This window comes from Caenimonas koreensis DSM 17982, assembly GCF_009646335.1.
GTDB classification, from domain to species: Bacteria; Pseudomonadota; Gammaproteobacteria; order Burkholderiales; family Burkholderiaceae_C; genus Ramlibacter; species Ramlibacter koreensis.
In genome coordinates this window covers 56,711-114,381 of sequence record NZ_WJBU01000013.1, presented here as the reverse complement: position 1 = coordinate 114,381, position 57,671 = coordinate 56,711, and the positions used below count along the sequence as shown (strand labels likewise).

The 57,671-nt window shown below is 65.2% G+C and carries 47 protein-coding genes and 1 tRNA gene (1 of these 48 cut by a window edge); 22 read left to right on the top strand and 26 right to left on the bottom strand.

All coding sequences use genetic code 11. The features are described 5' to 3' along the window. The 7 genes from GHT07_RS14590 to smc form a co-directional block, all read right to left on the bottom strand. Positions 1–1,355 carry the 5' portion of an efflux RND transporter permease subunit gene (locus GHT07_RS14590; protein WP_153585832.1) on the bottom strand. 1,786 nt of this gene lie to the left of the window's left edge, so 1,355 of the gene's 3,141 nt are visible here — the first part of the coding sequence; it begins with the start codon at positions 1,353–1,355; the stop codon falls past the left edge of the window. After that, positions 1,352–2,911, bottom strand: coding sequence for an efflux RND transporter periplasmic adaptor subunit (locus GHT07_RS14585; protein ID WP_153585831.1), 1,560 nt, complete (start codon positions 2,909–2,911; stop codon positions 1,352–1,354). Before GHT07_RS14585 ends, GHT07_RS14590 begins: the two co-directional genes overlap by 4 nt. Before the next feature lies 1 nt (position 2,912). After that, the gene (locus GHT07_RS14580; RefSeq protein WP_153585830.1) at positions 2,913–4,154 is read right to left on the bottom strand and encodes a TolC family protein; all 1,242 of its coding nucleotides are present in this window, start codon (positions 4,152–4,154) and stop codon (positions 2,913–2,915) included. A gap of 77 nt (positions 4,155–4,231) precedes the next feature. After that, complete coding sequence (locus tag GHT07_RS14575) at positions 4,232–4,639, bottom strand: hypothetical protein (RefSeq protein ID WP_153585829.1); 408 nt, start codon at positions 4,637–4,639, stop codon at positions 4,232–4,234. 109 nt (positions 4,640–4,748) lie between these two features. After that, positions 4,749–6,815, bottom strand: a complete 2,067-nt coding sequence (gene ligA / locus GHT07_RS14570; protein WP_153585828.1) for an NAD-dependent DNA ligase LigA — start codon at positions 6,813–6,815, stop codon at positions 4,749–4,751. 7 nt (positions 6,816–6,822) lie between these two features. Beyond that, the gene (locus GHT07_RS14565; protein WP_153585827.1) at positions 6,823–7,851 is read right to left on the bottom strand and encodes a cell division protein ZipA C-terminal FtsZ-binding domain-containing protein; all 1,029 of its coding nucleotides are present in this window, start codon (positions 7,849–7,851) and stop codon (positions 6,823–6,825) included. Positions 7,852–7,866: 15 nt separating this feature from the next. After that, positions 7,867–11,382: a chromosome segregation protein SMC gene (smc, locus tag GHT07_RS14560; RefSeq protein ID WP_323740948.1), complete on the bottom strand. Its 3,516-nt coding sequence runs from the start codon at positions 11,380–11,382 to the stop codon at positions 7,867–7,869. A 113-nt stretch (positions 11,383–11,495) separates the two neighbouring features. Between smc and GHT07_RS14555 the strand changes: the two genes are divergently transcribed. Both GHT07_RS14555 and GHT07_RS14550 read left to right on the top strand, forming a co-directional pair. Beyond that, a complete protein-coding gene (locus GHT07_RS14555; RefSeq protein ID WP_153585826.1) occupies positions 11,496–11,798 on the top strand; it encodes a YciI family protein in 303 nt (100 codons plus the stop codon). Beyond that, a complete protein-coding gene (locus tag GHT07_RS14550) occupies positions 11,795–12,124 on the top strand; it encodes an ArsR/SmtB family transcription factor (protein ID WP_153585825.1) in 330 nt (109 codons plus the stop codon). The genes GHT07_RS14555 and GHT07_RS14550 overlap by 4 nt, the downstream gene beginning before the upstream one ends. Before the next feature lie 25 nt (positions 12,125–12,149). Here GHT07_RS14550 and GHT07_RS14545 read toward each other — a convergent pair whose 3' ends face one another. Continuing rightward, entirely contained in the window at positions 12,150–13,169 is a 1,020-nt protein-coding gene (locus tag GHT07_RS14545) for an alkane 1-monooxygenase (protein WP_153585824.1), read from the bottom strand. Positions 13,170–13,260: 91 nt separating this feature from the next. Here GHT07_RS14545 and dapC point away from each other — a divergent pair, with 91 nt between their 5' ends. From dapC to GHT07_RS14495, 10 genes are all read left to right on the top strand, one after another. Then, the gene (gene dapC, locus GHT07_RS14540) at positions 13,261–14,451 is read left to right on the top strand and encodes a succinyldiaminopimelate transaminase (RefSeq protein WP_153585823.1); all 1,191 of its coding nucleotides are present in this window, start codon (positions 13,261–13,263) and stop codon (positions 14,449–14,451) included. Positions 14,452–14,467: 16 nt separating this feature from the next. Beyond that, entirely contained in the window at positions 14,468–15,292 is an 825-nt protein-coding gene (dapD, locus tag GHT07_RS14535) for a 2,3,4,5-tetrahydropyridine-2,6-dicarboxylate N-succinyltransferase (protein WP_153585822.1), read from the top strand. A gap of 29 nt (positions 15,293–15,321) precedes the next feature. Continuing rightward, the gene (locus tag GHT07_RS14530) at positions 15,322–16,479 is read left to right on the top strand and encodes a PilT/PilU family type 4a pilus ATPase (protein WP_153585821.1); all 1,158 of its coding nucleotides are present in this window, start codon (positions 15,322–15,324) and stop codon (positions 16,477–16,479) included. A gap of 33 nt (positions 16,480–16,512) precedes the next feature. Then, on the top strand, positions 16,513–17,661 hold the full coding sequence (gene dapE, locus GHT07_RS14525) for a succinyl-diaminopimelate desuccinylase (protein ID WP_153585820.1): 1,149 nt from the start codon (positions 16,513–16,515) through the stop codon (positions 17,659–17,661). 7 nt (positions 17,662–17,668) lie between these two features. Then, complete coding sequence (gene prmB, locus GHT07_RS14520) at positions 17,669–18,535, top strand: 50S ribosomal protein L3 N(5)-glutamine methyltransferase (protein WP_153585819.1); 867 nt, start codon at positions 17,669–17,671, stop codon at positions 18,533–18,535. A 69-nt stretch (positions 18,536–18,604) separates the two neighbouring features. Beyond that, complete coding sequence (locus GHT07_RS14515; protein ID WP_153585818.1) at positions 18,605–19,858, top strand: cystathionine gamma-synthase family protein; 1,254 nt, start codon at positions 18,605–18,607, stop codon at positions 19,856–19,858. Further along, the gene (locus tag GHT07_RS14510) at positions 19,855–21,879 is read left to right on the top strand and encodes an ATP-binding cassette domain-containing protein (RefSeq protein WP_153585817.1); all 2,025 of its coding nucleotides are present in this window, start codon (positions 19,855–19,857) and stop codon (positions 21,877–21,879) included. The genes GHT07_RS14515 and GHT07_RS14510 overlap by 4 nt, the downstream gene beginning before the upstream one ends. A gap of 58 nt (positions 21,880–21,937) precedes the next feature. Beyond that, complete coding sequence (locus GHT07_RS14505; protein WP_153585816.1) at positions 21,938–22,432, top strand: hypothetical protein; 495 nt, start codon at positions 21,938–21,940, stop codon at positions 22,430–22,432. Positions 22,433–22,466: 34 nt separating this feature from the next. After that, entirely contained in the window at positions 22,467–23,906 is a 1,440-nt protein-coding gene (locus GHT07_RS14500; RefSeq protein WP_153585815.1) for a class I adenylate-forming enzyme family protein, read from the top strand. Between the two features lie 14 nt (positions 23,907–23,920). Continuing rightward, positions 23,921–25,363 (top strand): class I adenylate-forming enzyme family protein, encoded by a 1,443-nt coding sequence (locus GHT07_RS14495; protein ID WP_153585814.1) that lies wholly within the window; start codon positions 23,921–23,923, stop codon positions 25,361–25,363. A 60-nt stretch (positions 25,364–25,423) separates the two neighbouring features. Here the strand turns inward: GHT07_RS14495 and GHT07_RS14490 are convergent, their stop codons facing one another. Continuing rightward, the gene (locus GHT07_RS14490) at positions 25,424–25,684 is read right to left on the bottom strand and encodes a hypothetical protein (protein ID WP_153585813.1); all 261 of its coding nucleotides are present in this window, start codon (positions 25,682–25,684) and stop codon (positions 25,424–25,426) included. 152 nt (positions 25,685–25,836) lie between these two features. Here GHT07_RS14490 and GHT07_RS14485 point away from each other — a divergent pair, with 152 nt between their 5' ends. Genes GHT07_RS14485 through GHT07_RS14475 form a run of 3 tightly spaced genes read left to right on the top strand, consistent with a single transcriptional unit; the run spans position 25,837 to position 32,310 of the window. Further along, on the top strand, positions 25,837–27,645 hold the full coding sequence (locus GHT07_RS14485; protein ID WP_153585812.1) for an autotransporter assembly complex protein TamA: 1,809 nt from the start codon (positions 25,837–25,839) through the stop codon (positions 27,643–27,645). Then, a complete protein-coding gene (locus tag GHT07_RS14480) occupies positions 27,642–31,469 on the top strand; it encodes a translocation/assembly module TamB domain-containing protein (protein ID WP_153585811.1) in 3,828 nt (1,275 codons plus the stop codon). Before GHT07_RS14485 ends, GHT07_RS14480 begins: the two co-directional genes overlap by 4 nt. Positions 31,470–31,491: 22 nt before the next feature. After that, entirely contained in the window at positions 31,492–32,310 is an 819-nt protein-coding gene (locus GHT07_RS14475) for a fused MFS/spermidine synthase (protein ID WP_153585810.1), read from the top strand. Positions 32,311–32,350: 40 nt separating this feature from the next. Here GHT07_RS14475 and GHT07_RS14470 read toward each other — a convergent pair. The 7 genes from GHT07_RS14470 to GHT07_RS14440 form a co-directional block, all read right to left on the bottom strand. Continuing rightward, positions 32,351–32,426: transfer RNA gene (locus tag GHT07_RS14470), tRNA-Lys, on the bottom strand. Between the two features lie 27 nt (positions 32,427–32,453). After that, on the bottom strand, positions 32,454–33,263 hold the full coding sequence (locus GHT07_RS14465) for a tRNA threonylcarbamoyladenosine dehydratase (protein WP_194792948.1): 810 nt from the start codon (positions 33,261–33,263) through the stop codon (positions 32,454–32,456). Continuing rightward, positions 33,260–34,075 (bottom strand): tol-pal system protein YbgF, encoded by an 816-nt coding sequence (gene ybgF / locus GHT07_RS14460; RefSeq protein WP_153585808.1) that lies wholly within the window; start codon positions 34,073–34,075, stop codon positions 33,260–33,262. Before ybgF ends, GHT07_RS14465 begins: the two co-directional genes overlap by 4 nt. Then, positions 34,075–34,602 (bottom strand): peptidoglycan-associated lipoprotein Pal, encoded by a 528-nt coding sequence (gene pal / locus GHT07_RS14455; RefSeq protein WP_153585873.1) that lies wholly within the window; start codon positions 34,600–34,602, stop codon positions 34,075–34,077. The genes ybgF and pal overlap by 1 nt, the downstream gene beginning before the upstream one ends. Before the next feature lie 23 nt (positions 34,603–34,625). Beyond that, the gene (gene tolB / locus GHT07_RS14450) at positions 34,626–35,915 is read right to left on the bottom strand and encodes a Tol-Pal system beta propeller repeat protein TolB (protein ID WP_228488355.1); all 1,290 of its coding nucleotides are present in this window, start codon (positions 35,913–35,915) and stop codon (positions 34,626–34,628) included. Between the two features lie 35 nt (positions 35,916–35,950). Then, a complete protein-coding gene (locus GHT07_RS14445) occupies positions 35,951–36,793 on the bottom strand; it encodes a glycosyltransferase (RefSeq protein WP_153585806.1) in 843 nt (280 codons plus the stop codon). Beyond that, positions 36,790–37,569: a glycosyltransferase family 2 protein gene (locus GHT07_RS14440; RefSeq protein WP_323740947.1), complete on the bottom strand. Its 780-nt coding sequence runs from the start codon at positions 37,567–37,569 to the stop codon at positions 36,790–36,792. Before GHT07_RS14440 ends, GHT07_RS14445 begins: the two co-directional genes overlap by 4 nt. Positions 37,570–37,632: 63 nt before the next feature. On the opposite strand from GHT07_RS14440, the gene msbA reads away from it, so the two are divergent. Beyond that, positions 37,633–39,360 (top strand): lipid A export permease/ATP-binding protein MsbA, encoded by a 1,728-nt coding sequence (gene msbA, locus GHT07_RS14435; protein WP_153585805.1) that lies wholly within the window; start codon positions 37,633–37,635, stop codon positions 39,358–39,360. Further along, positions 39,357–41,636: a glycosyltransferase family 9 protein gene (locus tag GHT07_RS14430; RefSeq protein ID WP_153585804.1), complete on the top strand. Its 2,280-nt coding sequence runs from the start codon at positions 39,357–39,359 to the stop codon at positions 41,634–41,636. The genes msbA and GHT07_RS14430 overlap by 4 nt, the downstream gene beginning before the upstream one ends. 84 nt (positions 41,637–41,720) lie before the next feature. Here the strand turns inward: GHT07_RS14430 and rng are convergent, their stop codons facing one another. The 9 genes from rng to GHT07_RS14385 form a co-directional block, all read right to left on the bottom strand. Then, complete coding sequence (gene rng / locus GHT07_RS14425; RefSeq protein ID WP_153585803.1) at positions 41,721–43,196, bottom strand: ribonuclease G; 1,476 nt, start codon at positions 43,194–43,196, stop codon at positions 41,721–41,723. Positions 43,197–43,228: 32 nt separating this feature from the next. Further along, complete coding sequence (locus GHT07_RS14420) at positions 43,229–45,604, bottom strand: hypothetical protein (RefSeq protein ID WP_153585802.1); 2,376 nt, start codon at positions 45,602–45,604, stop codon at positions 43,229–43,231. Positions 45,605–45,669: 65 nt separating this feature from the next. Beyond that, entirely contained in the window at positions 45,670–46,275 is a 606-nt protein-coding gene (locus tag GHT07_RS14415; protein WP_323740946.1) for a Maf family protein, read from the bottom strand. Further along, positions 46,268–46,735, bottom strand: coding sequence for a 23S rRNA (pseudouridine(1915)-N(3))-methyltransferase RlmH (rlmH, locus tag GHT07_RS14410; RefSeq protein ID WP_153585800.1), 468 nt, complete (start codon positions 46,733–46,735; stop codon positions 46,268–46,270). Before rlmH ends, GHT07_RS14415 begins: the two co-directional genes overlap by 8 nt. Next, on the bottom strand, positions 46,732–47,559 hold the full coding sequence (gene rsfS, locus GHT07_RS14405) for a ribosome silencing factor (protein WP_153585799.1): 828 nt from the start codon (positions 47,557–47,559) through the stop codon (positions 46,732–46,734). The genes rlmH and rsfS overlap by 4 nt, the downstream gene beginning before the upstream one ends. Continuing rightward, on the bottom strand, positions 47,559–48,164 hold the full coding sequence (gene nadD, locus GHT07_RS14400; RefSeq protein WP_323740945.1) for a nicotinate-nucleotide adenylyltransferase: 606 nt from the start codon (positions 48,162–48,164) through the stop codon (positions 47,559–47,561). The genes rsfS and nadD overlap by 1 nt, the downstream gene beginning before the upstream one ends. Further along, a complete protein-coding gene (gene hemF / locus GHT07_RS14395; protein WP_153585797.1) occupies positions 48,161–49,072 on the bottom strand; it encodes an oxygen-dependent coproporphyrinogen oxidase in 912 nt (303 codons plus the stop codon). The genes nadD and hemF overlap by 4 nt, the downstream gene beginning before the upstream one ends. Before the next feature lie 13 nt (positions 49,073–49,085). Beyond that, positions 49,086–50,387, bottom strand: a complete 1,302-nt coding sequence (gene purD, locus GHT07_RS14390; protein ID WP_153585796.1) for a phosphoribosylamine--glycine ligase — start codon at positions 50,385–50,387, stop codon at positions 49,086–49,088. A 79-nt stretch (positions 50,388–50,466) separates the two neighbouring features. Then, positions 50,467–51,192: a YebC/PmpR family DNA-binding transcriptional regulator gene (locus GHT07_RS14385; RefSeq protein ID WP_323740944.1), complete on the bottom strand. Its 726-nt coding sequence runs from the start codon at positions 51,190–51,192 to the stop codon at positions 50,467–50,469. A 69-nt stretch (positions 51,193–51,261) separates the two neighbouring features. Between GHT07_RS14385 and GHT07_RS14380 the strand changes: the two genes are divergently transcribed. Then, the gene (locus GHT07_RS14380; RefSeq protein ID WP_153585795.1) at positions 51,262–52,800 is read left to right on the top strand and encodes a helicase HerA-like domain-containing protein; all 1,539 of its coding nucleotides are present in this window, start codon (positions 51,262–51,264) and stop codon (positions 52,798–52,800) included. A gap of 78 nt (positions 52,801–52,878) precedes the next feature. Here GHT07_RS14380 and GHT07_RS14375 read toward each other — a convergent pair whose 3' ends face one another. Next, entirely contained in the window at positions 52,879–53,538 is a 660-nt protein-coding gene (locus GHT07_RS14375) for a hypothetical protein (RefSeq protein WP_153585794.1), read from the bottom strand. A gap of 144 nt (positions 53,539–53,682) precedes the next feature. Between GHT07_RS14375 and upp the strand changes: the two genes are divergently transcribed. From upp to mtnN, 4 genes are read left to right on the top strand one after another with little or no spacing between them, the layout of a single operon-like run. Then, positions 53,683–54,312, top strand: coding sequence for a uracil phosphoribosyltransferase (upp, locus tag GHT07_RS14370; protein WP_153585793.1), 630 nt, complete (start codon positions 53,683–53,685; stop codon positions 54,310–54,312). 57 nt (positions 54,313–54,369) lie between these two features. Beyond that, positions 54,370–55,557 (top strand): tetratricopeptide repeat protein, encoded by a 1,188-nt coding sequence (locus tag GHT07_RS14365; RefSeq protein ID WP_228488354.1) that lies wholly within the window; start codon positions 54,370–54,372, stop codon positions 55,555–55,557. Further along, positions 55,554–56,702, top strand: coding sequence for a HupE/UreJ family protein (locus tag GHT07_RS14360; protein ID WP_153585792.1), 1,149 nt, complete (start codon positions 55,554–55,556; stop codon positions 56,700–56,702). The genes GHT07_RS14365 and GHT07_RS14360 overlap by 4 nt, the downstream gene beginning before the upstream one ends. 34 nt (positions 56,703–56,736) lie before the next feature. Next, positions 56,737–57,648: a 5'-methylthioadenosine/S-adenosylhomocysteine nucleosidase gene (mtnN, locus tag GHT07_RS14355; RefSeq protein WP_153585791.1), complete on the top strand. Its 912-nt coding sequence runs from the start codon at positions 56,737–56,739 to the stop codon at positions 57,646–57,648. Positions 57,649–57,671: the final 23 nt, after the last annotated feature.

Genomic DNA, 57,671 nt, shown 5'->3' with positions numbered 1-57,671 from the left:
GAGAAAAACAGCGCCGGGCCGACCTCCTCGGCCGCTTCGGTCATCACGCGCCAGCGCTCATCGCCCTGCAGCACGCCGTCAGGGTGGGCGTGCTGCCACGCCTCGATGCGCTTGTGCGCGTTCTCGATCATCACCACCGCCGCATCGACCATCGCACCAATCGCAATCGCGATACCGCCGAGCGACATGATGTTGGCGTTGATGCCCTGGTAGCGCATGACCAGGAAGGCCGTCAGCACGCCGAGCGGCAGCGCGATGATCGCCACCAGCGCCGAACGAAGGTGCCAGAGGAAGACGGCGCACACGATGGCGACGACGATGAACTCCTCGATCAGCTTGTGGGTCAGGTTGGTAATGGCGCGCTCGATGAGGGCGCTGCGGTCATAGGTGGTGACGACTTCCACGCCGGCTGGCAGGCTCTTTTGCAAGTCGGCCAGCCTGGCCTTCACCGCTGCAATCGTTGCCTGCGCGTTCTTGCCCGAGCGCAGGATCACCACCCCGCCCGCGACTTCGCCTTCACCATCAAGCTCCGCGATGCCGCGTCGCATTTCCGGGCCGACCTGCACGATTGCCACGTCGCCCAAGGTCACTGGCACACCGCCGCGCGCAGCCAGTGGAATGGCACGGAAGTCGTCCAGCGAACGAAGGTAGCCGCTGGCACGCACCATGTACTCGACCTCGGCCAGCTCCAGCACCGACCCACCGGTTTCCTGGTTGCCCGCCAGCAGTGCTTCGCGCACCTGGTTGTAGGTGATGCCGTAGGCGACGAGCTTGGCCGGATCGACCACCACCTGGTACTGCCGCACCATGCCGCCGACGCTGGCAACTTCTGCCACGTCGGGCAGGCTCTTCAACTCGTACTTGAGAAACCAGTCCTGCAGCGTGCGCAGCTGCGACAAGTCATTGCGGCCGCTGCGGTCCACCAGCGCGTATTCGAAGATCCAGCCGACGCCAGTCGCGTCCGGGCCGAGCGATGTTTTCGCGCTTGCGGGCAGGCGCGCCTGCACCTGGTTCAAATATTCGAGCACGCGTGAGCGCGCCCAATACAAGTCCGTGCCATCGTCGAACAGCACATAAACAAAGCTGTCGCCAAAGAACGAAAAGCCGCGCACGGCCTTGGCGCCGGGCACCGACAACATGGTGGTTGCGAGTGGATAGGTGACCTGGTTCTCGACGATCTGCGGCGCCTGGCCAGGGTAGCTCGTGCGGATGATGACCTGCACGTCTGACAGGTCCGGCAGCGCATCAATGGGTGTGCTTCGCAGGCTGTAAACACCCCACGCGCCCAGCGCCAGCGTCGCCAGCAGCACCAGGAACCGGTTGGCGACTGACCAGCGGATCAGCCGCGCGATCATCGCTGCGCTCCCTTTGCGTGCGTCGGCGCAGCGGGCGCCAGACGAGTGATCACGTAGTCATCACCGCGCTTGACGAAGCTGAAGTCAACGGCCTGCGACTTCTTCACACCAGCCCCCAGCTTCTTGTCAGCCAGCTTGAAGGGCATGGTCATGGGCGGCCACTTCAGCGCTGCCACTGCCTGGTGATCCAGTGTGACGCCATCGGCGTCGATATCGACCACGATGCCGCGGGTCTGGTATTCGGGCTCCGTTGAGGCAGCCGGTGTCGAAGCCACCGGCGCGGCGACCGGCGCGGCTAATGGCGCAGCCGGCGCGGCAGCGCGTGCCATCACTCCCTGCAGGCTGGCCTCGGAGTCGATCAGAAACTGCCCTGACGCGACGACCTTCTGCCCTTCAGACAACCCGCCCGTCACGACCATCTGCTCGCCGACCTGTTCGCGCACCTGCACCTCCACCGGCCGGAACTTGCCCGGCTGCTCAGACAGGTAAACCAGGCTGCGCTTGCCAGTGCGGATCACCGCTTCGGCCGGCACCACGAGGGCCGTTCGCTCGGCACCACGCACGCTGACCTGGGCGAACATGCCCGCCTTCAGCCGCTGGACCGGGTTGGGCAACTCAATTCGCACACGCAGCGTACGGGTCTCGCGATTGGATTCGGGCAACACCGCCGCAATGCGGCCGTTGACGACCAGGCCCGGCAGCGCCACAAAGCGTGCCTGCACGGCCTGTCCCGGCTGCATGGTCGCCGCCTGGGCTTCAGGCAACGCGGCCTCGAGCCAGACACTGTCCAGCCCGTTGATGCGCGCGAGCGTCATACCGGGTGAAATGCTCATGCCCCTGCGGACCATCAACTCGGTAATCACGCCACCCGAGGGAGCAGTGATCGTATGCAGCGCCGTGGGTTGCCCGGTGCGCTCGACTTTCTCGATCGCGGCGGCGGAAATACCCAGCAGCACAAGGCGCTGGCGAGCGGCCTGCGTCAAGGCTGCGTCATTCGTGGCCTTGACCGCCAGGAACTCCTGTTGCGCGCCGAGCCACTCCGGGTTCAGCACATCCACCAGAGGCGCACCCGCTGCGATCACGTCGCCTGGCGCCCTTGCATACACCCGCTCCACAAAGCCGGCGGCTCGCGCCTGCACGATACTCACATCGCGGTCGTTGAGCCCGACGGTGCCCACCACATCGATCGCGGCGTTGATGGATTTGCGCTCCACGCTCGCCAGCCGCAACCCCAGCGCCTGCTGCGCCTGCGCGCTCACCGCGAGTTGCGGGCTGGCCGCAGCGCTGGCCTGCTCCTCGTCGGCGTAGCGCGGCACGAGTTGCATGTCCATGAATGGCGACTTGCCCGGCTTGTCGAACTTTTGCGTGGGCGACATGGGGTCGTACCAGTACAGCACCTTGCGCCCGGCCGCGGCGGGGGCTGCAGACGCTGCCTGTGGCGCCGGATCGACCGCATGCGCGCCAAAGCTGCGCCAATGCGAGATACCGGCACCGATACCGACGCCCACGGCCAGGATCACAACGCCGGGAAGCACTTTGCTGAAGGTGGAATTCATGTCATTGCTCCGCAATCAAGGTTGTCAGGCGCACGCGCAACGAGGCGCGCTGCAAGTCCAGATCAAGCAGCCGCAGCCCGAGGTCAACGGCTTCGCGCCGCGCTGCCAGCACGGCAGGCAAGTCACCGCGGCCGGCCTGGTAGCTGGCCATTGCCAGTGCGACGCGCTCGGCGGCCAGCGGCCTGCCACTGGCCTGCAAGCGCGCTCGCTGGGCGTCCAGCGCCTGCAGCTCGGCGAGCTGGCCCTCCACTTCCTCCTGGTGTTTACGCGCCATGTCCTGCCGCTCGGCGTCGATGCGCTCGACTTCCTTGAGCTTCGCGAGAGCCTGCGGCTGCTGGCGCCGCTCGGTCTGCCACGGCAAATCGAGGCTGACCTGGAAGGACACCATGTCCCCGTACTGCGCGCCGCGGCGGCTGTAGGCCAGCTCCCATGACCAGTCGCCGCGGCTGTCCGCCGTGGCTTCGCTGGCCTCGGCAAGTGCCACCGCGCGCATCGCTTCGTAGGGCGCAAGTTCGGCATGGCTGTGCAGTCCGGCGCGCACCGAGCCGGCTTCCACAGTCACCTGCGGTGGCTCGCCGGCCAGTGGTTCATCAGCGCGGTCTCCCACCCATCGCCGCAGGCTGGCGCGCGCCTTGGCCACGTCGCGATTCGCCTCGTCGCGGCGGTCGGCCAGGGCGAGCTTCTCCTGCTGCGCCATGGCACGGTCTGCGGGCATGGCCTTGCCTGCGGCAATGCGCGGGCCGATGGTGTCGAGCAGCACGCGGTTCTCCGCGTCGAGCGCGTCGAGTTCGGCCAACCGGCGCTGCGCGTAGTACACCGCCAGCCACGCCAGCTTGGCCTCCCTTTGAACGGTCAGGCCAGCAGCCTGCAACAAAGCCTGTTCGCGGTCGATGCGCGCCTGCGCACCGCCGGCCCGCGCGTCGCGCTTGGCGCGGTTAGGCACCTCCTGCATCAGGCCAACGCGCTTCATGGTCATGAAGTCGCGCGTCAGGCTGAAGCGATCGGGGCCGCTGACAGGCAGGTTGTCGACGCCGAGCGTCAAGCGAGGATCAGGCAAGGTAGCAGCCGCCGGCTGGGCGGCCTGCGCGCCGGCGAGCGCATTTCGCTGGGCCAGTAACGAAGGCGCTTGTTCGCGTGCCAGCCGGGCCGCTTCATCGAAACCGAGCGCGGCGTGCGACAACGCCGGCCAGCACACTGCAGCGAACGCCAGCCATGAGCGCGACCGCAAGACGTAGATATCCATGACAAGTCCTTCGAAAGGAAACACACCAAGACGTGACCCACAGCCCGCAAACGTGCGGGCTACAACCAGCGAGCGCGCTAGTTGCGAAGGACGAGAAGCGACAGGTAGATGGGTGGCGCGCCCGGCGGCGGCGCGCCCGTGGCCACAGGTGCTGGCTGGCTGGCGCGCCCCTGCGGCGCGAGGAGGACCTGCGTCCAGTCCAGCGTGGCCAGCAGCAACGGCGGGGCGGGAGGTTGGGTGTCCGTGCCGTGAGTGGCGAGCGCGGCCAGCGAGTCCTGCAGCCAATGCGCCCGGCACAGCTGTGGCTGGTCTGGGTCCATGGTGCCAGCCATGTCACAGTCCGGCATGCTTGCCTGCGCAACAGTGCCGGACAGCGATGCCTCAACGGCCGGGCAAGCGTAGGCGGACATGGCCAGCTGGGTGAACAGCATCACCACCAGCATCCATCCTGCAAGCAAGCGCCGCGAGCGCCGAACCTTGTGCATGCAACCAGTCTACAGGCGCGATGGCGCCGCAACTTGACTTGGGACAAACGCAAGGCAGGCTCATGGCCAGCGCCGGCATCGCGAGTGGTCAATCGGTCGAGACTCGCCCTCAGGCTGTCGTTTGAAGCAGTTGCCTCAGCCCATCCTCATCCAGCACGGTCACGCCCAGCTCGCGCGCCTTCTCCAGCTTGCTGCCCGCCTCGGCACCCGCGACCACGTAATCGGTCTTCTTGCTCACCGAACCTGCCACCTTCGCGCCTGCCGCTTCGAGCAGGTCCTTCGCCTCATCGCGCGACAGCGTGGGCAAGGTGCCCGTGAGCACAATCGTCTTTCCGGCGAGCGGCTTGGGCGCGCGCTCGGCAGGCTCGCCCTCCTCCCACGTCACGCCGCAGGCGCGCAGCTGCTCGACCACTTCGCGGTTGTGCGGCTGGTCGAAGAACGTGCGGATGCTCTCTGCCACCACGGGGCCGACGTCCGGCACTTCCAGCAACTGTTCCACGCTCGCATCCATGATCGCGTCGAGCTTGCCGAAGTGCCGCGCCAGATCTTTGGCCGTTGCCTCACCAGCATGGCGGATGCCCAGGCCGTACAGGAAGCGCGGGAGCGTGGTCTGCTTGGACTTTTCCAGCGCGGCCAGCACGTTCTGCGCTGACTTTTCCGCCATGCGGTCCAGGCTTACGAGCGAGGCCAGGCCCAGCTTGTACAGGTCAGGCAGTGTGTTGATGACGCCTGCGTCCACCATCTGGTCAACGAGCTTGTCGCCAAGGCCTTCGATGTCGAGTGCGCGCCGCTGTGCGAAATGCAGGATCGCCTGTTTGCGCTGCGCGCCGCAAAAAAGCCCGCCCGTGCAGCGATAGTCCGCCTCGCCTTCCTCGCGCGTTGCCGCGGAGCCGCACACGGGGCAGATGCGCGGCATCGTGAAAATCTGTGAATCGTGCTGGCGCTTCTCGGCGACGACGGCGACCACTTCCGGAATCACATCTCCGGCGCGCCGCACGATGACCGTATCGCCCACGCGCACATCCTTGCGCCTGGCTTCGTCTTCGTTATGCAGCGTCGCGTTGGTCACCGTCACACCACCGACAAACACCGGCGCCAGCTTGGCAACAGGCGTGAGCTTGCCCGTGCGGCCGACCTGCACTTCGATCGCTTCCACCGTGGTGATCTGCTCCTGCGCCGGGTACTTGTGTGCCACGGCCCAGCGTGGCTCGCGCGACACGAAGCCCAACTGCTTTTGCAACGCGGTGCTGTTCACCTTGTAAACGACACCGTCGATGTCGAACGGCAACGCATCACGCTCACTGCCAATGGCCTGGTGAAACGCCACGAGTTCCTCAGGGCCTGTGCAGACACGCATGCGGTCCGACACGGGGAATCCCCACGAGCGCATCGCCTGCATCGCTTCGTAGTGCGTCGCAAACACCGGTCCGCCCTGCTCCGGCGGCGTCACCTCGCCCAGCCCATAGGCAAAGAAACTCAAAGGCCGCTGCCGGGCAATCGCCGGGTCAAGCTGCCGCACGGCACCGGCCGCCGCATTGCGCGGATTGACGAACGTCTTCTCGTTCTTCGCACCCTTGGCGATCTTCTCGCGCTGCAGCTCGTTCATCTTCTCGAAGTCGTCGCGGCGCATGTACACCTCGCCGCGCACTTCGACCACAGGCGGCGCATCAGCGGGCAGGCGCAGGGGAATCTGGCCGATGGTGCGGATGTTCTGCGTCACGTCTTCGCCGATCTCGCCATCACCGCGCGTGGCGGCTTGCACCAGCACGCCGCCTTCGTAGCGCATGTTCAGCGCAAGGCCGTCGAACTTCAGCTCGGCGCAGTATTCGACAGCAGGATCAGACTCAGCCAACCCCAGCTCGCGTCGAACCCGTGCGTCGAAATTGCGCGCGCCGCTCGCCTCGATGTCCGTCTCCGTGCGGATCGACAGCATGGGCACTTTGTGGCGCACCTTGGCAAAGCCGTCGAGCGGCTTGCCGCCCACGCGCTGTGTGGGCGAGTCGGGCGTCATCAACTCGGGATGCTGCTCTTCCAGTGCCTGCAGCTCGCGAAACAGCTTGTCGTATTCCGCATCCGGCAATTCCGGATCGTCGAGCACGTAGTAGCGGTGCGCATGGTGATGCAGCAGCGCGCGCAGCGCGTCGATCCGTTCGCGGGTCTTGGTGTCGGCCGTCATCGCGGCCTCAAGAAAACAATCGTCGCGCCTGCGGAGACCCAGCCGACAGGTCACGCGAATCGAGCGTGTCGTACAGCTGCTCGAGGTCCGCGCCGATCACGTCGAGGCCGTCGGGGCGAATCACCGCGCCGTTATCGTCGGTGATCAGGCCGTCCATCGACGCAGCCAGCGCAATGGCTGCGTCACGCATGCGCACAAAGGGCTGCTCGCCACGGTCCACATGCGGCACATCCAGGCTCAGCGTCACGTCACGCAACGCGGATTGCGCCGGGTCGTCTGCCATCGCTGCTTGCGTGTCGAACGACAAGCCCAGCACCGGCGGCGAGCCACTGGTGGTGGCGGGCAACACCATGCGGCCCGGAATGGCACCGGCCACAAACCCGAGGCGCGATGCGTACTGCTGCACGTAGCCAGGGCTCCACGCCGCATTCTTGGCACGCAGCGTGAAGCCGAGTTGCGCGTCGTGTGCGCTGGCGAACTGGTCGAGCTCGCGGCCACGCGCCACTTCATCAATCATGTCCGGAAACTCCGGCTCGCCGTTGATCGCATCTGCGAAGGCCTGCACCTTCACCACAAACTCTGAGAACTCGATTTCATTCAGCGCGCCTGTGCGGTTCGCGAGTTGCACACCAGCCTGGAAGGCGGTGTAGCGCTGGCCGGCCACTGGCATCTCCCACTGGCCCGAGCTCTCGTTTTGGCCCTCAATCGCAAATGGCTTGCTGCCTGCGCGGCGCGTAGGCGGCATTGCGGCGAGCGCCGCATCGCCCGACACCGGCGACTCGACCACGATGGGCGTGATCGCATCGATGAGTGCGTCGAGCGCGGGCTTCTTCTCCATCACAGGCAGTGGAGACACATCAAACACCGGGTCAAGCCGCTCGCCGGCTGCGGTGCCGTCACCCGTGGGCTCGATGGGCATGGGCATTGTCTCGGGCTGGCGCGGCGTGTTCTTGCGCGATGTCCAGGTGTTCCACGCCACCAGGCCGGCAAGCACCAGCCCGCCAAGGATCGCCAGGCCGATCGTGAAGCTAGACATGCGCCTGCGGCCTCGTCATGCAGCCTCGGCCATCGACACGGCAGCTTCCATGTCCACAGCCACGATGCGTGACACGCCCTGCTCCTGCATCGTCACGCCAATGAGTTGCTCGGCCATTTCCATGGCGATCTTGTTGTGGCTGATGAAGAGGAACTGGGTTTCGCGGCTCATGCTCGACACGAGTTTCGCATAGCGCTCGGTATTTGCGTCGTCCAGCGGCGCATCCACTTCGTCCAGCAGGCAGAACGGCGCCGGGTTGAGCTGGAAGATCGCGAACACGAGCGCGATGGCCGTGAGCGCCTTTTCGCCGCCCGAGAGCAGGTGAATCGTCTGGTTCTTCTTGCCGGGCGGCTGCGCCATCACCTGCACGCCCGAATCAAGAATCTCGTCGCCCGTCATCACCAGCTTGGCATTGCCGCCACCGAAGAGCTCGGGGAACATCCTGCCGAAGTGTTCATTCACGATGTTGAAGGTGCCGGCCAGCAGCTCGCGCGTTTCGCCGTCGATCTTGCGAATTGCGTCTTCAAGCGTGGTCATTGCTTCGGTCAAGTCGGCCGACTGCGAATCAAGGAACTGCTTGCGCTCGCGTGCTGTGGTTAACTCATCCAGCGCGGCCAGGTTCACTGCGCCCAGCGCCGCGATCTCGCGGTGCAGGCGGTCGATTTCATTCTGCATGCCCGGCAGCCGCACCTTGCCGTCTTCGATCGACTTGGCAATTGCCTCCAGGTCGGCTTGCGCATCGGCAAGCAACTGTTCGTACTGCTCGAAGCCCAGGCGCGCGGCTTGCTCCTTAAGCTGGAAATCCGTGATGCGCTGGCGCAGCGGGTCGAGCTCGCGCTCGAGTTGCAGGCGGCGCTCATCGCTGGCGCGCAGCTTGGCCGTCAGGTCGTCGTATTCGCTGCGCTTGGCGCCCAGCATCTGCTCGCGCTCCAGCTTGAGCGACAACGCGTTCTGCAAACCGGCTTGCGCAGCAGCGTCCGTCAGGCGGGCCAGTTCGTCACGTGCTCGGCCTTCTTCGTCGGCGAGTGAGCGTGCTTGCTGGTCCGCCGTTTCAATCGCGCGTTGCAGCTCGCCCTTGCGCGCCTCGACGGAGCGCTGCGAGAAGGTCGCTTCCTGCGCCTGCCGCTCCAGGCTGCGAAGCTGCTCGCGTGATTCAGACAGCTTGCGCTGCGCTTCGATCACACGCTCGTCCAGCTGGGCATGCCGCTCCTGGCTGTCGGCCAGCTGCATGTCGAGCTCTTCGAAGCGGCCTTCTGCCGTCACTCGGCGCTCCTGCAGGTCTTCCAGCATGGCATCGACTTCAGACAAGTCGCTCATCAGCTGCTCGCTGCGCGCGCGCGTCTGCTCGGCCAGCTGCGTCAGGCGCAGGTATTCGACTTGCAGCTCATGCGCGCGGCTTTGCGTCTCGCCCGCGTCGCGGCGGGCCGTGACAAGGCGCTGCGATGCATCGGTGTAGGCGGCCTCAGCGCGGACCAGCGCCGACCTGGCCTCTTCAGCAATCAGCGATTGCGCGCGCAACTGCTTTTCAAGGTTCTCGATTTCCTGCTGGCGCGCGAGCAAGCCCGCCTGCGCGGAATCCTGCGCATAGAACGTGACGCTGTGCGGCGTGACGGCGTGACCGCCCTTGACGTAAATCGCCTCGCCGGCAGCGAGCTTGTCGCGTGCGGCCAGCGCATCTTCAAATGAGGCTGCGGTGTAGCAGCCGTGCAGCCAGTCAGTCAGCAGAGCCTTCTGGCCTGCGTCGTTCAGGCGCAGCAGGTCTGCCAGACGCGGCAGCGCGCCAGCGGGTTCAGGCACACCAGCTTGCGGCTGGCTGTAGAACGCGAGCTTGGCGGGCGGCGCGTCGTTGCCGAAGGCGCGCACCATGTCCAGCCGCGAGACTTCCAGCGAGTTCATCCGCTCGCGCAGCGCGGCTTCCAGCGCGTTTTCCCAGCCTTGTTCGATGTGGATGCGGCTCCACAGGCCCTGCAGGCCATCCAGGCCGTGGCGTGCGAGCCAGGGCTTGAGCTTGTCGTCGGTCTTGACCTTTTCCTGCAGCGCCTTCAGCGCTTCCATGCGGGCAGAAAAGTCGCTTTGCTTGTGGCTTTCCGTGTTGACGGCCTGCTGGCGATTGCGGCGCTCATCGTCGAGCTGCGGCACCTGGTCTTGCAGCTCGTGCAGGCGCGCATCGGCCGTCTCGGCGGCTTCCTGTGCTGCGGCGAGCTGCGTGCGCAGGTTTTCAAGCCGGGTTTCATCGGGCGCGGCCAGTGCATTCTTGTCGGCAACGAGCCGCTCGCGCCGCTGGCTGAACTGGCGCGACTGCTCTTCAATATTGCGTTGGTCGGCGGCCAGCACCTGGATTTGCTGCTGCACCTGCGCGACGCTGGTGCGCTGCTCGTTGGCTGCAGCCTGCGCCGTGCGAACGGCCTCTTCCAGATCGGGCATCTGCATGCCCTGCTCTTCAACTTGCGCAGCGAGCAGCGCGGCCTTCTCTTCAGCGTCAACGGCTTGCCCGGCCAGCGTATCAATCTCAGCCAGCGCTTCGTCCTTGCGCGTGCCCCAGTGCGTGGCCTGTTCCTTCAGCTGGATCAGCCGTTGCTCCACACGCTGGCGGCCTTCGACCACGAAGCGGATTTCCGCCTCAAGCCGCCCCACTTCGGCGCTCGCCTCATAGAGCAGGCCTTGCGACTGGTTCACCTGGTCGCCCGCCGCATAGTGCGCCTGGCGAATCGTCTCCAGCTCGCTTTCGATGTGGCGCAGATCAGCGATCTTCGATTCGAGCTCGTTGACGGACTTCTCGGCGTCTGACTTGACCTTCGCCTGGTCCGCCTCGCTCTCGGCGCGCTTGAGGAACCACTGCTGGTGCTGCTTGAGCGTGGCGTCGGCTTGCAGGGCGTTGTAAGTCTGTGCAACCTCAGCTTGCTTTTCGAGCTTGTCGAGGTTGGAGTTGAGCTCGCGCAGGATGTCTTCAACGCGCGTGAGGTTCTCGCGCGTGTCAGACAGGCGGTTTTCCGTCTCGCGTCGGCGCTCTTTGTACTTCGACACGCCCGCAGCTTCTTCGAGGAACAGGCGCAGCTCTTCAGGCTTGGACTCGATGATGCGGCTGATCGTGCCCTGGCCGATGATGGCGTAGGCGCGTGGGCCCAGGCCCGTGCCCAGGAACACGTCCTGCACGTCGCGGCGGCGCACGGGCTGGTTGTTGATGTAGTAGCTGGAAGTGCCGTCGCGCGTCAGCACGCGCTTGACGGCGATCTCGGCAAACTGCGCCCACTGGCCGCCGGCACGGTGATCGGCGTTGTCAAAGATGAGTTCAACAGACGAGCGCGACGAAGGTTTGCGCGTCGTCGTGCCATTGAAGATCACGTCCTGCATGGATTCGCCGCGCAGCTCGCTGGCGCGCGACTCGCCCAGCACCCACCGCACGGCATCCATGATGTTCGACTTGCCGCAGCCGTTGGGCCCCACAACGCCCACCAGCTGGCCTGGGAGCATGAAGTTGGTGGGGTCGGCAAAGGATTTGAAGCCGGATAACTTGATCGAATTGAGACGCACTGGCCCTGCCCGCTGTTCTGACTGAAGGCGATGATAGCGGCAAGGCCGTAACCCTTGCGTTACCGTAACTGTATGGTTACCATGTCGGCAAAATCACAGCAGGAGAAGCCGCCATGCAGGTGCAGTTCGTCGTGTTTCATCGCCCCGGCCCGGCCTGGGTGGCCGGTGTGCCGTTTCGTGAGCAGCCGGGCCTGCAGGCGCATGTCGATCACTACCGCGTGCAGGCGGCAGCGGGCAAGTCATTCGGTGGCGGGCCGTTTCTGGACGAGACGTCCGGCGGGATGATGGTGTTTCGCGTCGGTGTGAGCCGCGAGGATGTGGAAGCGGTCGCGTCGTCTGACCCCACCGTGATGTCCGGCTTGCTGCTATTCGAAGTCCGGCCGTGGTTCAACGCCCATGCGGCTTTCGCGTCATGACGCGTGCCTCTGCCCTGCACGCGGCGCTGGCCGACCCCACGCGCGAGCAGATCGTGCGCCTGCTGATCGAGGGCGAGCGCTCTGTCGGCGAAATTGCGGACAAGCTGCCCGTGAGCCGGCCCGCCGTCTCCAAACATCTGCGGCTGCTTGAATCGGTCGAGCTCGTCAGCGTACGCAGCGAAGGCACGCGCAACGTCTATTCGGTCAAGCCCGAAAGCATCGCCGTGCTGCGCGACGAGCTCGACAAGATGTGGGAACGCGCGCTGGCCCGCTTCGCGCTCGTTGCCAACAACAAATCCAAACCCACCACCAAACGCCAGAAATGAACAACGTTGCTGGTGGAGAAATTTTTTAGCGCGCAGCGTCCAGCCGCGGGTGCATGAGCCGGAACCACAACGGCGGCACCGCAGCCAGCAGCAGGCAGCCCGCGTAGCCCGTGGGCAATTGCGGCCCGGGCAAAGGCTCCAGCTCCGGGAACGGCTTCCACGCGTGGGTGTGGTGGTCGGAATGGCGCTGCAGGTTGGCCAGCAGGCTGTTCGACACGACATGGTCCGCATTCCATGCATGCGGCACGCCGAAGGGGTCGCGCTTGCCGTCGGCATCCACACTGCGCTGCAGGCCGTAGTGCTCGATGTAGTTCACGGTTTCCAGCAGCCAGATGGCGAAGGCTGATTGGCCCAGCCAGAACGCGAGCATCTTCCACTCACCGGCAATCGCGAACACTGCGACGATCAGCACGTTCAGCCCTGACGCCCACGCAAGCGGGCTCGCCATCCACGACTTGCCGAACTGCCGCAGCCGGATCGCTTCGAGCCGCCAGCCGCTCATGAAACTGCCGCCTAACGTGCGCGGCAGAAATCCCCACAGCGTTTCACCTCGCCGGGCCGTGGCCGGGTCGTCGAACGTTGCAGCGCGCGGATGGTGGCCGCGATAGTGCTCGACCATGAAGTGGCTGTAGTTCACGCTGGCCATCAGCAGCCAGCCCAGCGCGCGATCGACCCGGTTGCGGCTGTGGCCCAGCTCATGCGCGAACGTGATGCCTTGCGCGCCGGTCACAAAACCGACGGCAAACGACAAGCCCAGCACGCGCCACCAGTCGCCCTCGCGCACCACGAGCAGCCCTACCACCAGCATCAGGCATTGCAGGGGAACAAACAGGCGCAGCACCCACGACAGCAGCGGGTTCGCAGCGCCCGCCGCTGGCGAACGCTGTGCGCCCGGCCACCACTGGTCGATGGCGGCCACTGCGGCCCACGTGATAAGCGTGCCGATGGCGGCTTGCTCTGGATGCCTCGTGAGATTGAGCAACAGCGAGAACGGCAGCAGCCACGCCAGAAGGAAACGCGCGTCGGAGAGTCGCAGACGGGCCATATCAGCCGCATTGGACAGCGGTTGCGCCGCGGCTGCAAGGCCAGCCTGGATGGCGCGTCGCGAAGATGCGGACTCCGGGATAATCCGCCGGATGAACCCGATGTTGTCCCGCCTGCAGCCCTACCCCTTCGAGCGGCTGCGCCAGTTGTTTGTCGGCATCACGCCCAACGCCGACTACCGCCCCATCAGCCTGGGCATCGGCGAGCCCAAGCACCCCACCCCCGAATTCATCAAGCACGCGCTGACCTCGTCGCTCGATGGCCTGGCGCAATACCCGGGCACTGCGGGCGAGCCCAAGCTGCGCGATGCTTTTCGCAAGTGGCAGATGACGCGCTATGGCCTGGTCGTCGATACCAACACGCAGATGCTGCCGGTGAACGGCTCGCGCGAGGCGCTGTTTGCTTTTGCGCAGACGGTGATCGACCCGTCGCAAAACCCGGTCGTGGTCTGCCCGAATCCGTTCTACCAAATCTATGAGGGCGCGGCGCTGCTGGCCGGCGCCCAGCCCTACTTTGCGCCTGTCGATCCGAAGCGCAACTTCGCTGTCGATTGGGACAGCGTTCCGCTCGATATCTGGGCGCGCACGCAGCTGATCTACGTGTGCTCGCCCGGCAACCCGACGGGCGCGGTGATGCCGCTGGAAGAGTGGAAGAAGCTCTTCGCCCTGTCAGACAGATTCGGCTTCGTGATCGCGTCGGACGAGTGCTACAGCGAGATTTACTTCCGCGACGAGCCGCCGCTGGGCGGCATGCAGGCGGCGAGCAAGCTGGGCCGCTCGGATTTCCGCCGGCTTGTGTCATTCACCTCGCTTTCCAAGCGCAGCAACGTACCGGGCCTGCGCAGCGGCTTTGTCGCTGGCGACTCGGCGTACATCAAGCAGTTCCTGCTGTATCGCACCTATCACGGCAGCGCGATGAGCCCGGTGGTGCAGCGCGCCAGCGCCGCCGCGTGGGAAGACGAGAAGCACGTCGTTGAAAACCGCGACATGTACCGCAAGAAATTCGCCGAAGTCACGCCGCTGCTCGCCTCGGTGCTCGACGTGCAGCTACCCGACGCGGGTTTTTACCTGTGGGCTGGAGTCAAAGGCAGCGATGTGGACTTCGCTCGCGAGCTGTACGCTCAATACAATGTGACGGTGTTGCCCGGCAGCTATCTCGCGCGCGATGGGAGCGCCGGGGCGAATCCTGGCGCGGGTCGCATTCGCATGGCGCTCGTCGCCGAAACCGCTGAATGCCTCGAAGCCGCGCAACGCATCGTGCAATTCGTCAAGAACCGTTCCTGAAAAACCAGTTAACAACATGTCCGACCAGCTCCAGAAAATCATCGACGACGCGTGGGAAAACCGCGCCAACTTCACTGCTGCCACCGCCTCCAAAGAGGTCGTCGATGCTGTCGAACATGTAATCGCCGAACTGAACAACGGCCACTTGCGAATCGCCACGCGGCAGGCCGTTGGCCAATGGACGGTGCACCAATGGCTCAAGAAGGCCGTGCTGCTGTCGTTCCGCCTGAAAGACAACGCCATCATGCGTTCGGGCGACCTGGCCTTCTACGACAAGGTGCCTACCAAGTTCGCGCACCTGTCAGCGCAAGAGATGGCCGCCACGGGCGTTCGCGTGGTGCCGCCCGCTGTGGCACGCCGCGGCAGCTACATCGCCAAGGGCGCGATTCTGATGCCCAGCTTTGTGAACATTGGCGCGTACGTCGATGAAGGCTCAATGGTCGATGCGTGGGCCACTGTGGGCAGCTGCGCGCAGATCGGCAAGAACGTGCACTTGTCTGGCGGCGTCGGCATTGGCGGCGTGCTGGAGCCGATGCAGGCCAACCCCACCATCATTGAAGACAACTGCTTCATCGGGGCGCGCTCCGAAGTGGTGGAAGGCGTGATCGTCGAAGAGAACTCGGTTCTGTCGATGGGCGTGTACATTGGCCAGAGCACCAAGATCTACGACCGGGCCACGGGCACGGTCACCTATGGCCGGGTGCCGGCTGGCTCCGTCGTCGTGTCGGGCAACCTGCCCAGCGCCGATGGCAAGTACAGCCTGTATGCAGCGGTGATCGTCAAGCGCGTGGACGCGCAGACACGAGCCAAGACGAGCCTGAACGATTTGCTGCGCGACTGAACAACAAGCGCTACAACGAGGAGAAGCTGATGGGCACGATGGAGCGAATCCTTCGCCTGATGGGCGAGAAGAAGGCGTCGGACGTTTACCTGTCAGCGCACGCACCCGCGCTGATCAAGATCAACGGCCAGTGCCTGCCCATCAACAACCAGCTGCTGCCGCCCGACGCGCCAAAAACGCTGCTGGCCGAAGTGCTGCCCGCCCACCGCATGGAAGAGCTGGAGCAGACCGGCGAGCTGAACATGGCGAGCGCTGTCGAAGGCGTGGGCAACTTCCGCTTCTCGGCAATGCGCCAGCGCGGCACGTACGCCGCCGTCATCCGCTACATCACGACAGACATTCCGCCCCTGGCCAGCCTGCAGGTGCCAATGATCCTGGGCGACCTGATCATGGAAAAGCGCGGCCTGCTACTTATGGTGGGCGCGACGGGCGCTGGCAAGAGCACGACGCTCGCTTCGATGATGGACTACCGCAATGAGAAGGTGTCGGGCCACATCCTCACCATCGAAGACCCGGTTGAATTTCTGTTCAAGAACAAGAAGTCCATCGTCAACCAGCGCGAAGTCGGCAGCGACACGCTCTCGATGCAAACCGCGCTGAAAAATGCGTTGCGCCAAGCGCCCGACGTGATTCTGGTCGGCGAAATCCGCGACCGTGAAACGATGTCCGCCGCGATTGCTTATGCGCAATCAGGCCACCTGTGCCTGGCCACCATGCACGCCAACAACAGCTACCAGGCGCTCAACCGCGTGCTGTCGTTCTACCCTGTTGAAGTGCGGCCCACGATGCTGGGCGACCTGGCCTCTGCCATGAAGGCCATCGTGTCGCAGCGCCTGCTGCGCACGGTGCACGGCTCGCGCGCGCCGGCGATGGAAATCATGTTGAACACGAAGCTCGTGTCCGAGCTGATCGAAAAAGGCGACTTCTCCGGCGTGAAGGAAGCAATGGAAAAGTCGATGGCCGAAGGCTCGCAGACATTCGAGCAAGACATTGCGCGCCTGATCATCGATGGCATCGTCGACAAGAAAGAAGGCCTTGCCTACGCCGACTCGCCCACCAACTTGCAATGGCGGCTGCAGAACAGCGCCGCTGGTGCCGACATGGTGCAGCCGGAAGACGGCGCGAGCGACGAGGACCTGGCAGACGAGCCGTCATTCACGGAAATCACGCTCGATATCAAGCACTGACAGTCAAGCACTGACCACAACTGAACTGAGCGAATGAACCGTGCGCTGCATCTCACCGAGCAACTGATTTCCCGCCGCTCTGTCACGCCTGAAGACGACGGCTGCCAGCGCATCCTGCGCGAACGGCTGGAGCCGCTGGGCTTTGCCTGCGAGACCATCGAGAGCGGCCCGGCGGATTTCCGCGTGACGAACCTGTGGGCCAAGCGCCAGGGCCAGTCTGCGCAAACGCTGGTGTTTGCCGGGCACACCGATGTGGTACCCACCGGCCCGCTGGAGCAGTGGAGCAGCGACCCCTTTGTGCCCACGCATCGCGACGGCAAGCTGTATGGCCGCGGCGCAGCCGACATGAAGACATCCATCGCAGCGTTCACCGTCGCGGTCGAGGAATTCATCAAGGCGAACCCTGATCCGCAACTGTCGATTGCGCTGTTGATCACAAGCGATGAAGAAGGCCCGAGTGTGGATGGCACCGTGGTCGTTTGCGAGCAGCTGAAGGCACGCGGCGAGCGGCTCGATTACTGCATCGTTGGCGAGCCGACATCCGTGACCAAGCTCGGAGACATGATCAAGAACGGCCGGCGCGGCAGCCTGAGCGGCAAGCTGAACATCAAGGGCATACAGGGCCACATTGCGTATCCGCAGCTGGCGAAGAACCCGATCCACATGGCGATGCCGGCGCTGGCTGAACTCAGCACGATCGAATGGGACTGGGGCAATGACTTCTTCCCGCCGACGAGCTTCCAGATCAGCAACATCCACGGCGGCACGGGTGCGGGCAACATCATTCCGGGCAACGTGGTGGTCGATTTCAACTTCAGGTATTCGAGCGAATCGACGCCTGAGGGCCTGCAGAAGCTGACGCAGGAAGTGCTGGCGAGGCACGGCCTGGACTACGACATCAAGTGGGTGGTGGGCGGCCTGCCCTTCCTCACAACGCCGGGTGAGCTGGTGGGCGCGGTGCAAGCTGCGATCCGCGCTGAAGTCGGCGTGGAGACGGAACTCTCAACCACAGGCGGCACGAGCGATGGCCGCTTTATCTCGCGCATTTGCCCGCAGGTGATCGAGTTCGGCCCGACCAACGCAACGATCCACAAGATCGACGAGAACGTCGCCGTTGCCGAGATCGAGCCGTTGAAGAACATCTACCGGCGCACGATAGAGAACCTGAACGCCACGCTGTGAGCTGCGCATGACTTTGATCGAAACGGTCGAGGCCAGCGCGAAGCGGCTGCAAGACGCAGGCGTTGCATTCGGCCACGGCACCACCAACGCATTCGACGAAGCCGCATGGCTCGTGCTGTGGCAGCTGGGCCTGCCGCTCGACGACCTGGACGGCGTCGCCGACATGGCTGTATCACCCGAGCAGGCCGACAGCATCGACGAGCTGATTGCCGAGCGAATCGCCACCCGCAAACCCGCCGCCTACCTCACGCGCGAAGCGTGGTTGCAAGGTGTGCCGTTCTACGTGGACGAACGCGCCATCGTGCCGCGCAGCTTTATTGCGGAAGTGCTGGTGGATGGCGATATCGATACATGGCTCACCGAGAGCACGACCAACGTGTGCGACCTGTGTACCGGCAACGGCAGCCTGGCCGTGATCGCGGCGATGGTGTTTCCTGACGTTGTGGTCGATGCGATTGATATTTCAGTGGATGCACTTGCTGTGGCGCGAATCAACGTCGACAAGCATGGGCTGCAAGAGCGTGTTCATCTGATCGAGTCGGATGGGCTTGCGAAGGCGCGTGGGCCGTATGACCTGATTCTGTGCAACCCGCCGTATGTGAACGCGCGGAGCATGGCTGCACTGCCCGATGAATACAAGGCAGAGCCGAGCTTGGCGCTGGCTGGAGGCGAGGATGGGATGGATTTCATTCGCGCGCTGTTCAGGGACGCGCCGGCGAAGATGACTGATCAGGCCGTTCTCATTCTCGAAATCGGCAACGAGCGCGAGAACTTCGAGGCGGCGTTTGCGGAGTTGGAAGTTGTTTGGCTTGCGACGAGTGCGGGCGATGACCAGGTGCTGCTGGTGACGCGTGAGGCTTTGGTGGCACTCTAGCGGTTCGCGGCTCACGCCGGTTGCACTCGCGGCAAGGCGCCCCGAACAGCCATCCGCGACAATAGCGGCATGACGACGAAGAAAGACATTTCCACCCGCATCCTCCACGCCGACCGCCTTGGCGGCGTCGAGCATGGCGCGGTGCTCAAGCCGCTGCACATCGCCACCGCCTACGGCTACGCCACCGCCGCCGAACTCACCGCCGTGTTCCAGGGCGAAAAGAGCGGCCACGTGTACGGCCGCCAAGGCAACCCGACCACGCAGGCGCTCGAAGCCAAGCTCACGATGATGGAAGACGGTATCGGCACCGTCTGCTTCGCCACCGGCATGGCGGCCATCTGCTCCACGATGATGGCGCTGCTGCGCAAGGGCGACCATGTGGTGGCGAGCCGCTTCCTCTTCGGCAACACGGCCAGCTGGTTCAACACCCTCACCCAGCTCGGTTGCGATGTGACGCTGGTCGATGCAACCGATGCAGCCAACGTCGAAGCAGCGCTTCGCCCCGAGACACGCCTCGTCTTCGTCGAAACCATCGCCAACCCTCGCACGCAAATCGCTGACCTGAAAGCCATCGGCGATATCTGCAAAGCGAAGAACATCGTCTACATCGTCGACAGCACGATGACCACGCCGGACTTGTTCCAGCCTAAATCAGTGAACGCCACGCTCGTCGTGCATTCGCTCTCCAAGGCGATCTGCGGTCACGGCAACGCGCTCGGCGGCTCGATCACGGACACAGGCCTGTTCGACTGGTCCACCTACCCGCACATCCTGCCGGCCTACAAGAAGGGCGCGCCTGCCACCTGGGGCCTGCTGCAGATCCGCAAGAAGGGCCTGCGCGACATGGGCGCGACGCTCTCTTCCGAGCACGGCCACCGCATCGCGGCCGGCATGGAGACGCTGCACCTGCGCATGGAGCAGGCTTGCTCCAATGCCAACGCGCTCGCGAAGTTTCTTGAAGCGCAGCCGCTTGTCTCGCGCGTGCACCACGCCAGCCTTGCGAGCCACGCGCAGCACGATCGCGCAGCCGCCCTCTTCCGCAATTTCGGCCCGCTGCTGAGTTTTGAAACTGTCGATGGTGTCGATCCGTTCGATGTGCTCGACGCGCTGCAGATCGTCATCAAGTCCAGCCACCTGGGCGACAACCGCACGCTCGCCATTCCGGTGGCGCGCACCATCTTCTGGGAAATGGGCGCCGAACAGCGCAAGAGCATGGACATTGCCGATTCGCTCATTCGCGTGTCGGTGGGCATCGAGGCACAGGCCGACTTGATCGCTGATTTTTCGCAGGCATTTTCGAGGGTCGCTGCGGCGCATCAATGATCCAAATTCGCAACGTCACCCTTCGCCGCAGCGCGAAGGTTCTGCTCGACAACGTCTCCCTCACCATCAACCCCGGCGAAAAGGCCGGCCTGGTCGGGCGCAACGGCGCGGGCAAGTCCAGCCTGTTTGGCCTCTTCACCGGCGCACTGCATGAAGACAAGGGCGACTTCTCCATGCCCTCGGCATGGCGGCTGTCGCAGGTTGAGCAGAACATGCCCGAGACTGAAGATACGGCCACTGACTTCGTGCTCGGCGGCGACACACGCCTGCTCGAACTTCGGCAAGCGCTCGCGCGCGCCGAACAGCAGCACGACGCCGACCCGGACAACATGGACATCGGCATGGAGATCGCGCACCTGCACTCCGACCTGGCCGATGCAGGCGAACACGACGCAGTCCCGCGTGCTCAAGCGCTGATCCTGGGCCTGGGCTTCCAGACAACGGAGCTTGATTCGCCCGTGAACAGTTTTTCGGGCGGCTGGCGCATGCGGCTGCAACTGGCGCGCGCGCTGATGTGCCCGTCTGACCTGCTGCTGCTCGACGAGCCGACCAACCACCTCGACTTGGACGCGCTCGTCTGGCTTGAGGCGTGGCTCAAGCGCTATGCCGGCACGATGATCGTCATCAGCCACGACCGCGAGTTTCTCGATGCGGTAACTGATGTCACGGTGCACATCGAGCGCCAGCAGCTCACGCGCTACGGCGGCAACTACAGCGCGTTTGAAACGCTGCGCTCCGAACAGCTGGCGCTGCAGCAAACCGCGTTCTCCAAGCAGCAGGACAAGATCGCCCACCTGCAGAAGTTCATCGACCGATTCAAGGCGAAGGCGTCGAAGGCCAAGCAGGCGCAAAGCCGCGTGAAGGCGCTGGAGCGCATGGAGAAGATCGCGCCGGTGCTGGCGGATGCGGAGTTCACGTTTGAATTCAAGGAGCCGGCGAATTTGCCGAATCCGATGCTGGCGATTTCGGAGGGGGTGTTTGGGTATGTGGCGGTGGTGGATGAAGACATGGCCGCGTCCACACCCGTGCCCCCACCCCAACCCTCCCCCAAAGGGGGAGGGAGTGAGGCAGCCAAGGTCATCTTGCGGGGGGTTAGCAAGTCGGTCTTGGCGGGACAGCGTATCGGCATCCTGGGCGCGAACGGACAAGGCAAGTCAACGCTGGTCAAGACCATTGCGCGCGACATTCCGGCGCTCGGCGGCACGATCACTGAGGGCAAGGGGCTCAACATCGGCTACTTTGCGCAGCAGGAACTCGATGTGCTGCGGCCCGGCGATACGCCGCTCGAACACATGTTCCGCCTGGCGCGTGAAGCGGGGCCGAACTCGGGTGAGTCGGGCCGCGAGCAGGACTTGCGCAACTTCCTGGGCACATTCAACTTCACGGGCGAGATGGTCAAGCAGACCGTCGGCACGATGAGTGGCGGCGAGAAAGCCCGCCTGGTGCTCGCGATGATGGTGTGGCAGCGCCCCAACCTGCTGCTGCTCGACGAGCCGACCAACCACCTCGACTTGTCCACGCGCGAGGCGCTGTCGATGGCGCTCAACGAATTCGAAGGCACCGTCATGCTGGTTAGCCACGACCGCGCTTTGCTGCGCGCCGTGTGCGACGAGTTCTGGCTGGTCGGCCGCGGTGGTGTTGCGCCGTTCGATGGGGACCTGGACGACTACCAGCAATACCTGCTCGACGAAGCCAAGGCCCGGCGCGAAGCGGTGCGTGAAGAGTCTGCCCGCCAGCAAGCGCCGCAAGTCGCCGCGCAAGAGCAGCGCAAGGCGCAGGCGCAGCAACGCACGCAGGATGCGGCTCGCGCCAAGAGCCTGCGCCGCGAGATCGAGCAGCTCGACCAGCGCATGGCCAAGCTGCAGGCGGAGAAGTCGCAGCTCGAGCAAAAACTCGTCCAATCGCCCAACCCCAAAGACATCGCGGAGGCCGGCAAGCGGCTGAAATCCGTCAACGATGAGCTTGGCAAGGCGGAAGAAAAGTGGATGACCCTGTCGGAGTCGCTCGAAGCCGCCAGCTGACCCGCCAGTTGAGCCGCCAGCACCCCACGCCAGGGCGCTTTCGGGCGACACTACGGCGATGCCGACCGCACTCCAACTCGCTGCCGACCATCCGATCCTGATGGACGCGGTGCGCCGCAGCCGCAAGATTCTCAACCGCCGCGCCATCGCAGGCGCAGTTGCAGGCGCCGTGCCGATTCCAGGGCTCGACTGGATGGTCGACGCCGCCTTGCTCTCGCGGCTGATGCCGGCCATCAATGCCGAGTTTGGCTTGACGCCCGCGCAGCTCGACAAACTGCCCGCCCACAAACGCGTGCAGGCCGACAAGGCCATCGCCACCGTGGGCTCGGTGCTGATCGGCAAGTTCGTGACGCGCGACCTCGTCATGCGCATGGCCCAGCACATGGGCAAGCGCATCACCGTCAAGCAGGCTTCCAAATACGTGCCGATCGCAGGCCAGGCCGTGTCGGCCATGATGAGCTACGCGGCCATTCGCTACCTGGGCGAAGAGCACATCAAAGACTGCGTGCGCGTCGCGCTGAAGGCAGACCTGATGCTGCCTGCCCATGGTTGAGTAGCCACGCCGCAAGGCGTATAAAAGAGTGGCCATGAGCCACTTTTTTTCAACCACCCTCTATTCATCCATCCGCTCTCACGCCCAGCGCACGCCCCATGAAGTGGCGGTGATCAACGAGTCGTCCGTCATCAGCTACAAGCTGTTTGCGCTGCACATCGACAGGGTCGCGCACCAGATCGCGGCCCGGAACATTCCCGCGGGCAGCCGCGTCGCCGTCGCGGTGGGCTGGGGCTACCTGCACTGGCTGGTGACGATCGCGCTCATGCGGCTGGGTTTGCTGTCTGCCTCCGCCAGCATGGCTGACCTGCAGACGCTGCGCGCCGATGTCGTCATTGCCGACCACGATCTTGACTATCCGCAGGGCCGCGTCATCCAGGCCGAGGCCAGCTGGGCAGAGACGAACGCGCCGCTGCTGCTGCCTTTGAACGAGCCGCAGCACGACCCGCACGCGCCGGCCCGCATCGTTCTCTCATCGGGCACAACGGGCGTGCCCAAACTCGCGGTGTTCACCGTCGACGAGATGGCCCGGCGCGCGCGGGCCGACGTCATTGCCTACAAGCTGGGGCCGTCGTCACGCATGCTGAGCGTGATGGGCATCGTCACCGTTGGCGGCTTTGCGCTTCCGCAGGCGACGTGGACGGCCGGCGGCTCGGTGGTGCTGATCGGCCTGCACAAAGACCAGCCGCTGCCGCACCTGTTGCGCCATGGCCCGAACACGATCTTCATCTCGCCCACGCAGCTCGAAGCGGTGGTCAAGACGCTGCCGCGCGACTTCGTGCCGACGCACCAGCTGGACATCTATGTCGCAGGCAGCGCCCTGCCCCGCCACATGAGCAGGCAGACGCGGCTGCGCCCGAGCCAATCACTCTGGATCGTGTACGGCTCCACCGAAATGGGCACGGTCACGCTGGCGCCCGCTGTGATTGCCGAGCACCAGCCGGGCTTGACGGGCTTTGTCATCCCGCCTGCGCAAGTGCAGATCGTCGATGAAAGCGGCTCACCGCTGCCACCCGGCGAGGCGGGCGAAGTCCGCATCCGCACCGAGGGCGTCGTCACCGAATACCTGGACGACGCGGCCACCAGCGCGCTGTGTTTTCGCGATGGCTGGTTCTACCCCGGCGACGTGGGGGTGCTTGGCGCGCAAGGCGAGCTGCACATCCAGGGCCGGCTGCGCGACGTGATGAACTTTGGCGGCGTGAAGATCTCGCCAGAGGTGATTGACCTGGCACTCTTGCAGCTGCCCGGCGTGGTCGAAGTCGCGACGTTCATGGCCAATGACGACAGCGGCAATCAGTCGGTGTGCGCCGCGGTCGTCGCGGGCAAGGATTTCGATGAGGCGTCACTGGTGCGGCATGCGGCAGCCAGCTTTGCAGCGCTGCCGCCGCTGCGCGTGATCAAGGTGGACCGCTTGCCACGCAACGAGATGGGCAAAGTGCTGCGGCGTGAGCTGCCTGGGCTGGGTACGCCGTAGCGTATAAAGCCGGCATGCCCCAACTGCCCGTTCCCTCCGTCTTTGCCGCCATCCAGCTCCACGCGCGCATGTCGCCGCACGAGCCGGCGGTTGTCACCAACACTGAAATCCTGACGTACCGGCGTTTTTGCAAAGCCATCGACCGCGTGTCGCGGCTGTTGCAGGAGCAGAACCTGCCGGCCGACAGCCGCGTGGCGGTTGTTGTGGGCACACCTTACGCAGCCTGGCTGGTCAACATCGCCCTCTCGCGGCTCGCCCTGCTGGCCTGTGAATGCACGGCTTCCGGCCTGAAAGTGCTCAAGCCCACCGTCGTGGTCACCGATGCACCGCTCGCGCACGCCGGCGCCAAGGTCATCACGATGACCAAAGAGTGGCTCGACCCCGAGGCCGCGCCGATCGCGCCCGCGCAGGAAGCGCTGCTCGACCCCTCCAAACCCGCCCGCATCGTCATGTCGTCGGGCACCACCGGCCTGCCGAAGCTCGCGATGTTCACGGCCGGCGAATTCGACGAACGCCTGCGCACTATGGCACTGGCTTACGGCCTGACGACGACGTCGCGCACGCTGTGCCTGATGGGCATGCCCTCGATCGGCGGCATCGTCTGGCCCCTTGCAACCTGGATGGCTGGCGGTGTCGTCCTGCTGACCACCGTGGGGCCCAACAAGCCGCTGATCAAGCTGCTGCGCGACAAGCCCACGCACCTGTTTGTCTCCACGGCGCAGCTGGAGCAACTGGTGCAAAGCCTGCCGGCCGATTTCACGCCGCAACGAGACCTGGTGACCTACGTGGCCGGCAGCGTGCTGCCGCGCGCATTGAACCAGGCTGCCCGCGCGCGGCTGGGTCAGTCGCTGATGATGGTGTACGGATCGACCGAAATTGGCACCGCGACCCTGGCCCCCGCCGCACACGTGGACTTCCGCCCGGGCCTGACAGGTTACGTATGCCCGCCGGCAGAAATCGAGATCGTCGATGAGGCCGGGCGCACGCTCCCATTGGGCGAGACAGGCATCGTGCGCACGCGCAACGTCGGCCAGGTCCACCGCTACCTTGACGACGACAAGACCACCGCCGAGACCTTCCGCGATACGTGGTTCTACCCCGGTGACCTCGGCGCGATAGGCCCGGATGGCGAGCTGTTCGTCAAGGGCCGCGCGCTTGAAGTGATGAACTTCGGGGGCGTGAAAGTCACGCCCAACGCGATTGACGAAGTCGCAGCCAAAGTGCCGGGCGTGGTCGAGGCTGCAGCGTTTGTGGTGGCCGACAAAGCCGCAAAGCAGTGGCCTCACATCGCCGTGGTCGCCGGTGCGGATTTCGATGAAGCCCGGCTCATCAAGCGCATTGGCGCGTCATTTCCCAGCCTGCCGCCCCTGAAGGTGGTGCGGGTGGACAAACTGCCGCGCAATGACATGGGCAAAATCCTGCGGCTGGAACTGGCCGACAAGCACAAGGCGGCCTAATCACCAGGCGTCCGAAGCACCAGGCGGCCCGAACGAAAGGCCGCGCCATCACGGCGGTGGCTACTGCTGATCGAGCGTGAGCACGTCGTCGGTCATCACCGGCTCGAACTCGGTTTCACTTTTTTTCACGCAGATGATCTTGCCGTGCCAGAACTGGCGCGGGCCTTCTGTCCATGCCGACCAGTTGCCGTTGGCGTCGAGCTCGCGGGTGGACGGAACGACTTCATCAATCCATTGCTCCACGCCGTTCTGGTCGTGGGCCTTGTGACGCGCGACGATCTCGCGCCGGGTTTCTCTGTTGCCGATGTTGAGGGTGGCCATGGCCTGCCTTTATTGCATGCTGAATCTGATGGTCGAGTGTCGCATAAAGGATTTCGCGACTCGGGGTCCAGCCCAGCCTGAAGCCGAGCCGCCGCAACGTCGGAATAGGACTACGTGCCGCGAGCTACGAGGCACGCATACTTGAGGCATCCATGACCGCCTCGAAGTTTGTTTTGGGCGCGGCCATAGCGGCTGCGTCGCTGCTACTGCCGCACCACGTGGCTGCGCAAGCCGCACGCCCTGCCCCGGCCACTGCCTCGTTCGACATCGACATCCGTGCTTCCGAAGCCGTGCGGGATTTGCTGCGCAGGCACCTGGAGCTCAACCGCTATCGCGACGTTGCAGACCTCGACGATGCTGAGCTTGCACGCCTGATGACGCTGGCCGAGCGCGACGTGCGCGAACTGCTTGCCACGCTGGGCTACTTCACGCCGCGCGTGCTGGTCACGCGCGAGCCGGGCCCGCGCCCGGTCGTGGTCATCGCTGTCGATACAGGCCCCGCCACCGTCGTCAGCGATGTCGCCATCACCTTCGAAGGTGACATCGCCACCAGCACCGATGCCGATGCCATCCGCCAGCGCGAAACGATACGCGGCGAGTGGCTCCTGCCGGCGGGCCGCGCTTTCACGCAAGGCGGCTGGGACGACGCCAAGGCACAGGCGCAGCGCGAGCTCGTGCTCAAGCGCTATCTCGCCGGGCAAATCGCCGAGAGCACGGCCGACATCGACGCGCCTGCCCATAGTGCGCGCCTGGGCGTGCGGCTCGACTCAGGGCCGCTCTACCGGCTCGGGGAAATGCAGGTCACCGGCGTCAAGCGCTACGACCCGAGCCTCGTGCCCCGCCTGGCGCGCCTTCCACCCGGCTCGGCGTACGACCGCGACCAGCTGATCCAGGCGCAACTGCGGCTCACGGGCAGCGGCTACTTCGACTCGGCGTTCCTGCTGGTCGACCCGCAGTCGGACCCATCGGCAGCGCCGGTGCAGGCCACCGTGGGCGAAGCGCCCTTGCAAAAAGTGGTGCTCGGCGTTGGCCTGACGACCGACAGCGGCGCGCGCGCGTCGGTGCAATACATCCATAACCGCGTGCCCGGCATCGGCTGGCGCGCCGTGACCGACGTGAACATCGATCGCAAGACGCCTTCAGCCCAGACTGAGTGGACGGCCATTCCCGATGAGCGTGGCTGGCGTTGGGGTGCGCTCGGGCGCATCGAGCGGCTGGACGACGACACGCTGATCACCCATGGCCAGCGCCTGCGCTTGGGCCGCCAGCGCAGCGAAGAACACATCGAGCGCAGCGTGTACCTGCAGCTGGAGCGTGCAACGGTGCAAACACAGGCGGGCCTGCCTGTGACGGGTTTGGAGAACGGAGCAGGCAGTGCGATCTCGGCCAACTACGTATGGACGGGCCGGTATTTCGACAGCGACACGTCCCCCACACGCGGCTGGGGCGTCGGCATAGAGTTCGGCGGTGGCTTCACCCTCACAGGGCAGCGCAGCCCGTTCCAGCGCACCGTCGTTCGCGGGCTCTGGCTGCGCCCGCTGGCACAGGGGCGCCTGCAGATTCGCGGCGAGGCTGGTGCGGTGCTGGCACGTTCCGCGGCGGAACTGCCGGCCACACAGCTGTTTCGCACAGGCGGCGACACGTCGGTGCGCGGTTACGGCTTGCGGGAAATCGGTGTCACGCTGCCGGGCGGCCAGGTGGTGCCGGGCCGCTACCTCGCGGTGGGCAGCGTGGAGTGGCAGCGGCCCATTGAATGGAACGGGCGCCGCACCGCTTTTGAGAGCGCGCTCTTTGCTGATGCAGGCGCCGTTGCGTCTCGTGTGGGCGACCTCCGTGCGGCCGTGGGCGTCGGCGCGGGCGTGCGCTGGATGAGCCCTGTCGGCCCGCTGCAGGCCGACCTGGCCTATGGCGTGCGCACGCACAAGTTCAGGCTGCACATGCGAGTGGGATTCGTGTTTTGAAGCAGCCCCGGCCTTCTCGCGACTGGCAGCCCGTGCCGACGTTCCTGCTGGGCGTCATCGTGCTCGTGCTGGCTGGACTGGCAGCGTTGTGGTGGTGGACGGGCACGCAGTCGTCCCTGCAATGGGCGCTGCAACGCGTGCAACAGCTGCAGCCCATCGACGTGCAGGAGGCGCAAGGCTCCTTGCGCAGTGGCGCCGCGATCAAGCGCCTCTCGTGGCAGCGAGGCGGTTTGCAGGTCGAAGCAGAGCAAGTCGTGCTGGCGTGGCAACCCGTCCTGCTGTTCGGCGGCACGCTGAAATTCGACCGCATTTCGGCGGCACTGGTGCGCATCACCGACCAGCGCCCTCCATCAGGCCCGAGCACGGCGCCGACGGACCTTTCGCTGCCGGTGCAGGTGGACCTGGACGATCTGTCTGTCGATCGCATCGAATGGGTGACCACCCAGGTGATGAGCGGCGATCACCTCACAGGCCGCTACTGGTACGACGGCAAGGCCCATTGGCTGCGGCTGGACAAACTCACCTGGGCCGGCACGGCTTATCGCGGCAAAGCCAGCCTCGGCGCAAAGGGGCCACTGCCGCTCGACGCCACGCTCTCTGGTGAGCTCGATGCGCCGGTGCCCGGTGCGGGCAGCGTGCCGGTGCGCTTCAATGCGACGCTGGCCGGGCCGCTGGAGAGCCTGGCGGCCACCGCACAGGTACAGGCGATGCCGGGTGGCAAGCCGGTGACGCAGGCCAGCGCCACCGCGCGCATCACGCCTTGGGCCGCGCAACCGATCGCGCAGGCGCAAGCGAGCTTCGACAAGCTCGACCTGGCCAGCGTGTGGAAAGCAGCACCGCACACGGCGCTGACCGGCGAGCTCGCTGTGACGCCCGCAGGCGCACAAAACTGGCAAGTCAGTGCCGATATTCGCAATGCCGACGCAGGCCCGTGGGACGCGGGCAAACTGCCTGTTGACGCCGTGCAGGCCCTGGGCGAATGGCGGTCCGGCGCGGCCCTGGTGAAGTCGCTGGAGGCCAGGCTGGGCGCAGGCCGATTGCAGGCCACCGGCTCGTGGCGGCCCGCAGTGAAGGCCACCCCGAAGGCCGACACCAGGACCCGCGTGACCGCCGACGTGAAAGCCGGTTGGCTGGTGCAGGGCAGCGTTGCCGACCTGAACCCTTCATCGCTGAACAGCCGCCTCGCCGCGCTGCCGATGGGCGGCAGTTTCGACGTGCGGCAAGAAGGCGCAGGCGTTGCCTTCAACGCCAACCTGCGTGGCAACGGGCGGGCCGCGCCTCACCGCGCAAAATCGCTGCCGCCTGTCGCCATCACGCTTTTGCGCGTACGCGGCAGCTGGGCTGAGGGGCTGTTGTCGGTGCCTGAGTTCGAGGCGCGCATGAGCGACGCGAGCGCTTCGGGCTCCGTCAACTATCGCGTCGATGACCGCTCCGGCGACGCACGCCTGTCGCTGCAAGCTCCAGGTGTGGGGGCACAGGCAGACGGCGCCATCTCTGAAACCAGGGGCTCCGGAAAACTCCGCGTGCGTGCCACCGACCTGGCGCAGGCACGCACGTGGCTTGCCCGCCTGCCATTTGCGCAAGCTGCCACGGGCTGGCCCGCCGTCGCGGGCCGGGCGGACCTTGCACTGGCCTGGCAAGGTGGCTGGCGCGACCCGGCCGTCGACGCGACGCTGGCTTCGCAGCAGCTGATGTTGCAGCCCGCGCGCGATGCAGCGGATTCAGCGCCTGCTTCGCCCGTGCAGGCGTGGTCCGTCAGTGACCTGACGGCGTCGGTCAAGGGGCGTTTGAGCAACGCAGCCGTCGCCGTGCATGCTGCCGCGCAGCAAGGTGAGCGCAGCGCCACGATCGACGCGTCTGGCAGCGGCGCCGTCCGCGTGAGCGGCAGCGCGGCCGACTGGCGAGCAACGCTCGCGAGCCTGTCCGCACAGTTCAAGGACAAACCGTCGACGCCAGGCGCATGGCGGCTTGCGCTGCAGGCGCCCCTGGACATTCGCGGATCGGGTGCGAACTTTGACGCGGGCGCGGGCAGCGCCGCCTTGTCTGCCCCCGCACCCGCGTCCGTGGCAGCGCCGTCGGCAGCGGCCAGCAAGGCGGCCCCGCCAGCCACGCTCATCTGGCAGCCGGTGCAGCGCCGTGCGGGCGAGTTGCGCACCGCCGGTCGCCTGAACGGCTTGCCCATGAGCTGGCTCGAGTTGCTGCAGCCGCAGCTGGCCGGCTCGGCGCTGGCGGGCGACATGCTCCTCGACGGGCAATGGGATGCATCGCTGGGCCGCACCCTGCGCCTGGACGCGTCGCTGGCCCGCCGCAGCGGCGACCTGACGGTGCTCGCCGACTCGGGCACTGGCCCGGCCCAGCGCGTTCCGGCAGGCGTGCGTGAAGCGCGCCTGGCCATTGCGAGCCGGGGCGAGCAACTGACCGCCACCTTGAAGTGGGACAGCGAGCGCGCGGGCACGGCCGATGGCCGGCTCGTGACGCGCCTGGCGCCGGGCGGCGCACTCGGCTGGCAATGGCTGGCTGACGCGCCCATCGACGCGAGCCTGCGCGCGCAGCTGCCGAAGCTGGGCGTGTGGTCGCTGCTTGCGCCGCCGGGCTGGCGCCTGCGCGGATCGCTGCTGGCCGATGTGCGCGCGACAGGCACGCGTGCGCAGCCGCAACTCGCGGGCACCATCGCCGCGGACGACCTCGCACTGCGCTCGGTGGTGGACGGTGTCGAGCTCGGCGGCGGTCGACTGCGCGGCACGCTGGAAGGCACCACCATTCGCATCAACGAGTTCACGTTGCACGGCGCGGGCGAGCGCGGAGCGGGCGGCACGCTGGCGGCGAGCGGCGACCTGGCATGGGTCAACGGTGCGCCCCAACTCAAGGCGTCGGCGCAGCTCACACGCCTGCGCGCGAGTATTCGCGCCGACCGCGAGCTCACGTTGTCGGGCTCGCTGGAAGCTGTGGTGGATGCCTCGGCCACGACGATCAAGGGAAAGCTCAAGGTCGACCAGGCGCGCATCACGCTGCCCGACGACATCGCCCCGCGCCTGGGTGATGACGTGGTCGTGCGCGGCTCGCCCGAATTTGCCGGCACCGTGAAGGACCGCAAGGCCGACAGCGCGCAGGCTCGCGAGTCGAGCCGGCCTTTGTCGCTGGCGGTCGAGCTCGACATGGGCGACGACTTCCGCGTGAGCGGACGCGGGCTGCGAGCGCGCATCGCAGGCACGCTCGCATTGACGGCGCAGGCGCTCTCACAGCCACGGCTGACAGGCACGCTGCGCACAGCGAGCGGCGAGTACGTCGCATTCGGCCAGCGGCTGGACATTGAGCGCGGCGTGGTGCGGTTCACAGGTGTGGCATCCAACCCCGACCTGGACATCCTCGCGCTGCGCCCCAACCTCACGCAGCGCGTCGGCGTGCTGATCACCGGCACTGCGCTGGCACCGTTTGTCCGCCTGTATTCGGAGCCCGACCTGCCCGATGCCGAAAAGCTCGCATGGCTGGTGACCGGGCGCCCTGCCCCGGCTGACGGCGCTGAATCTGCATTGGTGCAGCAAGCGGCGCTGGCACTGCTGACCAACCGCAAGCCCGGCTCGCAGACGATCGCGTCGCGCATCGGGCTTGACCAGCTGTCGGTGCGAAAAGACAGCAGCGCCGGCGCCATCGTGACGCTGGGCAAACGGTTTGCCGACAACTTCTATGCGTCGTATGAACGCAGCCTCTCAGGTGCGCTGGGCACCTTGTTCGTGTTCTACGACGTGTCGAAGAAGCTGACCGTGCGTGGTCAGGCGGGCGAGCGCACCGCGGTGGACCTGATCTACACGTTTCGCTTCGACTGAAGCGCTGCGTGCATGGGGCCGGTTGCGCGCCGGTGCGGATAATGGCGTTCGCATGCAAAACCCGTCAGCGATGCCCCCCGACGACGAGCACGGCCGACCGCTGGTCTTCGACATCGGCGATGCCAAGTCGATGTACTTCGACTTCGACGGTGTGCAGAGCAGCATGAAACGCGGCCAGCCATCCGTGCTGGACGTTGACTACACGAAGACCATGATGGGCTTCATGCTCGCCAAGGCGCAGCCCGAGCAGATCCTGATGATTGGCCTGGGCGGCGGGTCACTGCCAAAGTTCTGCTTTCACAATCTTGCCGCGCGGATCACCGTGGTGGAAATCAACCCGCACGTCATCGCATTGCGCGACGAATTCGAGGTGCCTGCCGATAGCGAGCGCTTTTGTGTGGTGCAAGCCGATGGTGCCGATTTCGTCCACAACCACCCGCCGTGCTTCGACGTGATCCTGATCGATGGCTTTACCCAGCAGGGGCAGTCGCCGCAGCTGTGTTCCACCGGGTTTTATCAGGACTGCTTCAACGCGCTCACCCCCGGTGGCCTGCTGGTCGTGAACAACCTGCACTCGACACCGGCATTCGATCAAATTTGCCAGTCCGTCGCCGAGGTCTTCGAAGCAGGAGTGGCGTGTGTCGATTCCCGCGAGTATGGCAACTGCATCATGTTCGCTTCGAAGCGAGGATCCGTGTCGACCCGGTCCATGAGCTTGAGCTGGGCGCTTCACAACCTTCAGGCCACGGCCCGGGAGCAGCTTGCCACTGAATTCCGGCGAATCCTGAGGACCTTGGAGACCACCGAAGGCCAGCGCAGGCTGGACGAGGTGGACCCATGAAAAGAGGGAATGACCATGACAGCCATCCCCTCTGGAAATTTGGTAGGACGTACAAGATTCGAACTTGTGACCAACGGATTAAAAGTCCGCTGCTCTACCAACTGAGCTAACGTCCCACAAAGCCAGCGATTATAGCCTGCGGGTTACGGCTTGCGCGTCGCGATGCGATCAAGAACCCAGCCCGCAGCGCATTGGCCGAAGGTGGCGGTGACGCTCACGACCGAGCCGTAGCCGTGGCAGTTGAGCGTGCCATCACTCGAGGCATCACCAGACGCATCACCAGTCGCATCGCCCGGCACGGCACACGACGCGTCGGGCGGCGCCACGGCTTCCCTGCTGAAAACGCAGGTTACGCCGATCTTCCTGCCCTCTTTCGCCGCGCCATGCGACTTGCGCAGCCGGTAGCGCAGCTGCGCGAGCAAGGGGTCGTGCGTGGTCTTTGACAGATCATCGATATCGACCAGGTGCGCCAGGCGCTTGCCGCCTGCCGCGCCAACGGTGATGAACAGCGCCTTCGTGCGTTGCGCCCACACGGCCATCGCGACCTTCGCGCTGACCTGGTCGCAGGCGTCGATCACGGCGGTAACGCCAGCGGGTGCGAGCTGCGCCCAGTTGTCGGCGTCTGCGAATTCTTCGACGCCATGCACAACGCACGCAGGATTGATGTCGGCAATGCGCTCGGCCATTGCCTGCACCTTTGCCTTGCCAACGCTCGCGCCGGTGGCATGCACCTGGCGGTTGATGTTGGATTCGGCCACGTGGTCCAGATCGATCAGCGTGAGCTGGCCCACGCCGCTGCGCGCAAGCGCTTCAACCGCCCAGGAGCCCACGCCGCCTATGCCGACAACGGCCACATGTGAGGCCCTGATCGCCGCTGCGCCGGCAACGCCGTAGAGGCGTTCGAGCCCGCCGAAGCGGCGTTGCAGGTCAGCGGAGGTATCGTGCGCGATCACCGCAGGCGCGCGAGCCGTTCCTTGGCGGCCTGCGCCGCTTCGGACTGCGGATAGTCCTTGACCAGCTCCGTGAGCGACTTGCGCGCGCCGGCCGTGTCTTTCAGCTCGATCTGGCAATTGGCGATCGACAGCACAGACTCCGCTGCACGCGGGTGGTCCGGCGCTGCGACAAGCAGCGCGCGGAAATTGGCGATGGCACCGCGGTAGTCGCGGTTGGCGTACTGCGCGTTGCCCAGCCAGAACAGCGCCGTCGGGCGGAAGCCGCTTTGCGGATAGCGCTTGATGAAGTCCGCGAAGGCCGTTTGCGCAGCCGGGAAGTCACCTTTTCGGAACACCGCGAGCGCGTTCTCGAAATCGCGCGACTCATTCGGCTCGGCGATGAATTCACGCCCGTCGACATTCACCTTGGCCGGCTCGACCTTGCGCAGCCGCTCGTCGATGCCCTGCTGCACATCCTTTTGCTTGCGCTGCAGGTCGGCCACTTCGCGCAGCAGCTGCTCGTTCTGGCCCACCATGCGGGCCAGCTCGCCGCGCAGCATTTCGATCTGGGTTTGCAGCTCAAGCATGCTGCGGCGCAACTGCTGCACCTCGGCGCGCGCGTCTTCGGCCTGACGCTCTGTGGCGACGCGATTGGCGTCCACGCGCTGGCGCAAATCAAGAATGGCGCGCCGGGCTTCGTCGTCTTCAAACAATGCGGCCGAAGCGCCCGGGCTCGCGCCAAGTGCAGCGACTGCAATGCCAGCCGCAGCGAGCGCGTGCAGCCACGCAATGGGACGCAGGCGGCGTGCAGTGCGAACGGTGGGGGCCATCATCAACGGTAGACGATTTCAACGCGGCGGTTCTTCGCCCACGCTTCTTCGCCGCTGCCCGGCACGGCCGGCTTTTCCTTGCCGAAGCTCACGGCCTCGACCTGGCTGTCGGGCACGCCCAGCAGCGTGAGCGACCTGCGCACGGCCTCCGAGCGGCGCTGGCCGAGCGCGAGGTTGTATTCACGACCGCCCCGCTCGTCCGTGTGGCCTTCGAGGTTGGCGCGGCGCGAAGGGTTCGCCTTCATCCACGCCGCGTGCGCTTCAATCAGGCGCTGGAACTCTGGCTTGACCACGTAGCTGTCGTAGTCGAAGTACACCAGGCGCGATGTATTGACCGGACCGCCGCGGTTGCCGTTGGCGTCGTCGGTGACTACCGGTGTCACGGTGCTCTGGCCAGTGCCGGGGGCGCTGCCTGTACTGGGCGTCACGGCCGAGCGTGTCTCGACAGGAACATCGTCGAGCTTGACGCTGGAGCACCCGGCCATGGCGGCTGCAATGCCCACGACGAGCAACGTGCGTTTGAAAAACATCATTCCAATACCTCCTGATTGCTTCACTTCTGGAACGGGCCCCAGTCGGGCTCGCGGATGTCGCCGCCCTGGCCGGCCAGGCGCGCCTTGATCTTGCCGTCGAGCGTGGTGGTCATCAGTGCTTCTGCGCCGCCCTGGCGCGTGGCGTACATGATGAGCCTGCCATTGGGTGCAAAGCTGGGGCTTTCGTCGGCCGACGTGTCCGTGATCGACGCGACGGCGCCACCACCCAGCTCCATCACCTGCAGCTTGAATTGACCATTGATTCGAGAAATGTAGGCGAGCGCTTTCCCGTCGGGGCTCATCGCGGGCGATATGTTGTAACTCCCCGTAAAGGTCACGCGCTCGGGGCTGCCGCCGGTTGCGGGCATGCGATAGATCTGCGGCGCGCCACCGCGGTCGCTCACGAAGTAAATCATGCGCCCATCGGGGCTGTAGAGCGGCTCGGTATCGATGCCGGACGATTGCGTCAGGCGCCGCGGCTCGCCCCCGTTGGCGTCAATGGTGTAGAGCTGCGAGCCGCCGTCACGGCTGAGCGTGACAGCCAGTGTGCGCCCGTCGGGCGACCAGGCCGGTGCACTGTTGGAGCCGCGGAAATTGGCGATCAGCCGGCGCTTGCCTGTGGCGACCTCATGCACGTACACCACCGGCTTGCGCGACTCGAACGACACATAGGCCAGCTGCGAGCCATTGCTCGACCATGCGGGCGAGATGATCGGCTCTGCACTGGCCAGGGCCGACTGCGCGTTGTCGCCATCCGAATCGGCGACCCACAGGTTGTAGCGGGGGCCCGCCTTCGTGACGTACGCAATGCGGGTTGAAAAAATGCCACGCTCGCCGGTCAGCTTTTCGTAGATGAAGTCGGCAATGCGGTGCGCCGCGAGCCGCAGATCGGCCGCCGTGACGGCATAACTCTGCGCGCCCAGGCCCTGTGCCCGCACCACGTCCCACAGGCGAAAGCGCACGTCGAAGCGGCCGTCTGCGAGTTTGGTGACGCTGCCGACCGCGAGCGAGTCAGCGCCCTTTTGCCGCCACGGCCCGAGGTCGGGCGGTGCTGTCTCGTCGAGCGAGGCACTGGCTGCGTCCACAGCGCGGAACTGGCCGCTGCGTTCGAGGTCGGCCTGGATGATGGAAGAAATTTTCTGTGGCGACTGGCCTTCGCCGCGAAACGGCGCAATCGCAATCGGCAGTTGAGTCAGGCCCTGGCCCGAGACTTCCACGCGAAACTGTGCCAGCGCCGGCAAGGCGGGCAAGGCGGCTGCGGCGCCCAGCAGGCCCACCACACGGCGCCGGCCCCAAAGAGGTTGATTCATGTTCGTTAGTCTCACCATCGTGTTTGGAGTTCAGTTCAATTCAGATCGGTGACGGTTGGCGCTGCTCCATGGTGGAGCTGCCCCAACCCTTGCTCGGCGCGCACGATAGCACTGTGCTCGCGGATGAGTACCTTCTGGCGGTTGACTGCTTCACGGGCCCTGCTGTTCTCGGCGTGCCAGAGATGGAACACTTCGGTGGCGCACCAGCCATTCTTGCGCTTCACGTCGGCATGATGCAACCGCAGCACGAGATCGGCGTCTTCGTGGCCCCAGCCCTCGAACGATTCGTCAAAGCCGTTCACCGTCTTGAAGTCACGATACCAGACGCCAAAGTTGCAGCTGCGGATGCCCTTCCACTTGAAGCGCTCATGAATGCGCCCGGGCGCGCCCGGCCAGTCCACCAGGTGCGAGAGCTTGTTCACATCGCCCGACAGGCGCAGCCGCAACCAGCCGGCGGTGCCCATTTGCAGCAGCTCTGCCTCGCGTTGCTCGACGCGCGCCGTGAGCGCAGGGCTGAGCAGGACGCGGCTGCCGTTGACGAAGCAGCCCTGCTCGGCCAGCGCCACATGCGCCTGCACGAAGTGCGCGTTGGGCACGCAGTCGCCGTCAAGGAACACGATGTAGTCGCAATCGGCGTTGGCAGCGCCCTGGTTGCGCGCACGCGCAGCCGTGAAGCCCACATCGGGGTGCCACAGGTGCCGCACCGGGCATGCGAAGGCGGGCATGGCGCTGCGCATCGCAGCGACGTTCTGGGCCGTGGAGCCGTCATCGGCGATGACCACGGTCATGTCGCTCGTGCACTGCGGCGCCAATGCGCGCAGCACAGCCAGCAAAGCAAGAGGTCGGTTATAGGTGAGGACAACGAATCCGAGTTTCATCGGCGCTGGAGAAGCCACAGTTTGAGATACCGGTAATACGTGCCTTCGGCGTTGGAGACCGCCAGCGCCAGGCCGAGCTTTCCATCGAGAAATCCACGCCTGAAAACGTAGGTGCGCACGAAAGCCCACAGCCCGTGGCCCACGGCCTTGGCGAGCGAGCCCTTCACGCCCTTGCTGTGCAGCGCGAGCGCACCCGCAGTCGAATAGCGATTGGTCTTGTCGAGCACGGCTTCGAAGTCGTCAAAGCTCTCGTGCAGCAAGTCGCCCTCGAGCTGGCCGACGCTGCCTTGCACCTGCAGCGACTCATGCACCAGGTCACTGGAAAACCTTGCGCTGCCGCGCTTGAACAGCCGCACGATGCGGTCGGGGTACCAGCCCGAATGCAGCATGTACTGGCCGCAGTAGCTGGAGCGGCGGTTGACTGAATACGCAGCGTGATCGTTGCGAGCCATGGCCGCCATGATCTGCTCGCGCAATGGCGGCGTCACGCGCTCGTCAGCGTCGATCGACAGGACCCACGTTTTTGTTGCCAGGGCTAGCGCGCGGTTTTTCTGCTCGCCAAAGCCGGGCCAGTCGCCCGTTGAAGTGACCTTGGCGCCATGCGCAGTGGCGATCTGCACCGTGTCGTCGGTGCTGCCGCTATCCACAACAACGACTTCGCCCGCGAACGACACCGACTCCAGGCACGCAGACAGACGCGCGCCCTCATTGCGGGTGATCACTGTGACGGTCAGGTCGTAACCGGGCCTGGCGGGCACCGCAGAAGAAGGGCTCACACAAGTCGAAGATAATTTGGTGCTCGCGATTATGAGGGCTGACCCGTTGCTCCTTCCTTCGACATGATCCGGCCGAATTCGGCCACGCTGCGCTGGTTGATCCCCTACTTCGGAAGGGCGCGCGGCGCGTGGATCGCAGCCATCCTCGCGACCATCGTCGCCTCGGCCACCGAACCACTGGTGCCTGCCCTGCTCAAGCCGTTGCTCGACAAGGGCTTCCAGGCGGGCGGCATTCCTCTTTGGATGGTGCCCGCCGCACTCTTGCTGATCTTTGCCGTGCGCGGCTTCGCAGGTTTCCTGGCCGACATCGCGCTGGCCAAGATCACACAAGACGGCCTGCTGCTGCTGCGCCGCGACATGTTTGCCCGTCTGCTCGATGCACGGCTTGCGCTCTTCGGCGAGCAGAACGCCACCGCCTTGTCGAACACCGTCGTCTTTGAAGTCCAGAACGGCGCAACGCTGCTGGTCAACGCCGTGATCGGCCTGCTCAAGGACAGCGTGGCGCTCATCGCCCTGCTCGCCTACCTGCTGTACCTGAACTGGCAACTCACGCTGATCGTGTTCCTGATCGTGCCGGGCGTGGCCTGGCTGATCCGCACGGTGTCCAAGCGCCTGTATCGCATCGCACGGGCGACGCAGACCGCCACGAACGATCTCGCCTACGTGGTGGAAGAAAACGTGCTCGCAGCTCGCGTGGTGCGCTTGCATGGCGCGCAGGCCTCGCAGGCCGAGCGCTTCTTTGGCCTGAGCAGTTCGCTGCGCCGGCTCGCGATGAAGACGGCAGTGGCCTCCGCCACGATCACGCCGATGACGCACATGCTCGCGGCGGCAGCGCTTTCGATCGTGATCTGCATCGCGCTGTGGCAAAGCCGTGGCGGCATCACGGTGGGCACCTTTGCGTCGTTCATCACGGCGATGCTGATGCTGATCGCGCCGATCAAGCGCGTGTCTGAGGTGGCGAACCCCATCTCACGCGGCCTGGCCGCTGTGCAGCGTGCCATGGACCTGATCGAAAAAACGCCCGCTGAATCGGGCGGCACGCATGCGGCAGACCGGGCGCGCGGCCATATCGAATTCAAGGATGTGTCGGTGGTCTATCGCGAGGACGCGCAGCCCGCGCTCGACCAGGTGTCTCTCGTGGTCGAGCCCGGCCAGGTGATCGCGCTCGTCGGCCCGTCGGGCTCTGGCAAGACCACGCTGGCCAACTTGCTGCCGCGCTTCGTGCAGCCGACCGCAGGCACGGTGCTGCTCGACGAGCATGCGGTGACGGACTGGAAGCTCGACTCACTGCGCCGGCAGTTCGCACTCGTCAGCCAGGACGTGGTGATGTTCAACGACACGCTGGCGGCCAACATTGCACTCGGCAGCCAGATGGACAAGGCGCGCGTGGCGCAATGCGCGGAAGCGGCCAACCTGGGCGATGTGGTCGCTGCCCTGCCCGATGGGCTTGACACGATGGTGGGCCACAACGCGGCGCAGCTGTCGGGCGGCCAGCGCCAGCGGCTGGCGATTGCGCGTGCGCTCTACAAGGACGCGCCCATCCTCATCCTCGACGAAGCCACGTCCGCGCTGGACACGGCGTCGGAGCGGCAAGTGCAAGAGGCGCTGACGCGCCTGATGGCGGGCCGCACGACGCTGATCATTGCGCACCGGCTGTCCACCATCGAACACGCCGACCGTGTGGTCGTGCTCGACCAGGGCCGTATTGCCGAGAGCGGCTCGCACGCGCAGTTGGTCGCCAGCGGCGGGCTGTACGCGCGGCTTCACGCACTGCAGTTCGGGGCGCAATGAAAGACAGGATCACCCAGACGGGGGTGTGGCACGCGTGCGTGGTCGTGGGGCTCGCGGGCCTGGGGTTCTTCACGCCGTTTTCGTCGGCCGGTGTTGCATTTGCACTCGCCCTCATCGTGGTGCTGGCCTTCTGGCCCGCGCGGCGGCTGTGGCGTGAAGCGCCGTGGAACGAGCCCGTCATGGCCGTGGGGCTGGGGCTCTTCGCCTACATCGTGATTCAGACGCTGGTGACCGGCGGCAACTCAGCGTCGTCACGCCAGGCCATCAGCCAGTACCAGGAGCTGCTGCTCGCGCCGATTTTGTATTCGGTGCTGCGCGACGCGCGACGCCGCCAGGTGCTGATGTTGTCGCTGTTCGCAGGCGCTGTGGCACTTGCGCTGATGGTGTGGGCCGCGCCGCTGCATCCTGAACTGCAGGCGATGATTTTCAAGCGGCGCATCTCGGCAGGCTTTGCGCTGGCCGTGTGCGCCTTTCTGGTCGTCATGCGCGCCAAGGACACGCCGCAGCCCTGGCCCGCCCGCGTCGTTGCGGCCTTCCTCGCGTTCACCGTGCTGTTCGGGCTGGACGGGCGTACGGGCCAGTTGCTCGTCATCGTGCTGGCCGTGCTGACGGTCTGGCTGCACAGCACGCGCCGCGTGCGATGGGTCGCGTCGCTGGCCGGCCTGCTGGTGGTCCTGGCGCTGGCCTGGACATCGGGCACCGTAGGCTCGCGCATGAAGGAAACGCTGTCGATGAGCCCCGGCGGCGATGAAACGGTTGTCACCTCCACCGGCATCCGCGTCGAGCTGATGCGTGTGGCGCTGGCCCTGGCGCAGCGGTATGGCGTGGCCGGCGCGGGCTACGGCAACTACACGCAGGTGCATGCGCAGATGGCCGACGAGATCTACCGCACGCCGGTAGAAGGCGCCAACGTGAACTGGATGCGCAGCACCAATCCGCACAACGAATACTTCATGCAGCTGATCGGCGGCGGCATCGTGGGCGCAGCGCTGTTCATTGCATGGCTCGCAGCGGCATTTCGCGCGGCCCTGCGCGCGCCGCCAGCCATTGGCGTGCAGCTCGGCGCGGTGGTCGTCGCCTTCGCCATCGGCTGCCTGTTCAACTCGCTCTTGCTGGACTTCATCGAAGGCCATTTCTACATGGCCCTCGTGGCCTGCCTGCTGGCGCAAGCGCGAGCCACGCGCCATGGCGATACCGACGAAGTCAGGAGCGTGCTCATCATCGCCACGCGCCAGATCGGCGACGTGCTGCTCACCACACCGCTGATCCGCGCGGCGCGCCGGCGCTGGCCGGATGCCCGCATCGACGTGATCGGCTTTGCGGGCACGCTGGGCATGCTGCGCAATAACGCAGACATCAACGGCTACTTCGAAACGCCCGCGAAATCCGGCTGGCGCGACGCACGTTCGCTGGCGTCGCGGCTGTGGCGCCGCTATGACCTCGCACTTGTCACCGACCCCGGCGACCGCGCCCACCTGCTCGGCTGGATCGCCGCGCCGCAGCGCGCCGGCATCGTGCCTGCTGCCGGTCGCAGCAACTGGGTCAAGCGCGTCCTGCTCAGGCACACGGTGGTCGCTGCAGGCGATCAAGGCACTGTGCACGTCACAGCGGAGAAGCAATCGCTGATCGCGCCGTGGCTCGATGAGTCGAGCGTGCGAGCCGATGTGATCGCACCGCCGCCGCGCGACTTGCCGGGGGACATCGCAGCAGCCCTGCAGCCCGGCGCCGTGGTGGTCCACGCGCCTTCGATGTGGCCCTACAAGCAGTGGCCCGTCGCGCACTTCGAAGAACTGGTCAAAGCACTGTTGGCCATGGGCCGCCAGGTCGTGCTGACCGGCAGCGCAGGCGCACGCGACAAGGAGTGCATCGCGCCGCTGCTGACACTCGCGCCGGCGCCGCAGTTGCTCGACGTATCCGGCCAGCTCGACTTCAACCAGCTCGTGGCCGTGCTCCAACGTGCCGCGCTCTACATCGGCCCGGACACGTCCGTTTCGCATCTGGCCGCTGCCACGGGAGTGCCGGTGATCGCCATCTTCGGCCCCACCAACCCGATGCGTTGGGCGCCTTGGCCCGCAAAGTCAAACGCCAGCGAAATTTTCGAACGCTCGACGCTCGTGCAGCGTATCGGCAATGTCACGTTGCTGCAGAGCGATCTGCCTTGTGTGCCCTGCGGCAAGGCGGGCTGCGAAGACCATCGACAAAGCCGCAGTGATTGCCTTGTCGCCATCGGTCCCGATCGGGTGCTGGAGCAGGTGCGCTTGGTTCTTGCGCGCTGATTGACGTACTGAGCGATTGGGGGTGGGTCACGGCCGCCCGACGGCCGCAGCCCACCCCCGAACGCAATCAGCTGAAAGGCGCAGTCAAAGCAGCACGATGTCGTACTGCTCCTGCCCCATCGCACTCTCGCTTTGCAGCGAAATCGGCTTTCGAATGAAGTCCGACAGCCCCGCCAGGTGCTGGCTCTCTTCGTCGAGGAACAGCTCGACCACTTTGGGTGACGCAACGATGCGGTATTCGCGTGGATCGAACTGCCGGGCCTCGCGCAAAATCTCGCGCAGGATGTCGTAGCAGACACTGCGCGCCGTCTTGACGATGCCCTTGCCCTTGCAGGCATCGCATGGCTCGCACAGCATGTGCGCCAGCGACTCGCGCGTGCGCTTGCGCGTCATCTCGACCAGGCCCAGCTGCGAGAAACCACCCGCCATCGTCTTGGTGCGGTCGCGGCCCAGTTGCTTGCGGAATTCGGCAAGCACTGCATCGCGATGGTCTTCGCGCACCATGTCGATGAAGTCCACGATGATGATGCCGCCCAGGTTGCGCAGCCGCAGCTGGCGCGCAATGCCTTGCGCCGCTTCGAGGTTGGTCTTGAAAATCGTGTCGTCGAAATTGCGTGCGCCGACAAAGCCGCCCGTGTTCACGTCGATGGTCGTCAACGCCTCGGTCTGGTCCACGATGAGGTAGCCACCGGACTTCAGGTCCACACGCCGGCCCAGCGCCTTCTGGATCTCGTCGTCGATATTGAACAAGTCAAAAATCGGCCGCTCGCCTTTGTACAGCGACAGGCGCTCCGCCGCCGACGGCATGAATTCGCGGCCGAATGCCGCAAGCACAGCGTGCTGCTCCTTCGAGTCAATGCGGATCGTCTGCGTTTCTTCGCTGACCAGGTCGCGCAGCACGCGCTGGAGCAAGCTCAGGTCCTGGTGCAGCAGCGACGTAGCGGGAAGCCGCGTCGCCGCGTCGCGGATACGCGCCCACGTCTTGCGCAGGTAGGCGATGTCTTCAGCCAGCTCGGTATCGTTGGCGTCTTCGCCGTTGGTGCGCAGGATGAAGCCGCCGCCCTCCTTGCCCACCAGCTCCTGCAGGCGCGTGCGCAGTGCATCGCGTTGCGCCGCCGGGATTTTTTGCGACACACCCAGATGGTCGTCCTGCGGCAAGAACACCAGCAGCCGGCCCGCCACACTGATCTGCGTGGACAGCCGCGCGCCCTTCGTGCCGATCGGGTCCTTGATCACCTGCACCATCAGCGACTGGCCTTCGAACACCTGCTTTTCGATGGGCACTTGGGGCTGGCTGCTGCGAACGAACGGTGGGGCCTCGCCGTCGGGCTGGCGCTGCCACACATCAGCCACATGCAGGAAGGCTGCACGCTCCAGGCCTATGTCGATAAAGGCCGACTGCATGCCGGGCAGCACGCGGGCCACCTTGCCGAGATAGACGTTGCCCACCAGCCCGCGCTCGAGCGTGCGTTCGACGTGCAGCTCCTGCACGGCGCCGTTTTCGACGATTGCAACGCGCGTCTCCTGGGGAGACCAATTGATCAGGATGTCCTGCAGCATCGGCGCGAGGATAACAGCGCCGGCGCTTGTGCCTACGCAGCCAGTTGCTCGAGGCCGTCCACGTGATGCCTCAGCGAGTGGCCTTTACTGTCCGGAATGACATAGCGGCGGCCGACCTGTGCACCCAGGAACGGCGAGCGCGCCCCTTCCACACGCTGACTGAGCACGTCCTTCGCGGTGTTGAAGTGCTCCACATCGGAGCGGGCGATCAGTGCGTCGCCCAGGCGGTTGCGCATGGCGATGTGAAGGCCAGCCGCGTTGAAGCACGTGACCTGCACGGGGTAGTCGCCGCCGCTGTTGCGGATGCCGGCCCATTGCGCGAGCCCGCCGCCCAGCGAGTGGCCTTGCAGCTTGACGCGGTCCGCGCCGTAGCGCTGCACGAACGCCTTGACCAGTGCGTCGGCCTCCTGGAATGCACTGTCTTCAAAGCCGAAGAAGCTCTGCGCGGCATCGCTTTTCAACGTCGCCGGGCGGCCAGCCTGCGTGCCCACAAACGAGAGGTGAAATGCAATGCCGTTGCCCTGCTCGTCTTCCTCCACGTACACACCCACCTTCAACCCCGACCACCGGTCGCCCGTGAGCACGCCCCTTTTCTCGTCGAAACGCAGCTTGGTGACCGTGCCCGAGCCGCCGCCTTCGACCGAAAGGATCTCCCGCGGAATGATGCCGAGATGCGCCCGCGTGAACCCATGCGGCAGGTCCATCTCACTAACGGCAGCCGTCGTGCTGCCGGTGATACGCGCGAGCAGAGCAAGCTTGGCAGCGCGCCCGACCAGCTGCGGCGGGATCGCGACTTGCCGGCCCTTGGGTGCCACAAGCGAGATGCCGTTCACAAGACCCTTGGCCGTGCCCACGATCTTGTCGCCCGCGCGATCTGCCGACGGGCTCAGCAGCCCCACGAGCTTCGCGCCTGCGCCTGCCAGGGCGAGCGTGAGGCCCCCGATAGCGCGCGCGCTGATGTTGACGACATTCGACACAATCGTTTCCGCGACCGTGACCGTGCTCGCCACGATGGCCGATGCGCCACCCGTCACGCTGGCCAGCCCCTTGATGACCGCACCCGCCGCATAGCGCGCGCCGGAGTCATGCCCACGCTGCACCCAGTTGCCGAACCTGCGTGCAGGCTCGCTGAGTGTGAGGTAGCGCAGCGTGGTGTTCAGCACCGACCCGAGGCTCAGGCGCGAACCCCAGGTGGTGTAGCGCGCGACGAACTTGCGCGACGTGTCGGCCGCTTGCTCAAGGGCGACTGACATGCGCGAGTCAACGCGGAAAAAGCGTGACGCCGATGCGTGCGCCAGCATGGGCGCTGCGGGAACAAACCCGTCATGCTTGCGCTCGTGCAGGACTGCGTTCGCGTACCCGGCCAGTTCGCCGTACTTGTGCGGATCGCGTGCTTCAAGAGCCGCGACCTGCTCCAGCGAGTGAGTGGACCAGCGGGCGAAAACTGACTCGACATGCTGCGCATCGACCCGGCCTTCGCTCAACCAACCCGCCAGCACATCCGGATCGATCGCGTTGTTGGCCAGCTGCAGGATCATCGGCTCGGGAAATGGCTCGTTCACGCCGCGCTTGTCCAGGATAGCTGCGAGCTGCCGCGCAATGATGTTCACGCATCCAGCCGATCGTGCGTCCAAGGGCGCGGGCAAATGGTCGAGGTTGTATTTCAGGCAGACCAGCCGCGCGTTGCTCCAGTCGCGCAGCAACAAGGCCACGTGCTGCTCGAAGTCGTGCACCAGTCGCTGCGGGGCGGTGCCGTCGGGCTTGAGCGCGCTGCGCAAGGTGCCGTCGTCACGCTCCATCAAGCTGGGCAGCGTTGCTGCGGCACGGCCCAGGGTGGTGCTGCCGCTCATGGGTTTGGCCAGCCAGTTCAGCTGTACGCCGATGTCGCGGTGTTCACGCTTCCAGTGTGCGAACTCGGCGGGGTCCTTGGCCGCCTCGGTCATGGCCTGCTGCTCCAGGGCCGACTTCACGCCTTGGGTCAACACCTGGAAGCCCGACGGCATGTCGCCATCCCACTCGAGCTCGGCCAGCAGCTCGTCCAGTTCTGCAAGTTCCCCGCCGGGCAATTCGTCGAGCTTTTCAGCCACGATCAGGGCCAGTTCCTCGTCGACTGCGAGGCCGAATTCAAAGAGACCCTGCAGCGCAGCATTGAGGTCTTGCTGAGCGGCCAGCATCTGATCGTCATCGCGCTTCTGCACGGCGGCTATCAGTGTGGTGATGCCTGCCGCGATATCGTCACGCAGCTGGACGATGTCGGCATCCGCCGCGAGCATGCCGCTCATAGTGTGTGCTTCAGCGGGCGGGGCCTTTCCCTGGCCCGGCTTCAGCAGGGGTGCAGACTCCTCGCTCGAAGTTTGCTGGATGCGTTCGCGCCTGGCTGCGCCGGCAATACGGCTGAGAAGACTCACGATGCATTCCTCATCAGTTGATGTGGAATGAGTAACAAAGGCGGCGCCTGGGTTCCGCTGGAGACTTAGGTCGCGGCCCGCCCCGCCTGCCGCAACAATTGCGCCGTCTCGTGCATGGGCAGGCCCATGATGCCGGAATAGCTGCCGCTGATATGCGATATCCACGCCGCAGCGCGGCCCTGGATGGCATAGGCGCCGGCCTTGCCCATCGGCTCGCCGCTGGCCACATAGGCCTGGATGTCTGCGCGCGAGAGAGGAGTAAATGTGACGCGGGATTCGCTCAGCGCCTGCAAGCGCCGGCGCCCGACGCCCAGCGCCACGGCCGTGAGCACGCGATGCGTGTGGCCCGACAGCTCGCGCAACATGCGGGCGGCGTCGCGCTCGTCCTGCGGCTTGCCGTAGATCGTGCGGCCCAACGCCACAGTCGTGTCCGAACACAGCACGGGCGCTGGCGGCAAGCCGCGTTGCTTCAGCCGCGCCAACGCTGCGTCGAGCTTCAGGCCAGTGACGCGCTGCACATAGCGCGCCGGCGCCTCAGAGCCCATCACTTGCTCGATTGTTTCGGTGTCTTCGCCCGGGTCGGGCAGCAGCAGCTCGTAGCGAATGCCAAGCTGCTCCAGCAACTGCCGCCGGCGCGGGCTTTGCGAGGCGAGGTAGATGAAATCACTCACGGTGGTACGGATGGTTGGCATTGACTGACCAGGCGCGGTACAGCTGCTCGACGAGCAACACACGCACCATGGCGTGTGGCAGCGTCAGGTCAGACAGGCGGATTTTCTCGTGCGCAGCTTGCTTGAACGCCGGGTCCAGCCCGTCGGGGCCGCCGATGACGATAGCAACGTCGCCACCCTGCATCTGCCATGCCTTCAGGCGCGCGGCAAGCGCAACGGTGGTGAGCGATGTGCCCCGCTCATCGAGCGCGACAACGTGCGCCCCCTTGGGGATGGCTTGCTCGATGCGCTGGCGCTCGGCGGCATACAGGGTTTCGATGGTCTTGGAGCCGCGCGGCTCGGTCTTCACGGCCTTGAGCTCGACTTTGAGCTCAGGCGGAAAGCGCTTGGCGTAGTCGTCCCACGCGGTGCTGGCCCAGTCGGGAACCCGCTGGCCGACCGCAACGACCACCAGCTTCATTTACTGCGAGAAGGGCTCTTGCTGGAAGACCTGGTGGCTGGTTTTTTTCCGGCGCCAGCAGATTTCACAGGGGCGCGCGACGCACTTCTCGGCGCCGCCTTGGCAGGCGACGATCGCGAAGAAGCTTTCTTTGCCGGCGCTGCGCCCGCGGCATCAGCGCACGCCGCAGCCGCCCTTGCCTTTTGCGCGCGAGACGGTTTTTCGGGTGCCATGTCGGGCACCGGCTCCGCCGCCTTGCGCGGATCGTTCACCGGATCGCTGCGCGGATCGCTCGTGAGCTGAGTGCGCGGGTCGATCTTCCCGGGCTTTTTCGCTGCGGGTTTGGCTGCTGACTTGCCGGCTGTCTTGCCTGCCGGTTTGGCTGCGGTTTTGCCCGTTGCTTTGCCCGTTGTCTTTCCAGCCGTCTTGCCTGCCTTCTTCGCCGGCTCTTCAGCCTGTGCAATCACCGGCTTGGCCGCGCCGAACTTCAGGCGAACGGGCTTTTCGCCCCAGATCTCTTCGAGGTGGTAATAGGTGCGGATCGCCGGCTGCATGATGTGCGCCACGGCGGCGCCGCAGTCCACGATGATCCATTCGCCGTTTTCTTCGCCTTCGATGCGCGGCTTGGCAAAGCCGGCTTCACGCACTGCATCGCGCACGCTGGCGGCCAGCGCCTTGGTTTGCCTGTTGGATGTCCCCGACGCCACGATGACGCGCTCGAACAATGGCGACAAGTGCTCGGTATTGAACACCGCGATGTCCTGTGCCTTCACATCCTCGAGGCCATCGATGATGGCTCTCTGGAGTCTTTGCGTGTCTTTCTTGGCTGCGGCTTCTTGGGTCATCAGGTACGTTGGTAAAGGTGATGGGAGGCAATATAACTTGCAACGCCCTGTGGCACTAGCTCGGCGATTCCCTCGCCGCGAGCCACAAGTTGTCGAATGTGGGTGGCACTGTCGGGCATGGCGGGCAGCGCCAGCGGCTGCACCCGGGCCTGCGCAGGCAAGCCAGGGTGGTCATGCGCCGCAATGGCTGATGGCCGCGCTGCCACAGCGAGCGTCGCCATCGCAAGAATCGCCTGCCACTCGCGCCAGCTGGGAAATGCCACGGCCTGGTCTTGCCCCATCACCAGGAAAATCTGCGCGTGGGGGTGCTGTGCAACCAGTTCACGCAGCGTATCGACGGTGTAGGTCGCGCCGGGGCGGCGCAGTTCCCTGTCGTCAACCACGGTGCGCGCAAGGCCGCCAAAAGCAATTTGCGCCATGGCCAGCCTGTCGTCAGGAGGCGTCAGTTGATTGGATTTGTGCCACGCCTGCCCCGTCGGGAAGATGCGCAGCTCATCAAGCGCGAGCTGGCTGACGGCTGCCCGTGCGAGCGCCACATGCGCCACATGCGGCGGGTCGAACGCGCCGCCAAACACGCCGATACGCGCTGGACCGGGACCGGTCAAATCCAGTTCCGCCGCACGAGGAACTTCGTGTACAGGTCATCCTCGGGTGAGCCGGGCTTGGTCTGGCGCTGGTAAGCCCAGGCCACCAGCGGCGGCATCGACATGAGGATCGACTCGGTGCGGCCACCCGATTGCAGGCCAAAGTGCGTGCCTCGGTCCCACACCAGGTTGAACTCCACGTAGCGGCCGCGCCTGTACAGCTGGAAGTCGCGTTCGCGCTCGCCGTAGGGTGTGTCCTTGCGGATCTTGAGAATCGGCGCGTACGCATCAATGAACGAGTCGCCCACCGAGCTCATCATCGCGAAGGCGTTGTTGAAGCCGCCTTCTGAAAAGTCGTCGAAGAAGATGCCGCCAATGCCGCGCTGCTCGTTGCGGTGCTTCAGGTAAAAGTACTCGTCACACCACGTCTTGAACTTCGGATACTTGTCCGCGCCGAAGGGCTCAAGCGTGGATTTGCACACGCTGTGGAAGAACACGGCGTCTTCTTCAAAGCCGTAATACGGCGTCAAGTCCATGCCGCCGCCGAACCAGAACACCGGCTCGCCCTGAGCGGGAATCGCGGCGAGCATGCGCACGTTCATGTGGACCGTTGGCGCATACGGGTTGCGCGGGTGGAACACGAGTGACACGCCCAGCGCTTCGAAAGCCGCGCCCGTGAGCTCAGGCCGGTTGTGTGTGGCCGAGGGCGGTAGCTTGTCGCCCACCACATGCGAAAAACCGCAGCCTGCACGCTCGAACACCGAGCCGCCTTCCATGATGCGGGTGATGCCGTCGCCCTGCAGCGGCTCGCCCTTCTCCTTCTTCCACTTTTCCTTGATGAAGTGGCCGCCATCGATGGAGGAGAACTCCGTGACGATCCGCTCCTGCAAGTCCAGCAGGTAGTCACGCACCATGTCGACGTCGGTCATAGCTTGATCGCTTTCAGCTTTTGGGAGCGCCGTGATCGCGGATGGCGCGGTGGCCGATGTCCTTGCGATACTGCGCGCCCTTGAAATGAATCTGCTCCGCGACTTCATAGGCGCGTTGCTGCGCCGACTTGACGGTATCAGCCAGCGCGGTGACGCACAACACGCGGCCACCGGAAGTCACTGTGTTGCCGTCCACCGCCTGGGTACCTGCGTGGAACACCGTCACGTCGTCACTCTCGTGCTTGGGCAGGCCGGTGATTACATCGCCCTTGCGCGGATTCAGCGGATACCCCTCGGCCGCCATCACCACGCCGAGCGCGGGCCGCCTGTCCCACTCCATGTCGATCTGGTCGAGCGTGCCGGAGGTGGCGTGCAGCATCACGTCGTACAGGTCGGTCTTCAGCCGCATCATGATCGGCTGCGTCTCCGGGTCGCCCATGCGGCAGTTGAATTCGAGCGTTTTCGGATGGCCCTTGGCGTCGATCATCAGGCCCGCATACAGGAAGCCGGTGAACGGGATGCCGTCTTTTTCCATGCCCTTGATCGTGGGCAGGATGATCTCGCGCATGGCACGCGCATGCACGTCGGGTGTGACAACGGGCGCTGGCGAATACGCGCCCATGCCGCCGGTGTTGGGGCCTTCGTCACCGTCGAGCAGGCGCTTGTGGTCTTGCGAGGTGGCAAGCGCGGCAACGTTCTTGCCGTCGCACATCACGATGAAGCTGGCCTCTTCGCCGACGAGGAATTCTTCGATCACGACGCGCGCGCCGCCATCGTTGTGCTGCACGCCAAGCGTGTTGTCGAGCAGCATGAAGTCGATGGCGTCGTGCGCCTCGGCGAGCGTGGTGGCCACGACCACGCCCTTGCCTGCCGCAAGGCCGTCTGCCTTCACGACGATGGGCGCGCCCTTCTTGTCCACATAGGCATGGGCGAGCGCTGCATCGGAGAAGGTTTCGTATTCCGCCGTGGGAATGCCATGGCGCTTCATGAACGCCTTTGAAAAGGCCTTGGAGCTTTCCAGCTGCGCGGCCTGCTTCGTGGGGCCGAACACGCGCAGGTTGTGCGCGCGGAATTCATCGACCACACCAGCAGCCAAGGGACCTTCAGGGCCGACCACGGTGAGCTGGATCTTGTTGTCGATGGCCCACTTTCGCAGCTGCACGATGTCGGTGATGGGCACGTTTTCAAGCCGCGAGTCGAGCGTTGTGCCGCCATTGCCCGGGGCCACGTAAACAGCCTGCAACTTGGGCGACTGGGCGAGCTTCCAGGCGAGCGCATGTTCGCGGCCGCCGCCACCGATAACTAAAACCTTCATTCGTGCCTCCGACGAGCCGCCTCTAGGAGGCCAGCCCCCTCGGGGGGCAGCGAAAGCACAAGGTGCGGAGCGTGGGGGCTCATTGTTCTATTTCCGCGTTGTGGAAGACGTCTTGCACGTCGTCCAGGTCTTCGATCACATCGAGCAGCTTCTGCATCTTCACGGCGTCTTCACCCGTGAGTTCAACCATGTTGTCGGCACGCATCGTCACGCCGGCGATTTCGGCCTTCAGGCCCGCGGCTTCCAGCGCGTTCTTCACCGCCTCGAAGTCGCCAGGTTCGGTGAGCACCTCGATCGCGCCATCGGCATCGGTGATCACGTCTTGCGCACCTGCTTCGAGCGCCACTTCCATGACCTTGTCTTCATTCGTGCCGGGCGCGAGGATCAGCTGGCCGACATTGCGGAACTGGAAGGCCACCGAGCCATTGGTGCCCATGCTGCCGCCGTACTTGCTGAAGGCATGCCGCACTTCGGCGACGGTGCGCACGTGGTTGTCAGTCATCGTGTCGACGATGATGGCTGCGCCGCCGATGCCGTAGCCCTCGTAGCGGATTTCCTGGTAGTTGACGCCTTCGAGGTTGCCCGTGGCCTTGTCGATGTTGCGCTTGACGGTTTCGATCGGCAGGTTGGCGGCCTTGGCCTTTTCAACGGCCAGGCGCAGGCGCGGATTGATGCTGAGGTCGCCGCCGCCCAGGCGGGCTGCGACCATGATTTCGCGGATGACGCGCGTCCAGACTTTGCCGCGCTTTTCGTCCTGGCGACCCTTGCGATGCTGGATGTTCGCCCATTTACTGTGTCCGGCCACGAATGAAGTTCCTTTGCGCCCTGCTCGGCATTGCTATATTGCTGTGACCCTGATTCTACTTTTCACACCATGGCCACCCCGCTCCTCATCGCGAAGAATGCACAGACCGAATGCCTCCTGCTGCCCGGCCTGGCCAATCGCCACGGCCTGATCACAGGCGCCACCGGCACCGGCAAGACCGTGACATTGCAGACGATGGCCGAGAACTTCTCGAAGATTGGCGTGCCCGTCTTCATGGCCGACGTCAAAGGCGACCTGACCGGAATCAGCCAGGCCGGCAAGATTCCCGAAAAGATGGCCGCCGTCATCAAGGATCGCGGTTTGCCCACGCCCGAGCCCTTCGCTGCGCCCACCACGCTGTGGGACGTGTTCGGCGAGCAAGGCCACCCGGTGCGAGCAACCATCTCCGACATGGGCCCGCTGCTGCTGGGCCGCATGCTGGGCCTGAATGAAACGCAGGCGGGCGTCCTGAACCTCGTGTTCAAGATCGCCGACGACCAGGGCATGCTGCTGCTCGATTTGAAAGACCTGCGCGCCATGCTGCAGCTCGTGGGCGACACGGCGGGCGACTACCGCACCGAGTACGGCAACATCAGCCCGGCCAGCATCGGCATCATCCAGCGCGGCCTGCTGCAGATCGAGACGCAAGGCGGCACGAGCTTCTTCGGCGAGCCGATGCTCAACATCCAGGACTTCTTGCAAACGGATGAGAAGGGCCTGGGCATCGTGAACATCCTGGCTGCCGACAAGCTGCTCAACTCCCCTCGCCTTTACGCCACCTTCCTGTTGTGGATGCTGTCGGAGCTGTTTGAGCAGCTGCCGGAAATCGGCGACCCCGAAAAGCCCAAGCTCGTGTTCTTCTTCGACGAGGCGCATTTGCTGTTTGACGAAGCGCCGAAGATCCTGGTCGAGCGCATCGAGCTTGTTGTGCGGCTGGTGCGCTCCAAGGGTGTCGGCGTGTATTTCGTGACGCAGAACCCGCTCGATATTCCGGATTCCGTGCTCGCACAACTGGGCAATCGCGTGCAGCATGCGCTGCGCGCTTTTACGCCACGCGACCAGAAGGCCGTAAAGGCGACGGCGGAAACGATGCGGCCGAAGCCGGGGCTGGATATCGAATCGGCCATCACCGAACTCGCCGTGGGCGAAGGCCTGATCAGCCTGATGGATGCGAAGGGCCGGCCGAGCGTGACGGAGCGCGCGTTCGTGCTGCCGCCGGGCAGCCAGATCGGGCCGATCACGCCGGAGCAGCGCAAGGCGCTGATCGCAGGGTCAGTGGTGGCCGGTGCTTACGAAAAGACAGTGGACCGCGAATCGGCCTACGAAAAGATCAAGGGACGCACGGCGACGACTGGCGCTGAATCAAGCAGCGCACCGACCACGACAGGCGTGCCCACCGGCACGGCTGGTGCGCCAGCACCCGCTGCACCCGCTGAAGGCGGCTTCATGGACGGCATCGGCAAAGTGATCTTCGGCTCGACCGGCCCGCGTGGCGGCCGGCATGAAGGGCTGGCAGAGAGCATGGCGCGGTCAGCGGTGCGAACGATTGGCAGTTCAGTGGGTCGCGAGATCCTGCGTGGCGTGCTCGGCAGCATCATGAAGCGGTAGAGCGTTTTTGCTCCCTCCCCCTCCGGGGGAGGGCTGGGGTGGGGGCACACCCGGTCTCAAACCGTCACACTCGAGCCCTCAAATCCGCGGCCCCATCATCCCCCCAGGCGCATCCACAATCACCCCCGGCAACGCACGCCCCCGCTTCTTCAGCATCGCCTTGTCGGCCTCCAGCGTCTCGCGCAACACCAGCGGCTGCCCCGGCACCCGGATCTTCGGCTCGGGCACTTCCACATCCGGTAACGTGAACTGCCACCGGCCGATGTAAATCGCCTCGCCCGCCTTCACCTGCAACTCCAGCGACGGATGCAGTTCGATCCACAGAATCTCGCGCGGGTCGCCGCCCGTCACGCCCGCAAGCCGAATCAGGTACACGCCCTCTGGCACAGCCCCCGCGAACGCCCAGATGCGGCCTTGCGCGTTGTCCATGTCCGGCTCGCGCCAGTTCGGATGCGTCGTGCGGTTGGCCGCGAACAATTCGACCTTGTGGCGCCCCGGCTCCAGCGGAATCAGGTGCAGACTGAGCGCGCTCACGCCCGACATGGGCGGCGCAAAACCGATCGAGCCCATGACCACACCGGTGGCCAGCGCAGCAGGCGCCGCGCCGCGCGGGCCGTAGTCGATGAACACCGGATCTCGATCCTGCGCTATGGCGGGAGCGGCAAACAAGACGACAGCGGCTGCGAAAAGTGCGAAAAGTGCGAAGAGCGCGAACAGGGCTTTGCGAGCAGGCAACATGATGATTCAGCTTAGCAGAGGGGCTTGCTGCGCGACTGCGAACGCCGGGCAGTACATTGACGGCTTCACATCGCGGTTGCCCGTGAATCACCGCGATACACCGCCATACACCGCGCCACGCCAGCCCAGAAGGAGTCGCCTCGCATGAACAACGTCCACCTCGTCGACCACCCCCTCGTGCAACACAAGCTCACGCTCATGCGCAAGAAAGAGGCAAGCACCACCAGCTTCCGCACGCTGCTCAATGAACTGGCTTCGCTGATGGCCTATGAGGTCACGCGCGACATGGCGCTGCAGGACGTGGTGATCGAAACGCCACTCGAGCCGATGACGGGCAAGATGATCGACGGCAAGAAGCTCGTCTTTGTGTCCATCCTGCGCGCGGGCACCGGCATTCTCGACGGCATGCTCACGGTAGTGCCGGGCGCGCGCGTGGGACACATCGGCCTGTACCGCGACCCGAAAACGCTCAAGGCTGTCGAGTACTACTTCAAGATGCCGCAGGCCATGCGGGACCGCGATGTGGTGGTGGTCGACCCGATGCTGGCCACGGGCAACTCAGCCATAGCCGCTGTAGAGAGGCTGAAACAACTCCACCCGAAGTCGATCAAGTTCGTGTGCCTGCTCACATGCCCGGAAGGCCTCAAGGCCTTCACCACTGCGCACCCCGATGTGCCGGTGTACACGGCAGCGATTGACAGGCAGCTCAACGACCACGGCTACATCCTGCCGGGCCTGGGCGACGCGGGCGACAGGATTTTCGGCACGAAATAGCGGCGCAACGCGGCGGCCGGTCAGGCCCGGATCAGCAGACATCGCTAGACTCGCGCCATGCGTTTTTCCCCCACGATGGCAGCGATGGTTGCGCTGCTTGCGGCAGCCCCCGCCCTTGCCGCCCCCTTCACCCCCAAGAGCGACGACGAAGTTGTCGAGAAGCTGCCTTCCACGGCCAGCGACCCGTCCATTCGCCGTGTCGATTCACTTCGCAAGCAACTCGCCGCACGGCCCGACGACAGCGCGTTGCGCATCGAAATCGGCCGGCGCTACTTCGACCTGGCGATGGCGCAGGGCGACCCGCGCTATGTGGGCTATGCCACCGCAGCCATTGCGCCGCTTGAGAAGGCCGCGCCGAACGACGCGAACTACTGGCTCATCAAGGGCCTGCTGCAGCAATACAGCCACGACTTCGCGTCGGCCATGAAGAGCCTGCAGCGCGCCAGCGAACTCGACGCGAAGGCGCCGGACCCTGTTGCATGGCGCGCTGCCATCAACATGGTGCAAGCGCAGTACCCGCAGGCGCTCGGCGAATGCGCGCGCCTCGTGCCGCTGGCCCACCCGCTGCAGGCGCAGGCTTGCACGGCGTATGTGCAAGCGGCCACCGGCCAGCTGCAGCCGGCCTACGACGCACTGCTCAAAGAGTTCAACGCCACACGGGGTTTGCCGCCAGAGTTCGTCGTCTGGATACGCACGCGACTGGCCGAAATGGCGACGCGCCTGCAGCGCACGGACGAGGCGCAGATGCACTTCACCGAAGCGCTCAAACTCGGCGTGACAGACCAGTTCCTCCTGGGCGCATGGGCCGATTTCCTGCTGGCACAAAAGCGCCCTGCCGAGGTGATGACGCTGCTCAAAGACTGGGAGCGCTCCGACATCCTGCTGCTGCGCCTGGCCTACGCGGGCAAGGCCGCGAACGATTCGCGCGCAGCGGGCTGGGCCGCGCAACTGCGCGATCGCTTCCAGGCTGCATCGCTGCGCGGTGACCGCCTGCACGAGCAGGAGGCCGCGCGATTTGAGCTCGACATCGAGGGCAACGCAAAGAAGGCGCTCGATCTCGCCACACGCAACTACACCTCGCAAAAGGAGCCGCGCGACGCGGAGATTCTGATGCGCACGGCGCTGGCTGCAGGCGATGCTAAAGCAGCGCAGCCTGCGCTGGACTGGCTGCGCACGAGCCGCTATGAGGACCCGACCCTCTCGGCCCTCGCCTCGAAGCTGGCCGAGAAGGGAGCGACGCAATGATCCGCCGCATCGCCCTCTTCCTGTTTGCGCTGGTGCTGCATGCCAGTGCGCTGGCGCACAAGCCGAGTGACAGCTACCTCACGCTGCGCGGCGTCGATGGCAAGGACGACATCGCGGTGCGCTGGGACATCGCCCTGCGCGACCTCGACTACGTGCTCGAGCTCGACCGCGATGGCAACGGCAATCTCACATGGGGTGAAGTGCGCACGCGCGATGCCGACATCACCCGCTACGCGACGTCGCACCTGCAGCTCACGGCTGGCGACAAGGCTTGCGAATGGTCCACGGCAGCGCCCATGCAGCTGGATCATCACAGCGACGGCACCTACGCCGTGCTGTCGCTCAGCGCGAAATGCGAGCGCATCACCAATGGCTTGAAGATGCGCTATTCGCTGCTGTTCGATGTCGATCCGTCGCATCGCGGCCTGGTGCAGTGGATATCGCCGGGCAGCACGTCGTCGCAGGCGCTGGTGTTCGGCACCGACTCTGCCGAGCAGAAACTGGCGCTGCAGCCGCAGGGGCCGTGGGACACGCTGCGGCAGTACCTCGTCGATGGCATGTGGCACATCTGGATCGGCTACGACCACATCCTGTTCCTCTTGTCGCTGCTACTGCCTGCAGTGCTGCTGCGCGTGGGCCAGCAGTGGGAGCCGGCCATGAGCCTGCGCACCTCGCTCATCGAAGTGCTGAAGGTGGTCACAGCGTTCACGCTGGCGCACTCGATCACGCTGAGCCTCGCTGCATTGGGTGTGATCAGCCTGCCCTCGCGATTTGTCGAATCGACGATTGCGGCCTCCGTCGTGATCGCGGCGCTGAACAACCTGCGCGGCACGATCGAGAAAAAGCGCTGGGTGATGGCTTTCGTGTTCGGGCTCATTCACGGCTTCGGATTTGCCTCCGTGCTGGCCGACCTGGGCCTGCCGCAAGACGCGCTGGTGCTCGCACTGGTTGGCTTCAACATGGGCGTGGAAGTCGGCCAGATGGCCATCGTGCTGGCGTTCGTGCCCGTCGCGTTTGCGCTGCGCAAGACGAGCTTTTACAGGCACGGTGTGCTGACATTCGGCTCCAGCCTGATCGCGCTGATTGCGCTGTGGTGGTTCATCCAGCGCGCGTTCGACATCCAGGCCGGGTGGTGGCCGTTCTGACTGTTCTCATCGTTCTGATCTCCCGGAGGGTTCCATGCGCCATCGACTGTTTGCCCTTTTCATCGCGATAGCGGCGCTGCTTGCAGGCTGCGCGACACCTGCGCCCACAGACACACCACGCATCGCGATCATCTCGGCCTTCCAGCCAGAGCTGACGCTGCTGCTATCCAAATTGGAGCAGCCGAACAGGCAGACCATCAACGGTGTTGAGTTCACAACGGGCACGCTTCAAGGCAAGCCGGTGGTGATGTTCCTTTCGGGCATCAGCATGACGAACGCGGCGATGAACACGCAGCTGGCTCTCGATCGCTTCAAGGTGTCGCACGTTGTGTTCAGCGGCATCGCGGGTGGCGTGAACCCGGCGCTCAAGGTGGGCGATGTGGTGGTGGCCGAGCGCTGGGGCCAATACCTTGAAGTGCTCGCAGCGCGCGAAACCGCGCCGGGCAAGTTCGCCGCGCCGCCGTGGATGGACGACGTGAAGATCGCGAACTTCGGCATGTGGCACCCGCGGCCAGTGGGCGTGAATTCCGCGCGCGGTGCGGAAAAGAAGTTCTGGTTCGAGGCCGATGCGAAGCTGCTGGACATTGCCCGCCGCGCCTCGAGCGTCACGCTGGCACGATGCGGCGCTGATGGCTCGGGCGGCCAACGGTGCCTCAGCCATGAGCCGCGCGTGCTCGTGGGTGGCAACGGCGTGTCAGGCCAGGCGTTTGTCGATAACGCCGCGCTGCGCGAATACACCTTCAAGACGTTCCAGGCCAACGTGCTGGACATGGAAACGGCCGCGACGGCGCACGTGGCTTACAGCAACGGCGTGCCGTTCATCGCCTTCCGCTCGTTGAGCGACCTGGCAGGCGGTGGCGACGGCGAGAACGAGATCAACACGTTCTTCAAGATCGCTGCGGAGAACTCGGCACGCGTACTGCTTGCGTTTCTGGCCGCCTGGTAAGTTACGCGCCCGTTACGCCCCCG

Bases quoted from the DNA above. Each gene is read 5' to 3' on its own strand.
- ybgF (WP_153585808.1), bottom strand. From the start codon at position 34,075: ATGATGGCCCCCACCGTTCGCACTGCACGCCGCCTGCGTCCCATTGCG.
- GHT07_RS14375 (WP_153585794.1), bottom strand. From the start codon at position 53,538: ATGTTGCCTGCTCGCAAAGCCCTGTTCGCGCTCTTCGCACTTTTCGCA.
- GHT07_RS14555 (WP_153585826.1), top strand. From the start codon at position 11,496: ATGCAGGTGCAGTTCGTCGTGTTTCATCGCCCCGGCCCGGCCTGGGTG.
- GHT07_RS14380 (WP_153585795.1), top strand. From the start codon at position 51,262: ATGGCCACCCCGCTCCTCATCGCGAAGAATGCACAGACCGAATGCCTC.
- GHT07_RS14445 (WP_153585806.1), bottom strand. From the start codon at position 36,793: ATGAAACTCGGATTCGTTGTCCTCACCTATAACCGACCTCTTGCTTTG.
- GHT07_RS14490 (WP_153585813.1), bottom strand. From the start codon at position 25,684: ATGGCCACCCTCAACATCGGCAACAGAGAAACCCGGCGCGAGATCGTC.
- GHT07_RS14430 (WP_153585804.1), top strand. From the start codon at position 39,357: ATGAAAGACAGGATCACCCAGACGGGGGTGTGGCACGCGTGCGTGGTC.
- GHT07_RS14495 (WP_153585814.1), top strand. From the start codon at position 23,921: ATGCCCCAACTGCCCGTTCCCTCCGTCTTTGCCGCCATCCAGCTCCAC.
- msbA (WP_153585805.1), top strand. From the start codon at position 37,633: ATGATCCGGCCGAATTCGGCCACGCTGCGCTGGTTGATCCCCTACTTC.
- GHT07_RS14565 (WP_153585827.1), bottom strand. From the start codon at position 7,851: ATGTCTAGCTTCACGATCGGCCTGGCGATCCTTGGCGGGCTGGTGCTT.
- GHT07_RS14585 (WP_153585831.1), bottom strand. From the start codon at position 2,911: ATGAATTCCACCTTCAGCAAAGTGCTTCCCGGCGTTGTGATCCTGGCC.
- purD (WP_153585796.1), bottom strand. From the start codon at position 50,387: ATGAAGGTTTTAGTTATCGGTGGCGGCGGCCGCGAACATGCGCTCGCC.
- GHT07_RS14360 (WP_153585792.1), top strand. From the start codon at position 55,554: ATGATCCGCCGCATCGCCCTCTTCCTGTTTGCGCTGGTGCTGCATGCC.
- GHT07_RS14505 (WP_153585816.1), top strand. From the start codon at position 21,938: ATGCCGACCGCACTCCAACTCGCTGCCGACCATCCGATCCTGATGGAC.
- dapE (WP_153585820.1), top strand. From the start codon at position 16,513: ATGAACCGTGCGCTGCATCTCACCGAGCAACTGATTTCCCGCCGCTCT.
- tolB (WP_228488355.1), bottom strand. From the start codon at position 35,915: ATGAATCAACCTCTTTGGGGCCGGCGCCGTGTGGTGGGCCTGCTGGGC.
- rng (WP_153585803.1), bottom strand. From the start codon at position 43,196: ATGCTGCAGGACATCCTGATCAATTGGTCTCCCCAGGAGACGCGCGTT.
- pal (WP_153585873.1), bottom strand. From the start codon at position 34,602: ATGTTTTTCAAACGCACGTTGCTCGTCGTGGGCATTGCAGCCGCCATG.
- rlmH (WP_153585800.1), bottom strand. From the start codon at position 46,735: ATGAAGCTGGTGGTCGTTGCGGTCGGCCAGCGGGTTCCCGACTGGGCC.
- dapD (WP_153585822.1), top strand. From the start codon at position 14,468: ATGTCCGACCAGCTCCAGAAAATCATCGACGACGCGTGGGAAAACCGC.
- mtnN (WP_153585791.1), top strand. From the start codon at position 56,737: ATGCGCCATCGACTGTTTGCCCTTTTCATCGCGATAGCGGCGCTGCTT.
- dapC (WP_153585823.1), top strand. From the start codon at position 13,261: ATGAACCCGATGTTGTCCCGCCTGCAGCCCTACCCCTTCGAGCGGCTG.
- hemF (WP_153585797.1), bottom strand. From the start codon at position 49,072: ATGACCGACGTCGACATGGTGCGTGACTACCTGCTGGACTTGCAGGAG.
- rsfS (WP_153585799.1), bottom strand. From the start codon at position 47,559: ATGACCCAAGAAGCCGCAGCCAAGAAAGACACGCAAAGACTCCAGAGA.
- prmB (WP_153585819.1), top strand. From the start codon at position 17,669: ATGACTTTGATCGAAACGGTCGAGGCCAGCGCGAAGCGGCTGCAAGAC.
- GHT07_RS14365 (WP_228488354.1), top strand. From the start codon at position 54,370: ATGCGTTTTTCCCCCACGATGGCAGCGATGGTTGCGCTGCTTGCGGCA.
- GHT07_RS14550 (WP_153585825.1), top strand. From the start codon at position 11,795: ATGACGCGTGCCTCTGCCCTGCACGCGGCGCTGGCCGACCCCACGCGC.
- GHT07_RS14575 (WP_153585829.1), bottom strand. From the start codon at position 4,639: ATGCACAAGGTTCGGCGCTCGCGGCGCTTGCTTGCAGGATGGATGCTG.
- GHT07_RS14510 (WP_153585817.1), top strand. From the start codon at position 19,855: ATGATCCAAATTCGCAACGTCACCCTTCGCCGCAGCGCGAAGGTTCTG.
- GHT07_RS14580 (WP_153585830.1), bottom strand. From the start codon at position 4,154: ATGGATATCTACGTCTTGCGGTCGCGCTCATGGCTGGCGTTCGCTGCA.
- GHT07_RS14500 (WP_153585815.1), top strand. From the start codon at position 22,467: ATGAGCCACTTTTTTTCAACCACCCTCTATTCATCCATCCGCTCTCAC.
- upp (WP_153585793.1), top strand. From the start codon at position 53,683: ATGAACAACGTCCACCTCGTCGACCACCCCCTCGTGCAACACAAGCTC.
- GHT07_RS14515 (WP_153585818.1), top strand. From the start codon at position 18,605: ATGACGACGAAGAAAGACATTTCCACCCGCATCCTCCACGCCGACCGC.
- ligA (WP_153585828.1), bottom strand. From the start codon at position 6,815: ATGACGGCCGACACCAAGACCCGCGAACGGATCGACGCGCTGCGCGCG.
- GHT07_RS14485 (WP_153585812.1), top strand. From the start codon at position 25,837: ATGACCGCCTCGAAGTTTGTTTTGGGCGCGGCCATAGCGGCTGCGTCG.
- GHT07_RS14545 (WP_153585824.1), bottom strand. From the start codon at position 13,169: ATGGCCCGTCTGCGACTCTCCGACGCGCGTTTCCTTCTGGCGTGGCTG.
- GHT07_RS14530 (WP_153585821.1), top strand. From the start codon at position 15,322: ATGGGCACGATGGAGCGAATCCTTCGCCTGATGGGCGAGAAGAAGGCG.